This window comes from Streptomyces sp. NPDC034084 (assembly GCF_055575535.1).
In genome coordinates this window covers 7682-62508 of the sequence record NZ_JBVISK010000001.1, presented here as the reverse complement: position 1 = coordinate 62508, position 54827 = coordinate 7682, and the positions used below count along the sequence as shown (strand labels likewise).

The 54827-nt window shown below is 72.5% G+C and carries 56 protein-coding genes and 1 riboswitch (1 of these 57 cut by a window edge); of the genes, 31 read left to right on the top strand and 25 right to left on the bottom strand.

Annotated elements, in window-relative coordinates; translation table 11 throughout:
• The 6 genes from cobO to ACZ51I_RS00300 form a co-directional block, all read right to left on the bottom strand.
• Positions 1–565: the 5' portion of a cob(I)yrinic acid a,c-diamide adenosyltransferase gene (gene cobO / locus ACZ51I_RS00325; protein WP_468870501.1), read on the bottom strand. The gene continues 44 nt to the left of window position 1, outside the view; only the first 565 of its 609 coding nucleotides appear in the window; its start codon is at positions 563–565; its stop codon lies off the left edge, out of view.
• A complete protein-coding gene (locus ACZ51I_RS00320; protein WP_468870500.1) occupies positions 565–2619 on the bottom strand; it encodes a putative cobaltochelatase in 2055 nt (684 codons plus the stop codon). The genes cobO and ACZ51I_RS00320 overlap by 1 nt, the downstream gene beginning before the upstream one ends.
• A 46-nt stretch (positions 2620–2665) precedes the next feature.
• The gene (locus ACZ51I_RS00315; RefSeq protein ID WP_468870498.1) at positions 2666–4174 is read right to left on the bottom strand and encodes a cobyric acid synthase; all 1509 of its coding nucleotides are present in this window, start codon (positions 4172–4174) and stop codon (positions 2666–2668) included.
• Positions 4171–5145, bottom strand: a complete 975-nt coding sequence (locus ACZ51I_RS00310; RefSeq protein WP_468870497.1) for a cobalamin biosynthesis protein — start codon at positions 5143–5145, stop codon at positions 4171–4173. Before ACZ51I_RS00310 ends, ACZ51I_RS00315 begins: the two co-directional genes overlap by 4 nt.
• A gap of 35 nt (positions 5146–5180) precedes the next feature.
• Positions 5181–5320, bottom strand: a riboswitch (cobalamin riboswitch).
• Between the two features lie 127 nt (positions 5321–5447).
• On the bottom strand, positions 5448–5669 hold the full coding sequence (locus ACZ51I_RS00305; RefSeq protein WP_468870495.1) for a hypothetical protein: 222 nt from the start codon (positions 5667–5669) through the stop codon (positions 5448–5450).
• Between the two features lie 16 nt (positions 5670–5685).
• On the bottom strand, positions 5686–6957 hold the full coding sequence (locus ACZ51I_RS00300) for an inorganic phosphate transporter (protein WP_468870494.1): 1272 nt from the start codon (positions 6955–6957) through the stop codon (positions 5686–5688).
• A gap of 365 nt (positions 6958–7322) precedes the next feature.
• Between ACZ51I_RS00300 and ACZ51I_RS00295 the strand changes: the two genes are divergently transcribed.
• Both ACZ51I_RS00295 and ACZ51I_RS00290 read left to right on the top strand, forming a co-directional pair.
• Complete coding sequence (locus ACZ51I_RS00295; RefSeq protein ID WP_468870492.1) at positions 7323–8450, top strand: alpha/beta hydrolase; 1128 nt, start codon at positions 7323–7325, stop codon at positions 8448–8450.
• A gap of 89 nt (positions 8451–8539) precedes the next feature.
• Positions 8540–9949 carry a hypothetical protein gene (locus tag ACZ51I_RS00290; RefSeq protein ID WP_468870491.1) on the top strand — a complete coding sequence of 470 codons (1410 nt, stop codon included), beginning with the start codon at positions 8540–8542 and terminating at the stop codon, positions 9947–9949.
• Between the two features lie 13 nt (positions 9950–9962).
• Here the strand turns inward: ACZ51I_RS00290 and ACZ51I_RS00285 are convergent, their stop codons facing one another.
• Entirely contained in the window at positions 9963–10364 is a 402-nt protein-coding gene (locus ACZ51I_RS00285; RefSeq protein WP_468870490.1) for a VOC family protein, read from the bottom strand.
• 58 nt (positions 10365–10422) lie between these two features.
• Entirely contained in the window at positions 10423–11313 is an 891-nt protein-coding gene (gene ypfJ / locus ACZ51I_RS00280) for a KPN_02809 family neutral zinc metallopeptidase (protein ID WP_468870488.1), read from the bottom strand.
• Positions 11314–11589: 276 nt separating this feature from the next.
• Between ypfJ and ACZ51I_RS00275 the strand changes: the two genes are divergently transcribed.
• From ACZ51I_RS00275 to ACZ51I_RS00265, 3 genes are all read left to right on the top strand, one after another.
• On the top strand, positions 11590–13188 hold the full coding sequence (locus ACZ51I_RS00275) for an ABC-F family ATP-binding cassette domain-containing protein (RefSeq protein WP_468870487.1): 1599 nt from the start codon (positions 11590–11592) through the stop codon (positions 13186–13188).
• A gap of 365 nt (positions 13189–13553) precedes the next feature.
• Positions 13554–13775, top strand: a complete 222-nt coding sequence (locus tag ACZ51I_RS00270; RefSeq protein WP_006123601.1) for a helix-turn-helix domain-containing protein — start codon at positions 13554–13556, stop codon at positions 13773–13775.
• A gap of 131 nt (positions 13776–13906) precedes the next feature.
• Positions 13907–14707 carry an enoyl-CoA hydratase/isomerase family protein gene (locus ACZ51I_RS00265; RefSeq protein WP_468870485.1) on the top strand — a complete coding sequence of 267 codons (801 nt, stop codon included), beginning with the start codon at positions 13907–13909 and terminating at the stop codon, positions 14705–14707.
• A 28-nt stretch (positions 14708–14735) separates the two neighbouring features.
• Here ACZ51I_RS00265 and ACZ51I_RS00260 read toward each other — a convergent pair whose 3' ends face one another.
• On the bottom strand, positions 14736–15401 hold the full coding sequence (locus ACZ51I_RS00260; protein ID WP_468870484.1) for a hypothetical protein: 666 nt from the start codon (positions 15399–15401) through the stop codon (positions 14736–14738).
• Between the two features lie 93 nt (positions 15402–15494).
• Here ACZ51I_RS00260 and ACZ51I_RS00255 point away from each other — a divergent pair, with 93 nt between their 5' ends.
• From ACZ51I_RS00255 to amaP, 5 genes are all read left to right on the top strand, one after another.
• Positions 15495–15968 (top strand): Asp23/Gls24 family envelope stress response protein, encoded by a 474-nt coding sequence (locus ACZ51I_RS00255; RefSeq protein WP_468870483.1) that lies wholly within the window; start codon positions 15495–15497, stop codon positions 15966–15968.
• Between the two features lie 76 nt (positions 15969–16044).
• Entirely contained in the window at positions 16045–16236 is a 192-nt protein-coding gene (locus tag ACZ51I_RS00250; protein ID WP_468870482.1) for a hypothetical protein, read from the top strand.
• A 9-nt stretch (positions 16237–16245) separates the two neighbouring features.
• Positions 16246–16611 (top strand): Asp23/Gls24 family envelope stress response protein, encoded by a 366-nt coding sequence (locus tag ACZ51I_RS00245; RefSeq protein WP_468870481.1) that lies wholly within the window; start codon positions 16246–16248, stop codon positions 16609–16611.
• Positions 16608–17231: a DUF6286 domain-containing protein gene (locus ACZ51I_RS00240; RefSeq protein WP_468870479.1), complete on the top strand. Its 624-nt coding sequence runs from the start codon at positions 16608–16610 to the stop codon at positions 17229–17231. Before ACZ51I_RS00245 ends, ACZ51I_RS00240 begins: the two co-directional genes overlap by 4 nt.
• 30 nt (positions 17232–17261) lie before the next feature.
• The gene (gene amaP, locus ACZ51I_RS00235) at positions 17262–17849 is read left to right on the top strand and encodes an alkaline shock response membrane anchor protein AmaP (RefSeq protein WP_468870478.1); all 588 of its coding nucleotides are present in this window, start codon (positions 17262–17264) and stop codon (positions 17847–17849) included.
• Positions 17850–17852: 3 nt separating this feature from the next.
• On the opposite strand, the gene ACZ51I_RS00230 is transcribed toward amaP, so the two are convergent.
• The 6 genes from ACZ51I_RS00230 to ACZ51I_RS00205 all read right to left on the bottom strand — a co-directional run bounded on the left by ACZ51I_RS00230 (position 17853) and on the right by ACZ51I_RS00205 (position 23293).
• On the bottom strand, positions 17853–18608 hold the full coding sequence (locus ACZ51I_RS00230; protein WP_468870477.1) for an SDR family oxidoreductase: 756 nt from the start codon (positions 18606–18608) through the stop codon (positions 17853–17855).
• Between the two features lie 4 nt (positions 18609–18612).
• Positions 18613–20403 carry a glycoside hydrolase family 15 protein gene (locus tag ACZ51I_RS00225; RefSeq protein ID WP_468870476.1) on the bottom strand — a complete coding sequence of 597 codons (1791 nt, stop codon included), beginning with the start codon at positions 20401–20403 and terminating at the stop codon, positions 18613–18615.
• Between the two features lie 34 nt (positions 20404–20437).
• On the bottom strand, positions 20438–21256 hold the full coding sequence (locus ACZ51I_RS00220) for an SURF1 family cytochrome oxidase biogenesis protein (protein WP_468870475.1): 819 nt from the start codon (positions 21254–21256) through the stop codon (positions 20438–20440).
• A 73-nt stretch (positions 21257–21329) separates the two neighbouring features.
• On the bottom strand, positions 21330–21563 hold the full coding sequence (locus ACZ51I_RS00215) for a hypothetical protein (protein ID WP_030691654.1): 234 nt from the start codon (positions 21561–21563) through the stop codon (positions 21330–21332).
• Between the two features lie 63 nt (positions 21564–21626).
• Entirely contained in the window at positions 21627–22601 is a 975-nt protein-coding gene (locus tag ACZ51I_RS00210) for a DEDDh family exonuclease (protein WP_468870474.1), read from the bottom strand.
• Positions 22598–23293 carry a TetR/AcrR family transcriptional regulator gene (locus tag ACZ51I_RS00205; RefSeq protein ID WP_468870473.1) on the bottom strand — a complete coding sequence of 232 codons (696 nt, stop codon included), beginning with the start codon at positions 23291–23293 and terminating at the stop codon, positions 22598–22600. The genes ACZ51I_RS00210 and ACZ51I_RS00205 overlap by 4 nt, the downstream gene beginning before the upstream one ends.
• Before the next feature lie 96 nt (positions 23294–23389).
• Here ACZ51I_RS00205 and ACZ51I_RS00200 point away from each other — a divergent pair, with 96 nt between their 5' ends.
• The 6 genes from ACZ51I_RS00200 to ACZ51I_RS00175 all read left to right on the top strand — a co-directional run bounded on the left by ACZ51I_RS00200 (position 23390) and on the right by ACZ51I_RS00175 (position 29527).
• A complete protein-coding gene (locus ACZ51I_RS00200) occupies positions 23390–24187 on the top strand; it encodes an acetoacetate decarboxylase family protein (protein WP_468870472.1) in 798 nt (265 codons plus the stop codon).
• Entirely contained in the window at positions 24187–25071 is an 885-nt protein-coding gene (locus ACZ51I_RS00195) for an SDR family NAD(P)-dependent oxidoreductase (protein WP_468870470.1), read from the top strand. The genes ACZ51I_RS00200 and ACZ51I_RS00195 overlap by 1 nt, the downstream gene beginning before the upstream one ends.
• A gap of 12 nt (positions 25072–25083) precedes the next feature.
• The gene (locus ACZ51I_RS00190) at positions 25084–26367 is read left to right on the top strand and encodes an amidohydrolase family protein (RefSeq protein WP_468870468.1); all 1284 of its coding nucleotides are present in this window, start codon (positions 25084–25086) and stop codon (positions 26365–26367) included.
• Positions 26364–27590, top strand: a complete 1227-nt coding sequence (locus ACZ51I_RS00185; protein WP_468870467.1) for an amidohydrolase family protein — start codon at positions 26364–26366, stop codon at positions 27588–27590. Before ACZ51I_RS00190 ends, ACZ51I_RS00185 begins: the two co-directional genes overlap by 4 nt.
• Positions 27591–27614: 24 nt before the next feature.
• Positions 27615–28328 (top strand): VIT1/CCC1 transporter family protein, encoded by a 714-nt coding sequence (locus tag ACZ51I_RS00180; RefSeq protein WP_468870466.1) that lies wholly within the window; start codon positions 27615–27617, stop codon positions 28326–28328.
• 155 nt (positions 28329–28483) lie between these two features.
• Complete coding sequence (locus ACZ51I_RS00175) at positions 28484–29527, top strand: zinc-dependent alcohol dehydrogenase family protein (protein WP_468870465.1); 1044 nt, start codon at positions 28484–28486, stop codon at positions 29525–29527.
• Positions 29528–29560: 33 nt separating this feature from the next.
• On the opposite strand, the gene ACZ51I_RS00170 is transcribed toward ACZ51I_RS00175, so the two are convergent.
• Both ACZ51I_RS00170 and ACZ51I_RS00165 read right to left on the bottom strand, forming a co-directional pair.
• Positions 29561–30862, bottom strand: coding sequence for a CoA transferase (locus ACZ51I_RS00170; RefSeq protein WP_468870463.1), 1302 nt, complete (start codon positions 30860–30862; stop codon positions 29561–29563).
• 81 nt (positions 30863–30943) lie between these two features.
• Positions 30944–32479 carry a S8 family peptidase gene (locus ACZ51I_RS00165; protein ID WP_468870462.1) on the bottom strand — a complete coding sequence of 512 codons (1536 nt, stop codon included), beginning with the start codon at positions 32477–32479 and terminating at the stop codon, positions 30944–30946.
• A 273-nt stretch (positions 32480–32752) separates the two neighbouring features.
• Between ACZ51I_RS00165 and ACZ51I_RS00160 the strand changes: the two genes are divergently transcribed.
• From ACZ51I_RS00160 to moaA, 3 genes are all read left to right on the top strand, one after another.
• Positions 32753–33124: a DUF485 domain-containing protein gene (locus tag ACZ51I_RS00160; RefSeq protein ID WP_468870461.1), complete on the top strand. Its 372-nt coding sequence runs from the start codon at positions 32753–32755 to the stop codon at positions 33122–33124.
• Positions 33121–34746 (top strand): solute symporter family protein, encoded by a 1626-nt coding sequence (locus ACZ51I_RS00155; RefSeq protein ID WP_468870460.1) that lies wholly within the window; start codon positions 33121–33123, stop codon positions 34744–34746. The genes ACZ51I_RS00160 and ACZ51I_RS00155 overlap by 4 nt, the downstream gene beginning before the upstream one ends.
• A gap of 150 nt (positions 34747–34896) precedes the next feature.
• Positions 34897–35886, top strand: coding sequence for a GTP 3',8-cyclase MoaA (gene moaA, locus ACZ51I_RS00150; RefSeq protein WP_468870459.1), 990 nt, complete (start codon positions 34897–34899; stop codon positions 35884–35886).
• A 26-nt stretch (positions 35887–35912) separates the two neighbouring features.
• Here the strand turns inward: moaA and ACZ51I_RS00145 are convergent, their stop codons facing one another.
• Positions 35913–36134, bottom strand: coding sequence for a hypothetical protein (locus ACZ51I_RS00145; protein WP_468870458.1), 222 nt, complete (start codon positions 36132–36134; stop codon positions 35913–35915).
• Positions 36135–36283: 149 nt separating this feature from the next.
• A complete protein-coding gene (locus ACZ51I_RS00140) occupies positions 36284–36610 on the bottom strand; it encodes a DUF3099 domain-containing protein (protein ID WP_468870457.1) in 327 nt (108 codons plus the stop codon).
• 169 nt (positions 36611–36779) lie between these two features.
• Between ACZ51I_RS00140 and ACZ51I_RS00135 the strand changes: the two genes are divergently transcribed.
• Entirely contained in the window at positions 36780–37055 is a 276-nt protein-coding gene (locus tag ACZ51I_RS00135) for a GlsB/YeaQ/YmgE family stress response membrane protein (protein WP_468870456.1), read from the top strand.
• A 59-nt stretch (positions 37056–37114) separates the two neighbouring features.
• Here the strand turns inward: ACZ51I_RS00135 and tyrS are convergent, their stop codons facing one another.
• From tyrS to ACZ51I_RS00120, 3 genes are read right to left on the bottom strand one after another with little or no spacing between them, the layout of a single operon-like run.
• Entirely contained in the window at positions 37115–38380 is a 1266-nt protein-coding gene (tyrS, locus tag ACZ51I_RS00130; RefSeq protein WP_468870455.1) for a tyrosine--tRNA ligase, read from the bottom strand.
• A gap of 55 nt (positions 38381–38435) precedes the next feature.
• Positions 38436–39827 (bottom strand): metallopeptidase TldD-related protein, encoded by a 1392-nt coding sequence (locus tag ACZ51I_RS00125; protein ID WP_468870453.1) that lies wholly within the window; start codon positions 39825–39827, stop codon positions 38436–38438.
• Positions 39824–41347: a TldD/PmbA family protein gene (locus ACZ51I_RS00120; RefSeq protein WP_468870452.1), complete on the bottom strand. Its 1524-nt coding sequence runs from the start codon at positions 41345–41347 to the stop codon at positions 39824–39826. The genes ACZ51I_RS00125 and ACZ51I_RS00120 overlap by 4 nt, the downstream gene beginning before the upstream one ends.
• A 335-nt stretch (positions 41348–41682) precedes the next feature.
• Between ACZ51I_RS00120 and fabG the strand changes: the two genes are divergently transcribed.
• From fabG to ACZ51I_RS00105, 3 genes are all read left to right on the top strand, one after another.
• Positions 41683–42402 (top strand): 3-oxoacyl-[acyl-carrier-protein] reductase, encoded by a 720-nt coding sequence (gene fabG, locus ACZ51I_RS00115; protein ID WP_030691676.1) that lies wholly within the window; start codon positions 41683–41685, stop codon positions 42400–42402.
• Between the two features lie 5 nt (positions 42403–42407).
• Positions 42408–43184 (top strand): enoyl-ACP reductase FabI, encoded by a 777-nt coding sequence (fabI, locus tag ACZ51I_RS00110; RefSeq protein ID WP_030691677.1) that lies wholly within the window; start codon positions 42408–42410, stop codon positions 43182–43184.
• Between the two features lie 160 nt (positions 43185–43344).
• Entirely contained in the window at positions 43345–43761 is a 417-nt protein-coding gene (locus ACZ51I_RS00105; protein WP_468870451.1) for a hypothetical protein, read from the top strand.
• Here the strand turns inward: ACZ51I_RS00105 and ACZ51I_RS00100 are convergent.
• Positions 43700–44419 carry a FadR/GntR family transcriptional regulator gene (locus ACZ51I_RS00100; RefSeq protein WP_468870450.1) on the bottom strand — a complete coding sequence of 240 codons (720 nt, stop codon included), beginning with the start codon at positions 44417–44419 and terminating at the stop codon, positions 43700–43702. The genes ACZ51I_RS00105 and ACZ51I_RS00100 overlap by 62 nt on opposite strands.
• Before the next feature lie 63 nt (positions 44420–44482).
• Between ACZ51I_RS00100 and ACZ51I_RS00095 the strand changes: the two genes are divergently transcribed.
• The 4 genes from ACZ51I_RS00095 (at position 44483) to ACZ51I_RS00080 (ending at position 46833) form a co-directional block, all read left to right on the top strand.
• A complete protein-coding gene (locus ACZ51I_RS00095; protein WP_468870449.1) occupies positions 44483–45805 on the top strand; it encodes a CynX/NimT family MFS transporter in 1323 nt (440 codons plus the stop codon).
• Positions 45806–45822: 17 nt separating this feature from the next.
• Positions 45823–45939 carry an SGM_5486 family transporter-associated protein gene (locus tag ACZ51I_RS00090; RefSeq protein WP_256341457.1) on the top strand — a complete coding sequence of 39 codons (117 nt, stop codon included), beginning with the start codon at positions 45823–45825 and terminating at the stop codon, positions 45937–45939.
• A gap of 136 nt (positions 45940–46075) precedes the next feature.
• Positions 46076–46279 carry a hypothetical protein gene (locus tag ACZ51I_RS00085; RefSeq protein ID WP_468870447.1) on the top strand — a complete coding sequence of 68 codons (204 nt, stop codon included), beginning with the start codon at positions 46076–46078 and terminating at the stop codon, positions 46277–46279.
• A 35-nt stretch (positions 46280–46314) separates the two neighbouring features.
• Positions 46315–46833 carry a SixA phosphatase family protein gene (locus ACZ51I_RS00080; RefSeq protein ID WP_468870446.1) on the top strand — a complete coding sequence of 173 codons (519 nt, stop codon included), beginning with the start codon at positions 46315–46317 and terminating at the stop codon, positions 46831–46833.
• A gap of 156 nt (positions 46834–46989) precedes the next feature.
• Here ACZ51I_RS00080 and serB read toward each other — a convergent pair whose 3' ends face one another.
• The gene (gene serB, locus ACZ51I_RS00075; RefSeq protein WP_468870444.1) at positions 46990–48207 is read right to left on the bottom strand and encodes a phosphoserine phosphatase SerB; all 1218 of its coding nucleotides are present in this window, start codon (positions 48205–48207) and stop codon (positions 46990–46992) included.
• Between the two features lie 197 nt (positions 48208–48404).
• On the opposite strand from serB, the gene ACZ51I_RS00070 reads away from it, so the two are divergent.
• Positions 48405–50954, top strand: coding sequence for an ABC transporter ATP-binding protein/permease (locus ACZ51I_RS00070; RefSeq protein ID WP_468870443.1), 2550 nt, complete (start codon positions 48405–48407; stop codon positions 50952–50954).
• Between the two features lie 73 nt (positions 50955–51027).
• Here ACZ51I_RS00070 and ACZ51I_RS00065 read toward each other — a convergent pair whose 3' ends face one another.
• On the bottom strand, positions 51028–51822 hold the full coding sequence (locus tag ACZ51I_RS00065) for a transglycosylase SLT domain-containing protein (protein ID WP_468870442.1): 795 nt from the start codon (positions 51820–51822) through the stop codon (positions 51028–51030).
• A gap of 334 nt (positions 51823–52156) precedes the next feature.
• Between ACZ51I_RS00065 and ACZ51I_RS00060 the strand changes: the two genes are divergently transcribed.
• The 3 genes from ACZ51I_RS00060 to ACZ51I_RS00050 all read left to right on the top strand — a co-directional run bounded on the left by ACZ51I_RS00060 (position 52157) and on the right by ACZ51I_RS00050 (position 54460).
• Entirely contained in the window at positions 52157–52309 is a 153-nt protein-coding gene (locus ACZ51I_RS00060; RefSeq protein ID WP_468870441.1) for a hypothetical protein, read from the top strand.
• Between the two features lie 365 nt (positions 52310–52674).
• Positions 52675–53820 carry a GAF domain-containing sensor histidine kinase gene (locus ACZ51I_RS00055; protein ID WP_468870440.1) on the top strand — a complete coding sequence of 382 codons (1146 nt, stop codon included), beginning with the start codon at positions 52675–52677 and terminating at the stop codon, positions 53818–53820.
• Positions 53813–54460, top strand: a complete 648-nt coding sequence (locus ACZ51I_RS00050; protein ID WP_468870438.1) for a response regulator — start codon at positions 53813–53815, stop codon at positions 54458–54460. The genes ACZ51I_RS00055 and ACZ51I_RS00050 overlap by 8 nt, the downstream gene beginning before the upstream one ends.
• Positions 54461–54827: the final 367 nt, after the last annotated feature.

The window sequence follows — 54827 nt, the reverse complement described above, 5'->3', positions numbered from 1 at the left end:
GGTGCTTGACCTTGGACATGTCGGTGACGAGATCAGCGAAGTCGACGAGCTCCTGCGGCGCGTTGCGGCCGGTGATGACCACGTGCTGCTGTCCCGGGCGGTCGCGCAGCACCTCGACGACCTCCTTGACGTCGATCCAGCCCCAGTGCAGCAGATAGGCGAACTCGTCGAGGACGTAGAACTTGTACCTCTCCTCGGCGAGGTCCCGCTTGACCTGCTCCCAGCCCTCGCGGGCCTTCTCCTCGTGGGACTGCTCGCCCTCGGCGACCTCGCGCTGGATCCAGGACCAGCCCTCGCCCATCTTGTTCCAGGTGACGGTGCCGCCCTTGCCGGTCTCGCCGAGCGCCTTGAGGGCGTTCTCCTCGCCGACCCGCCACTTGGCTGACTTGACGAACTGGAACACCCCGATCGGCCAGCCCTGGTTCCAGGCGCGCAGCGCCATGCCGAACGCGGCGGTCGACTTGCCCTTGCCGACGCCCGTGTGGACCATGACCAGCGCGCGGTTGCGGCGCTGACGGGTGGTGAGACCGTCGTCGGGCACGACGGTCGGCTGTCCCTGCGGCATTAAGCGGCCCTCCATGCTGTCTGCGTTGTCTGTCGTGCTGCCTGTACGTCCCTGACGAGACCGGCGATCGAATCCGCCCGCAGCTCGTCCAAGGTGACGGCGGTGCCGCCGAGTTCGCGGGCCAGGTTCCCCGCGAGTCCGAGCCGCACCGGCCCGGTCTCGCAGTCCACGACCACCGAGGCGGTGCCGTCGGCGGCGTGCAGCCGGGCCGCGCGGGCCGCGAGCGCCACCGGGTCGGCGCCGCCGCCGGTCGCCCGCCCGTCGGTCACGACGACGAGCAGCGGGCGGCGCGAGGGGTCCCGCAGCCGTTCGACCCGCAGCACGTCATGGGCCTTGAGCAGTCCGGCGGACAGCGGCGTACGGCCTCCGGTCGGAAGCTTCTCCAGCCGGGCGGCGGCCGCGTCCACGGACGAGGTCGGCGGCAGCGCGACCTCGGCGTCCCGCCCCCGGAAGGTGACGAGACCGACCTTGTCGCGCCGCTGGTAGGCGTCGAGCAGCAGCGAGAGCACGGCGCCCTTCACGGCGCTCATCCGCTGCCGCGCGGCCATGGAGCCGGAGGCGTCGACGGCGAAGAGCACCAGGTTCCCCTCGCGTCCCTCCCGGGTCGCCTGCCGCAGGTCGTCCCGGCGGACCACAAGGCCGGGCCCGGACCGGCCGCGCGCCCGCTGGTGCGGGGCGGCGGCCTGGACGGTCGCGGCGAGGTGCAGCTTGGTCAGCGCACCCCGGGGCCGGGTCGATCCGGTGGTACGGCCGTGCTCGGTGCGGGCCCGGGAACGGCGCCCGGCCGCGCCCTCGCCGAGACCGGGCACGCTCAGCACCTTCGTACGGAAGGGCTCCCCGGCCTGCACGGCGGCACGCTCACCGGCTCCGGCTCCCGCTCCGGCTCCGGAGTCCTGCGGGGCGGGCGCGGGCGCGCTCTCCGGCGCCTCGGCGGACTCGGGCGCCGGAGCGTCCGGCCCCTCACCCTGCGGCGGGACACCCCCACCGCCCCCCGGACCGCCGTCCCCGGGCCCGTCGGGCTCCGGATCCTCGTCCGGGGCGTCCCCCTTGAACTGCTCCAGGGTCTCGTCGAGCTTGTCCTCGTCGAGGCCGGGCGCGTCGAAGGGCGAGCGGCGCCGCCGGTGGGGGAGGGCCAGGAGCGCGGCCTGCCGCACGTCCTCCGAGGTGACCTCGGTCCGTCCGGCCCAGGCGGCGAGCGCGGTCGCGGTCCTGGCCATCACGATGTCGGCGCGCATGCCGTCCACCTCGAACGCGGCGCAGGTCGCGGCGATCTGGAGCAGCACCGCGTCACCCAGGGCCACCTGGGGCAGCAAGGCCCGTGCGGTGACGATCCGTTCGCGCAGCGCGGCCTCCTCGGCGGCCCAGCGCGCGGCGAAGGCGGCCGGGTCGTCCTCGAAGGCGAGCCGCCGCCGGACGACCTCGACCCGCTGCTGCGGGTCCCGCGAGGCGGCGACCTCCACGGTGAGACCGAACCGGTCGAGCAACTGCGGCCGCAGCTCGCCCTCTTCGGGGTTCATGGTCCCGACGAGCAGGAAGCGGGCGGCATGGCGGACGGAGACGCCCTCACGCTCGACGTGCGAGGCGCCCATGGCGGCGGCGTCGAGCAGATGGTCGATCAGGTGATCGCTCAGCAGGTTGACTTCGTCGACGTAGAGGATCCCCCGGTGTGCGGCGGCGAGCAGCCCCGGCTCGAAGGCCTTCACGCCCTCGGCGAGCGCCTTCTCGATGTCGAGCGAGCCGACGAGCCGGTCCTCGGAGGCGCCGACGGGCAGTTCGACCATCCGCGCGGGGCGGGAGGTGCCGGGCGCGTTGCCGTGCGGACCGTCGGGACAGCCGAGGTCGGGCGAGGCCGGGTCGCAGCTGAAGCGGCAGCCCGCGACCACCGGGACCTCCGGCAGCAGCTCGGCGAGCGCGCGGACGGCGGTGGACTTGGCGGTGCCCTTCTCGCCCCGCACGAGCACTCCGCCCACGGCCGGGCTGACGGCGTTCAGCAGCAGCGCGAGCCGCAGATCGTCCATGCCGACGACGGCCGTGAACGGATACCGGGTGCTCATCGGGTGATCGCTCCTTCGCTTGGTGTGTCTGCGGGTCCTGTGGTCCTCACGGCGCACCCGGCGGGACGAACGGCAGCCCCGCCGGAGCCCCCTCCTCGATCAGCCGCAGCAGCGCGTCCGTGTCCGCGTGCTCCTCGATCAGGTCGCCGAGCCGGTCGAGCTGCTCCTCCCGCAGCACGCCGAACGACGTGTCGGGCGCCGGTACGAACCGCCGCCCCGCCGCTTCCGCGACGTCCCGCAGGAACGCCCGGCGGAAGCCGTCGCTCTCCAGCGAGCCGTGCCAGTGGGTGCCCCACACGGAGCCGACCCGGCAGCCGTCGAGGAACGGCTCCCCACCCCGTACGTCCGCGACGCCGTGGTGGATCTCGTACCCCTCGACCCGCTCGCCGAGCGCCTCGCCGACCGGCCGGGCGAGGGTCTTCCCGGCCGCGAACCGCACCCGTACGGGCAGCAGACCGAGCCCGTCGACCACGCCGGCCTTCGACTCGACCTCGTCCTCGATGCGCTCGCCCAGGGCCTGGAAGCCGCCGCAGATGCCGAGTACGGGCCGGCCCTCGGCCGCGCGCCGGAGGAGGGCGTCCGCGAGGCCACGCTCCCGCAGCCACGCCAGCGCCCTGACCGTGCCCCGGGTGCCCGGGACGACGACGAGGTCCGCGTCGACGAGCTCCTCGGGCCGGTCGACGAAGCGGACGACCACGCCCGGTTCGGCGGCGAGCGCGTCGACGTCGGTGAAGTTGGACATCAGCGGTACGGCGCAGACGGCGACCCGCAGCACGTCCGCGCCGAGCGGCGGCGCGACGACCGACTCGCGGACGCTGCCCCGCAGGGACACCCGCAGGCCGTCCTCCTCGTCGATGCCGAGCCCGTGCGCGTACGGCAGGACACCGAACGTCCGGCGGCCGGTCAGTCCGTGCAGCATGTCGAGGCCCGGTTCGAGCAGTGTCACGTCACCCCGGAACTTGTTCACGAGATAGCCCGCGACGAGCGACTGGTCCTCCGGAGAGAGCAGGGCCGTCGTCCCGAAGAACTGGGCGAAGACCCCGCCCCGGTCGATGTCCCCGACGACGACCACGGGCAGCTTCGCGGCCCGTGCGATGCCCATGTTGACGATGTCCGTGCGCCGCAGGTTGATCTCGGCCGGACTGCCCGCCCCCTCGCAGATCACGGCGTCGTACGTGCCCCGGAGTTCCTCCAGACACGCCATCACCGGCTCGAACAAGGTCTGCTGCCGGCCCCCGTGATAGCCGCGGGCGCTCATCTCGCCCACCGGCTTGCCCATCAGCACCACCTGGCTGGAGCGGTCGCTGCCGGGCTTGAGCAGCACCGGGTTCATCAGGGCGGTCGGCTCGACCCGCGCCGCCTGCGCCTGCATGGCCTGCGCGCGGCCGATCTCGGCGCCCTCCCTGGTGACGAAGGAGTTCAGGGACATGTTCTGTCCCTTGAACGGCGCGACCTTGACGCCCTGCCGGACCAGCCAGCGACAGATGCCGGCCGTGACGACGCTCTTGCCCGCGTCGGACGTGGTCCCGGCGACGAGCAGCCCCCCACCCCTCATGCGTTCCTCCGCTTCAGTGCGCTCGCGATCATGCGGCCGCCGACGCAGGCGGCCAGGGTCAGTCCCGTGACCCGGCGGGAGAGCCGGACCGCGCGGTCGATGTCGGCGACCTCGACGGGCCGCCCCTCCCCGTTGAGGACGGGCCGGTGCTCGACCCGCCCGGCGTACGAGAGGGTCCCCCCGAGCCGTACGCCGAGGGCGCCCGCGAAGGAGGCCTCCACCGGCCCCGCGTTGGGGCTCGGATGCTTCGACGCGTCCGCCCGCCAGGCCCGTACGGCTCCGCGCGGGTTCCCGCCGGCGACCGTCGCGAGGGCGGCGGTCAGCCGGGCCCCGGGCCAGCCGGCCAGGTCGTCGAGGCGGGCCGAGGCCCAGCCGTACCTCCGGTACCGGGGGGACTTGTGGCCGACCATGGCGTCCAGGGTGTTGACGGCGCGGAAGCCGACGAGCCCCGGCACGCCCGCGACGGCGCCCCAGAAGAGGGCACCGACAACGGCGTCGGAGGTGTTCTCGGCGACGGACTCGACGACCGCGCGGGCCATCGCGGGACCGTCGAGGGAGTGCGGGTCGCGTCCGCACAGGTGCGGCAGCCGTTCCCGGGCGACCTCCAGGTCCCCCGCGGCGAGCGCTCCGCCGATGGCGCGGGCCTCGCGCCCCAGGGTCGTACCGCCGACGACGGCCCAGACGGCGGCGGCGGTGAGCGCGACGGATCCGGCGCGGCTGCCCCGTACCGCACGCGCGGCGAGGGCGCCCGCCGCGACGGTGCCACCCGCGCAGACGGCGGTGTGCAGGGCGCCCCAGCCGCGGTGGTCGCGCCACAGGGCCCGTTCGACCCGGCCGGCCGCGCGGCCGAAGGCGGCGACGGGGTGCCCTCGGCGGGGGTCGCCGACGAGCAGGTCGACGGCGAGGCCCGCGGCCGCGCCGTACGCGAAGACACCGGGGGCTCGGGAAAGTCTGGGGCTGCGGCCGGGCATGGCGCTGTGTCCTCACTCAGGGTCCGCGCCCTGGATCGACGTGACCGGCGGCGAGAGTTCCTGACTCCCGGACCCTTCGGATCCGGTCACAGTGGCGGGACCGCGCCGGATTCGCACCGGACTTCCTCTACTGCCTCCGTAATGGCCTCGGCAGTCCACCACGGCCCGAGAACAGCCGTCAACTCACCCTTGACCTGCACCGTGTCACTGTGCGAAGCACCACAGACACGGCGCCGGAAAGACGGCGGCCGGGCGGCCCGCACCCGAAGGTGCGGACCGCCCGGCCGAGGTACCGGGGACCGTCAGGCGACGATCAGGTAGATGCCGTACGCCACGGCCGTCAGGCACAGGGCGAAGCAGGCGTAGGCGCCGGTGCGGGCCAGGGCGGCGGAGCCCCCCTGGGCGGCGGCCTGTTCCTGCTTGGAGAGGCCGATGACACCGAGGGTGAAGAGGCCCACGAGGGCGACGGTCGCCACGAGGCTGACTCCGAAGACGGAGCCGAGGGCTGCCCAGTCGATCTTCATGCTTGGTTCCAGTTCCTTAGACCGCGGCGGCGGGGGCCGGGGGAGCGGCCGGGTCCGTGGGGACCGGCGCGGGGATGGTGGCCTTCAGGTCCTCGTCCGTGACGGCGGCGACGGAGCCGGCCGGCGGCGGGGTGACGGCCGCGATGGCGGTGGTGACGACGCCCGCGGGCTCGCCGTCGCCGTCGAGGTCGTCGGCCGTGACGTTGTGCTGGTCGACCGGCTTGCGGCGGGAGAGCGTCCAGATGACGCCCGAGCCGGCGACGAGCAGGACCGCGACGGCCACGATGCCCCAGGGGCCCTGTTGGGTGAGGAACTCGGCACCGGCGCCGACCAGGCCGGCGGCGGGCAGCGTCAGACCCCAGGCGACGAACATCCGGGTCGCGGTCGACCAGCGGACGACACCGCCCTTGCGGCCGAGACCGGCACCCATCACGGCACCCGAGCAGGACTGGGTGGTGGAGAGGGAGAAGCCGAGGTGCGAGGAGGCGAGGATGACCGTGGCGGCGCTGGTCTGGGCGGCGAAGCCCTGCTGCGGCCGGAGGTCGGTGAGGCCCTTGCCCATGGTGCGGATGATGCGCCAGCCGCCGAGGTAGGTGCCGAGCGCGATCGCCAGACCGGCCGAGACGATGACCCACATCGGGGGGTTCGAGCCGGGGGCGAGGACGCCGCCGGTGACCAGGGCGAGGGTGATGATGCCCATCGTCTTCTGGGCGTCGTTGGTGCCGTGGGCGAGGGAGACGAGACCGGCGGAGGCGATCTGGCCGACCCGGTAGCCCTTGGCGGTGTGCTTCTCGTCGGTCTTCGCGCCCAGCTTGTACGTGAGCCTCGTGGCGAGCATCGCGGCGAGACCCGCGACGATCGGCGCGGCGACGGCCGGGATGAGGACCTTGGTGACGATCGTCGGCGCGTTCACGGCGGACCAGCCGGCCGACATGACCGCGGCGCCGATGAGGCCGCCGAAGAGGGCGTGCGACGAGCTGGACGGCAGCCCGAGCAGCCAGGTCAGCAGGTTCCACAGGATGGCGCCCACGAGCGCCGCGAAGATCACTTCTGTACGAATGCCCTCTTCGTTGATGATCCCGCCGGAGATCGTCTTGGCGACCTCCACGGACAGGAACGCGCCGACGAGGTTGAGCACGGCGGACATGGCCACCGCCGTCTTGGGCTTGAGTGCACCGGTCGAGATGGTCGTGGCCATCGCGTTGGCGGTGTCGTGGAAACCGTTCGTGAAATCGAACACGAGAGCTGTCACGACCACAATGGCGAGCAGCAGCGTGATGTGTTCCATTTACCCAGGCAATCGTTTGACGTCAGTGGCTCGTCGAACGTAAGCAACCTGGGTGAACGGAAGATGAACTGGGGCGGGCGGCGTGGTGTCCCTATCCGGTGTCAAGAGATTCCGCTTCTGGCCGTCGAGCCTCCCCTGTCCACGATGCGGTCACCCGACGACCGCCGCGAGCCCCGTCCTCCCGGGGTCCGGCCGCCCCGCCCCGACCCCGTCCCCGCCCGCCGGGTCCGCTCCCTGGACAGGACCGTCCGACCGGGCGACCCCGCCGAGGAGACCCACGTCACTCCCCGGAGCTGTGCTCCGGTCTCGGTCCGGCCGGACCGTCCGGTGGCAGAGCCGCCCCGCCCTGGCCGACACTGGTGGGCGTGCGCCCGGCTACAGCGACGGCAGCGGCCGTCACCACCCTGATCGGTGTCGGCGCGGCCGCGATCGCGGCCGGCCGGTACGCCAGCGACGTCGCCCTCAAGGCCTCGTCCGGAAGACCCCTGCCCGGAGACCCCGGACTCACCGTGCACGCCACGGGGCCCGAACGGATCACCCTCACCCGCAGCCTCGCCTCGCTGCGCCCCGGGACGTACGGGATGGACGGCCCCGGCCTGCACGCCGTCCTCGGCCCCGTCCTCGACCGGGTCCCGCACACCGCCGACACCGTCGTCCGCCGCCTGGAGCGGGTCGAACTCGGAGCCCCCGGACCCGGCGCCCGCGTCCGGCTCACTCCTCAGCTGCACCGGGGCACCCCCCTCAGCGCCCTCGGGCTCGCCCACGAGGACGTCGAGATCCCCGGCGAACTCGGCCCCCTGCCCGCCTGGCTCGTACCCGGCCCCCGCACCACCTGGGTGATCGCCCTGCACGGCCTCGGCACCACCCGCGAGCACCCGCTGAACGTCGTCCCCTTCTTCCACCGCCGCAAGATCCCCGTCCTCGTCCCCGCCTACCGGGGCGACGACGGAGCACCCGCCTCTCCGGACGGTCTCGCCCACCTCGGCGACTCCGAGTGGCGGGACGTCGACGCCGCCATCCGCTACGCCGTCCGGCGCGGCGCCCGGAACGTCGTCCTGCACGGCTGGGGGACCGGCGCGACGATGGCCCTGCGCGCCGCCGCCGCATCGGGCGTGCGCGACCGGATCAGCGGACTCGTCCTCGACTCCCCGGTCCTCGACTGGGAGGCCACCCTCCGCAACCTGGCGGCGGCCCGGCACGTTCCCGGAGCCCTCCTCCCGCTCGCCGTCCGCGCCGCCCAGGGCAGGACCGGCCCGCACGACGACCTCCTGGAGACCGTCTCGGAGCCGGACGCCCTGCGCGTCCCGGTCCTCCTCTTCCACGGCCCCGACGACACGATCGCCCCCTGGGAGCCCTCGGTCGAACTCGCCGCCCGCCGCCCCGGCCTGGTCAGGCTGCAGACCGTGAAGCACGCCCCGCACGCCTCGATGTGGAACGCCGACCCGCTCCGCTACGAGGAGTCCCTGCGCCGCTTCCTCACCCCGCTGTTCTGACGGCCCTTCCGAGGCCGTGACGGCGCCCGGTCCGACGGGACGTCCGATTCCGATTGGGCTTTCGGGCCGTCAGCGGGAAGACTGCCCCCGTGACGTCTCGAAAGCCCGATGAACCATTGGCGCGCAACTCCAGACTCCGACTCGTCCGCCCGCGGGCGCTGGCCACCGCTCGACGGGCCGTGACGAACCGGCGCACCCGGCCGGCGCCGCGGCCGCCCGAGGGCACTCCGCCCCGCGCGGAGCTCGCCCGCCAGGCCCGGCACGTCCTCGCCGACGCCGTACGGATCGCCCGCTTGGCCGCGGTCGAGCACGGCACCGACCCGGCATTCCCCGCCGGCCCCGGCGCCGGCCCCGCCCCGGAACGGGCCGCGGCCGCGCTCGACCTGACGCCCGGCCAGATCCGGGCCGGCTGGGACCGCGCCCGGCTCGCCGGACTCGTCGAACTGCACGGCGACACCGCACGCCCCGGCTGGCGGCTGCACGCCTGGGACCGCGACGACTCCGCCGTACTGCGCGGCTGGGTCGCCCTCTTCGACGCCTGGTCCCTGGTCCACCCGGCCCCCGAGGGCGTCGCCCCGAGCGCCGTCGCCGAGGTCGTCGAGGCCGTCCCGCAGGTGCTCTCGCTGCTCCAGCTCTCCCAGGGCCCGGTCCTCGTCCCCGCCCTCCTCGACCTGCTCGGCCAGCGCGTCGAGGAGCTCCGCGGGGAGCGCTGCGAGGTCCCCGCCGCCGGGCCGGCGCCCGAGGCCGCGGACACCCCCGCGGGCGACGGGCTCCCCGCCCTCCTCGACTGGGCCCTCGAAGGCCTGGCCGCCGTCGGCGCCCTCACCCTGGACTCGGGCACCGACGAGCGCCAGGCCACCCTCACCCCGCTCGGCAACTGGGCGGTCTGGGTCAAACTGGAGCAGATCTGCGTCGCCGCGCAGAGCCCCGCGGGCAACATCGAGCAGTCCGCCGAGGACATGCTCCGCGGCTGCGCCCGGCTCACCCCGGGCCCGGCCCGCGACGAGTACCGCGCCTGGCTCGCGGCCCGCACCCTCTCCAGCGCCGTGAGCGAACTCCTCGCCGTCGCCCGCGGCGAGGACGCCCTCCTGCGCGGGCTCGCCTTCGAGGCGCTCCGCGTCGTCGGCGCGCCGGCCGAGGCCGGGGTACGGGCCACCGTCGCCGAGCCCTCGCTCCGCCCGTACGCGCTGCTCTGGCTCGCCGAGTACGAGGGGGCCGACCCCGACGACGCCCAGGAGGTCCTGACCCGCGAGGAGGCGACCTGGCTCTGGGTCGACACCGCGGCGGCCGTCGCCGACCACGGCGAGAGCGAACTGCTCGTCCGCCACCTCGACTCGGCCGTGCAGGGCACCGTCCCGGCGCTGCTCGACGAGGTCCGCGCCGTCGGCCACCCCCGTACCGTCCAGGTCCTGGTCGCCCTGGCCGCGGCCCACCCGGACCCGGCCCTGGCCAAGGCGGTCCGCCGGGCCGCCTTCCAGGTCCACACCGGCGGAGCCTGACCCCCGGGGCGGGCTACGCCGGCGCGCCGGGGGCGTACGTGCCGAAGCTCCACACGTTGCCCTCGGCGTCGCGGGCCGTGTAGTCCCGCGAGCCGTACTCCTGGTCCGTCGGCGGCAGCACGATCTCGATGCCCTGCGCCACCGCCCGGGCGTGGTGCTCGTCGACGTCGTCCACACGCACGTACACCGCGGTCGGGCCGCTGTCCGCCATCAGCTTGTCGAACGGCGTGCCGCTGCCCTTGCTGCCCAGCATCACCATGCCGTTCCCGCAGAGGAGCTCGGCGTGCACCACACGGCCGTCCTCGCCCTCGTACACGGCGTGCTCGGTGAAACCGAAGCCCTCCGTGAGCTGCTTGATCGCCGCCTTGGCGTCCGCGTACCGCAGTGCCGGACAGATGTCGGGCGTCCCAGCCATCCCGACCCCTTCCTCTCGATGTGACCTGGGTCTCAGTCTGGCAGCCGCCACCGACAACTCAGCGGAACGTGTCGCACCGGGCCATGTCACCCGTCCGGTAGCCCTCGTGGAACCACTGCTGCCGCTGCGCCGCCGAGCCGTGCGTCCAGCTCTCCGGCGTCACCCGGCCCTGGAACCTCTCCTGGATCCGGTCGTCGCCCACGGCCGCCGCCGCGTCCAGGCCGTCCCGGATGTCCTCGTCGGTGAGCCGGGTCAGCAGCGGCCGGCCCGTCTTCTCGTCGGGGGTGGTCGTCGCGTGCCGCGCCCAGACCCCGGCGTAGCAGTCGGCCTGGAGCTCGACCCGCACCGCGTCGGAGTTCGCGCCGGTCCGCCCGTCCTGGGCGCGGCTCAGGGTCCCCATGAGGTTCTGGACGTGGTGGCCGTACTCGTGCGCCACCACGTAGGCCTGGGCGAAGGGGCCGCCGGTCGCCCCGAACTTGGTGCGCAGTTCGTCGAAGAAGTCCAGGTCCAGGTAGACCTGCCGGTCGCCGGGGCAGTAGAACGGCCCGACCGCGGAGCTCGCCGTGCCGCACGCGGTGCCGACCCGCTGGGTGAAGAGCTTGGTGGAGGCGGTGCTGTAGGTCCCGCCCCGGCGCGCGTACTCGCCCCGCCAGTAGTCCTGCACGCTGTTGACCACGGCGACGATGCGGCAGTCCTCGCGCGTGTTGGCGTCCGAACCCTTCTTGCAGACCTGGTCCACCTGGGCCATCGAGGACGAGGTCGCGGCAGGCTGGTCGCCGCCGTCGGAGAGCCCCAGCTGGTCGGGCCCCACCCCGAAGAACAGTCCCAGGACCAGCGCGACGAAACCGATGATCCCGCCGCCGATGGTCGCCCCGCCGCCCGGGATCCGGCTTCCCCGGGAGTCACTGACCTCCGAGGTGTCCAGATCGGCGTTGTCGTCGAACTGCACGGTCCACCACCCTCCGCTGTCCGCCGGGCAGAGACCGTCGCCCTGCGCCGAGTATCGGATGGCCGTGTACCCGGCGCTCCTTTTGCGAAGCGTCGGTGGGAAGGGCGGGCCGAGGGCGCGGCGGCACGGACGGCGGCGGTCCGCGTCCCGCATGGCCGAAAACCAGTTGCAGGGGCCCGTTAGACTGGCCGTATGGCCATTCTCCCCGTGCATTAGCGGCGTCGAAGCCCTCCACCCCGTCCTTCCGCCGTATCCCCACCGCCCTGGAGTCTGTCCGTGATCACCGCTTCCGGCATCGAGCTGCGCGCCGGCGCCCGAGTCCTCATCGAATCCGCTTCCTTCCGCGTCGCCAAGGGCGACCGCATCGGCCTCGTCGGCCGCAACGGAGCGGGCAAGACCACCCTCACCAAGTGCCTCGCGGGCGAGGGCCAGCCCGCCGCCGGCACCATCGCCCGCTCCGGTGAGGTCGGCTACCTCCCGCAGGACCCGCGCACCGGCGACCTCGACGTCCTGGCCCGCGACCGCATCCTCTCCGCCCGCGGCCTCGACGCCCTCCTCAAGAAGATGCGGATGAACGAGGAGCGGATCGCCACCGGCTCCGGCGCCACCCGCGACAAGGCGATGCGGCAGTACGAGCGCCAGGAGACCGAGTTCCTGACCAAGGGCGGGTACGCGGCCGAGGCCGAGGCCTCCACCATCGCCGCCGCCCTCGGCCTGCCCGACCGCGTCCTCGGCCAGCCGCTGCACACCCTCTCCGGCGGTCAGCGCCGCCGCGTCGAGCTCGCCCGGATCCTCTTCTCCGACGCCGACACCCTGCTCCTCGACGAGCCCACGAACCACCTCGACGCCGACTCCATCGTCTGGCTGCGCGACTACCTGAAGACCTACCGCGGCGGCTTCATCGTCATCTCCCACGACGTCGACCTCGTCGAGACCGTGGTGAACAAGGTCTTCTACCTGGACGCCAACCGCTCCACGATCGACGTCTACAACATGGGCTGGAAGCTCTACCAGCAGCAGCGCGAGGCCGACGAGAAGCGCCGCAAGCGCGAGCGGCAGAACGCCGAGAAGAAGGCCGCCGCCCTCAACTCGCAGGCCGACAAGATGCGCGCCAAGGCCACCAAGACCGTCGCCGCGCAGAACATGGCCAAGCGCGCCGAGCGGCTGCTCTCCGGCCTGGAGGCGGTGCGCGCCTCCGACAAGGTCGCCAAGCTCCGCTTCCCCGACCCCGCACCCTGCGGCAAGACTCCGCTCACGGCCGAGGGTCTCTCCAAGTCCTACGGCTCGCTGGAGATCTTCACCGACGTCAGCCTCGCCATCGACAAGGGCTCGCGCGTCGTCATCCTCGGCCTCAACGGCGCGGGCAAGACGACCCTGCTGCGCCTCCTCGGCGGCGTCGAGAAGCCCGACACCGGCGAGGTCACCCCGGGCCACGGCCTGAAGCTCGGCTACTACGCCCAGGAACACGAGACGCTCGACCCCGAGCGGACCGTCCTGGAGAACATGCGCTCGGCCGCGCCCGACCTCGACCTCGTCGACGTGCGCAAGACGCTCGGCTCCTTCCTCTTCTCCGGCGACGACGTCGACAAGCCGGCCGGCGTGCTCTCCGGCGGCGAGAAGACCCGGCTCGCGCTCGCGACCCTCGTCGTCTCCTCCGCGAACGTGCTGCTCCTGGACGAGCCGACCAACAACCTGGACCCGGCCAGCCGCGAGGAGATCCTCGGCGCGCTGCGCACGTACAAGGGCGCCGTCGTCCTCGTCACCCACGACGAGGGTGCCGTGGAGGCGCTCGACCCGGAGCGGATCATCCTGCTCCCGGACGGCGTCGAGGACCTGTGGGGCGCGGACTACGCGGACCTCGTGGCGCTCGCCTGACCCTCCGAGGGGCGCTTCGGGGCTCCCCGGGCCCCTGGATGATCATCCCGGGCTGGATCATTCGGCTCATGGGTGATCCTTCATCTGAGTGAGGGTCTCTCGTACATCCCGGCGCGGTGCTCTGCCGAATCCTTCCGGCAGACCCGCGCCGTACGCATGTTCGATCTGCCTGGCTGACCTGGCACTTCACCTACCCCGCGGTCTCGGGGGGCGTTCCGGTGCGAGCGGAATGCGAGGTTCCGTTCGTGATGACGGTGTACTCGTCCACAAACCCGGCGGGACGGACCTCGTCGAATGGGTGGCCAGGACGGGCGAGAGGGGTGATCATGAGAAGTCCAGAGCGCACTTCCCATGAGGAGGCACGGGTGGCCGAGACTCTGAAGAAGGGCAGCCGGGTGACCGGCGCCGCGCGCGACAAGCTCGCGGCAGACCTGAAGAAGAAGTACGACTCCGGTGCGAGCATCCGGGCGCTGGCCGAGGAAACCGGCCGCTCCTACGGGTTCGTCCACCGGATGCTGAGCGAGTCCGGAGTCACGCTGCGTGGACGCGGCGGAGCGACACGGGGCAAGAAGGCGGCCTCGGCCTGACATCGGGGCGGCTCGACCGTCCACCGGGACCTCCCGGTGGGCACCCGGTCGGTCCAGCGGCCGACCGGGTGGTTACTGTGCAGTCACTTGGCATGTCGCTGCAGTGCTGCACCGGAACCGGAGGCGCCCCCATGACTACGCTCGACGACTCTGAGCTCGTATTCGACAAGGACGGTGTACGGCTCACCGTCGAGGACGCCGTTGCCACGGTGGCCCTGACCAACCCGGCGAAGCGCAACGCCCAGTCTCCCGCTCTGTGGCGGGCGTTGACGGAAGCCGGCCGGTCGTTGCCCGGCAGCGTGCGGGTCGTCGTTCTGCGCGGCGAGGGCAAGTCCTTCTCCGCCGGACTCGACCGGCAGGCGTTCACGCCCGAGGGCTTCGACGGTGAGCCCTCCTTCCTCGACCTCGCGCGCGGTTCCGACGAGGACCTCGACGCGGTCATCGCCGAGTACCAGGAGGCGTTCACCTGGTGGCGCCGCAGCGACCTCGTGTCGATCGCGGCCGTCCAGGGGCACGCCATCGGCGCTGGTTTCCAGCTCGCTCTCGCCTGCGACCTGCGGGTCGTCGCCGAGGACGTGCAGTTCGCCATGCGCGAGACCAGCCTGGGCCTCGTCCCGGACCTGACGGGGACGCACCCGCTCGTCTCGCTCGTCGGCTACGCCCGCGCGCTGGAGATCTGCGCCACCGGCCGCTTCGTGCACGCCGAGGAGGCCGAGCGCATCGGCCTCGCCAACCTGTCCGTGCCCGCCGACGAGCTCGACGCGGCGGTACGGGACCTCAGCGCCGCCCTGCTCGCGGCACCCCGCGACGCGGTCACCGAGACCAAGGCGCTGCTCCAGGGCGTCTCCGGCCGCTCCTACGAGGAGCAGCGCACCGCCGAGCGCGCCGCCCAGGCCCGCCGTCTGCGCGACCTGGCGGGCCTCGGCGACTGACGCGCCACGGGCCGCCCTGGCAGTACACCTAGCGCAGCTCCGACACCACCACCGTGACCTCGGCCCCCTCCGGGGCGGCCGGGGTCACGGCCGTGCGGACGGAGCGGGCCACGTCCAGGGGGCGGGCCCCGGCCGTCACGGCCAGTTCGACCCGCACCTCGTCCGGGCGGTGGCGTACCGGCGGGCCCAGCGCGTCCGTCACGCCCGCGACCCCGGGCACCCCGAGCGCCGCGAGCGCCACCGGGTCGTCCGTCGCCGGGGAGGTCCGCCCCGGCGGGGGAGCGGGGTGTGTCTCCTCCGGCGCCGCGTCGAGGAGCTCCGTGACCCGCAGGTCCACGGCCGCCACCACGAGCCCGAGCCTGCCCTCGGCCGCCGTGAGGAGCGCCGTCCGCAGTGCGTCGGTCAGTTCGGGCAGTGGCCGCCCGGCCACCACGCCGAACGCGGCCGAGATGCGCACGCCCTCCGTGTCCGTCTCCGCGCCCGGCGCGGAATCCCTCTCCTGTTCCCGGTCCACCGGGGCGATCCGCAGTTTGCCCGGCACCACGCCCTGTACCGTCGCGGCCGCCCGGCCGAGCACTTCGCGTGCCGCCCGCTCGGTGATCCACGCCCGGTCAGCCGCCATTCCGAGCGGCAGCAGCCTGCCCGCCGCGAGGCGCTCCCGTACCGCCGCCGTCCAACCCTCAGCCGTCGTCATTCCCCCAGCCTGCCGCATCCCTGGGGCGAAATAGGGCAAGCGCCCTTAGTGTGAGCGAAGAACCCCGAAATAACCCAGAAGGGGCGAAACCTGATGACGGACACCACTTACTCCGGTGCCGCGGCGGACGAACCGCGCCGTACCTCCGTGACCAAGCGGGGCGGCGGCTCAGCGGCCACCCGGGGAAAGACGACGATCGCCGACGGCGTCGTCGAGAAGATCGCCGGCCTCGCCGCGCGGGACGTCGACGGCGTCCACGCGATGGGCAGCGGTCTCTCCCGCACCTTCGGCGCCGTCCGCGACCGGGTGCCCGGCGGAGGCGGCGGCAAGGCCAACGCCACCCGAGGGGTCAAGGCGGAGGTCGGCGAGGTGCAGACCGCGCTCGACCTGGAGATCGTCGTCGTCTACGGCGTCTCCATCGCCGATGTCGCCGGCGATGTCAGGGAGAACGTCATCGCCGCGGTGGAGCGGATGACCGGCCTCGAAGTCGTCGAGGTCAACATCGCGGTCAGCGACGTGAAGCTGCCCGAGGACGAGGAAGAGGAAGAGGAGCCCCGGCTCCAGTAGGCCGGAACCCCGGGCGAGGCGCGGTGGCCCCGCGAGCCCGACCTGACCCGTAGGACACCCCAGAAAGGGGCTCGGAATGAGCATGGCGGTGGTCGGCCTGGTGGCCGGTATGGCTCTTGGCTTCGCCGGATACTTCGGTGGATTCGGGGCGTTCCTGCTGATCGCGGCCCTCGGGGCGATCGGCTTCGTGGTCGGCAGGTTCCTCGAGGGAGACCTTGAACCCGGCGATCTGTTCCGGGGCCGCGAGCGCGGCGACCGGAGGCGGTGACGCGGGGTGGTGACGGATCTGGCAGACGACCCGGTACGGGACGAGACGCGGGACCGGGGGGCGACCAACATCGCCGACCGGGTCGTCGCGAAGATCGCGGCCCGGGCGGCGAGGGAGGCCCTCGACGCCGTCCCCGAGGGAGGATCAAGGCCCCACGCCTCGGTCGTCGTCCACCGGGGGACGGCCCGCGTCTCCGTGAGCCTCGAGCTCGACTACCCCTCCGACGTCGGCCGCCAGTGCGGGGCCGTCCGGAACCGGGTACGCACGCGCGTGGAGCAGCTCGTCGGCCTGGAGGTGCACGAGGTGGCCGTCCACGTCGAGCGCCTCCACTCCGAGCAGACCCGCCCCACCACGCCGAGGGGTCGCCTCGCATGAACACCACCCCCCGCCCGGACTCGACGGCGCCCCCCGGCGCCGCCACGACGCCCAGCCCGCCCGACGCCTCCGCGTCGCGCGTGCGCCGCTTCTGGGCCGTCCGCCGCATCCCCGCCGCCCTGCTCGCGGCCGTCGTCCTCGGCGGCGCGGGGCTGCTGCTCTACGACGTCGCGGCCGTCCGGGCCGACCGTTCCGCCATGTCCTGGCGGCGCGAGCTCGCCGACGCCCTGGCGACCCGGCGTCTGGACGACGTCGTGATCATCGTCGGCGCCGCCGTCGCCGTCCTGCTCGGCCTCTGGCTCCTGGCCCTGGCCGTCACCCCCGGGCTGCGCTCCGTCCTCCCCATGCGCCGCGAGCACACCGACGTGCGCGCGGGGCTCGACCGCGATGCCGCCGCCCTCATCCTGCGCGACCGCGTCATGGAGGTCTCCGGCGTGCAGTCCGCCCGCGTGCGCGTCGGCCGCGCCAAGGTCGCCGTCCGGGCCGTGTCCCACTTCCGGGCCCTCGACGAGGTCCGCGCCGACGTGCAGGCGGTGCTCGCCACCGGCGTCGACGAGCTCGGCCTCGCCCGTCGGCCCGCGCTGACCGTACGGGTGGCCCGGCCGCCCCGGAAGGGATGAACCGATGAACCACCGGAGAGGGAAGAGCACGTGACCGTCGTCCTCCGGCGCGTCAACCGCGCCCTGCTCGGTCTCGCCGGGCTGATCCTCGTCCTCGTCGGCGGCGCCGTCCTGGCCGCCGCGGCCGACCTGTCCGTACCGTCCTGGTGGGCCTGGTCGGGCCCCTCCGACGTACTGCTCTCCACCGCCGACCGGCGGCGCTGGCGTGACGAGGGCTGGTGGTGGCCCGTGGTCATCGCCGCCCTCGGGATCATCGTCCTGCTCGCCCTGTGGTGGCTGCTCGCCCAGTTCCGGCGCGCCCGGCTCTCCGAGGTCCTCGTCGACAGCGGCGACGGCGAGGAGGCCGTCGTGCGCGGCCGGGCCCTGGAGGGCGTCCTGGAGGCGGACGCCACCTCCCAGGACGGCGTGGCCCGGGCCCGGGTCGCCCTCACGGGCCGCCGCGGCGCCCCCCGGACCCGGGTCGCCCTCCTCCTGGAGCCGCACGCCTCTCCGGAGGCGGCCCTGACCACCCTCAGCACCCGGGCCCTGGACCACGCCCGCACGGCGACGGGCCTGCCCGCGCTGCCCACCGAGGCGCGTCTGCGCGCGGTGAAGCACCGCGCCCGCCGCGTCTCGTGAGCGTCAGAAACCGGCGCGCGCCCCGCCGTCCACCGGCAGCATCAGACCCGTCAGGTACGAGGCGGCCGGCGACAGCAGGAAGGCCGCCGTCCGCCCGAACTCCTCCGGGGTGCCGTAGCGGCGCAGCGGGATCGTGAGTTCGTTCGCCGCGCGGGCCGCGTCCGCGTCGCCGGAGAGGGCGTCAAGGGAACGGACCCGGTCCGTGTCGATCCGGCTCGGCAGCAGGCCGATCACCCGGATGCCGCGCGGGCCCAGGTCGTTGGCGAGGGACTTCGCGAAGCCGGCGAGCCCCGGACGCAGCCCGTTGGAGATGGTCAGACCGGGAATCGGCTCATGGACGGAGCCGGACAGGACGAAGCCGATGACCCCGCCCTCGGTGAGCGTCTCGGCGGCCGCGCGGGCCAGCCGGACCGCCCCCAGGAAGACCGTGTCGAAGGCGGCCGCCCACTCCTGGTCGGTGTTGTCCGCCGCGAAGCCCGGCGCCGGGCCGCCGACGCTGATCAGGATGCCGTCGAAGCCGCCGAACCGCGTCCGCGCCTCGGCGATCAGCCGGGCCGGGGTCTCCGGGTCGGCGTTGTCGGCGGCGATCCCCGCCGCGCCCTCGCCCAGCTCGGCCACCGCGTCGGCGACCGTCTTCTCCTCGCGCCCGGTGACCAGCACCTTCGCGCCCTCCGCGAGCAGCGCCTCGGCCGACGCCCGGCCGAGCCCCCGCGTCGCGCCGGTCACCACGTACACACGGTCCTTCAGTCCCAGATCCATGGGCCTATCCTGCCGGGTCCGCATCCTCCCGGGCCAGCGCGAACGCGGTGCCGACCAGCCCGACGTGGCTGAACGCCTGCGGGAAGTTGCCCAGCTGACGTCCGGCCACCGGGTCGTACTCCTCGGCGAGGAGCCCCACGTCGTTGGTGAGCTCGACGAGCCGCTCGAAGAGTTCGCGCGCCTCCCCGGCCCGCCCGGTCAGCCGCAGCGCGTCCGCCAGCCAGAACGAGCAGACCAGGAAGGTCCCCTCCTGGCCCGGCAGTCCGTCCACCGACCCCGAGTCGGGGGTGTAGCGGCGCAGGAAGCCGCCGTGCATCAGCTCGTCCCGTACGGCGTCCACGGTCCCCACCACCCGGGGGTCGTCCGGCGGCAGGAAGCCGACCTGCGGGATGAGGAGGGTGGCGGCGTCCAGCTCGGCCGAGCCGTACGCCTGGGTGAAGGTGTTCCGCTCGGGGTCGTACGCCCGCTCGCACACCTCGGCGTGGATCTCGTCCCGCATCGCCCGCCAGCGCGCCGCGTCCCCCGGCAGCGAGGGGTCGGCCTCCAGCGTGCGGACCGCGCGGTCGGCGGCGACCCAGGCCATCACCTTCGAGTGGGTGAAGTGGCGGCGCGGCCCGCGGACCTCCCACAGACCCTCGTCGGGCTCCCGCCAGGTGGACTCCAGGAAGCCGAGCAGGCTCAGCTGGAGGTTCCAGGCGTGCCGCTCCGCCGGGATCCCGGCCTCACGCGCGCGGTAGAGGGAGTCCATGACCTCGCCGTACACGTCGAGCTGGAGCTGGTCCACCGCCGCGTTCCCGATCCGTACCGGCGCCGAGTCGGCGTACCCGCGCAGCCATGGCAGGCTCGTCTCCGGCAGCCGGCGTTCTCCGGCCGGTCCGTACATGATCTGCAGGTCGGCGGGGTCGCCCGCGACCGAGCGCAGCAGCCAGTCCCGCCAGGCCTCCGCCTCCTCGTCGTATCCGGCGGCGAGCAGCGCGCCCAGGGTGAGGGAGGAGTCGCGCAGCCAGCAGGCGCGGTAGTCCCAGTTCCGCACGCCGCCGAGCTCCTCCGGCAGGGAGGTGGTGGGCGCGGCCACGATCCCGCCGGTGGGGGCGTAGGTGAGCGCCTTGAGGGTGATCAGGGAGCGCATCACCGTCTCCCGGTAGGGGCCCTTGTAGGTGCAGCGCCCCGCCCACTCCCGCCAGTCCTGCAGGCAATGGTCCAGGGCCTCGAAGGGGTCGACGAGGTTCGGGCGCGGCTCGTGCGAGGGGTGCCAGGTCAGGACGAAGGCCACCTTCTCACCGGCGGCGACGGTGAAGGAGGACTCGGTGGAGAACTGCTGGCCCCAGGTCTTCACCTCCGGCTCGCTGCGCAGCCAGACCGAGTCCGGCCCGGCGACCGCGACCCGGTGGCCGTCGATCCTGCGCACCCAGGGCACGATCGAGCCGTAGTCGAAGCGGAGCCGCAGCACGGCGGTCATCTCGACGCTGCCGCTGACCCCTTCCACGATCCGCATCAGGTCGGGGGCCCTGTCCCGCTGCGGCATGAAGTCGATGACCTTGACGGTGCCCGTACGGGTCTCCCAGTAGGTCTCCAGGACGAGGGAGTCCTCGGCGTAGCGGCGGGTGGCGCAGGTCTTGGCGCCCTTGGGGGCGATCCGCCAGTGACCGTTGTCCTCGTCGCCGAGGATGGCGGCGAAGCAGGCGGCCGAGTCGAAGCGGGGCAGACACAGCCAGTCGACCGATCCGTCCCGGCCGACGAGGGCGGCGGTCTGGAGATCACCGATGAGGGCGTAGTCGTCGATACGTTGCGTCACGCTTGGGCCTGTTCCCGCAAGCGGCGACGGTCAATCAACGGGACGGAGTGGCCTGCGCCTCTGCCGGCTCCGGGGATCCGGAGGCGTCGGCGCCGTCGGGGTCGCCGGCGGTCTGCCGGTCGTGCTTCTCGCGGCGGACCAGGATCACCCAGCCGACGGGGACACCGGCCGCGAAGAGCCACCACTGCACGGCGTACGCCATGTGCGCGCCGATCGAGTCGTGGTCGGGCTCGGCGATCATCTCGGGGGTGCCGCCGGCCGGCTCGGGCCCGGTCTGCTCCAGGTATCCGCCGAGCACCTCGCGGCCGATGAGCTCGGCCTGCTGCCGGCTGTCGATCAGCATGACCTGGCGGTCCGGCAGGCCCTTGAGGTCCTTGATGCCGCTGGCGCCCGTGGTCTCGTCCGCCTTGAGCCGGCCGGTGACGGTGACCTCGCCCCTGGGGGCGGGTGGCACCGGAGGGTAGGAGTGCTGGTCGGCGGCGGCCGGGACCCAGCCGCGGTTGACGAGGACGATCCGTCCGTCCCGGAGGACCAGCGGGGTCAGGACGTGCACGCCCACCTGGTCGTCGGAGGAGGTGCGGCGGCGGACGACCACCTCGTGGGCGGGGTCGAAGGTTCCGGTGGCGGTGACCCGCCGCCAGTAGTCGGCGCGCGGGACGGTGTGACCGGGGGAGGTGAGCTCCTCGACCGGGAGCGGCTTCGCCTGGAGGTTGTCCGCGATCAGGGCGTTCTGGGCGACCCGGCGTTCGTGCCGGTGGAACTGCCAGAAACCCAGCTCGATCATCGTGGGGACGAGGACGAGGGCGACGAGGGTGAGGATCACCCACTGCCGGGACAACAGGAAGCGGTACACGCCGTCGACGGTACATTGCGGCGAAAGGCCCCCTCGCGGCGGGTGCCGCGGGGGGCCTGGAGTGGTTCCGGGGTCACACCCTGTCGACGATGCCCACCTTTCCCTCCGCGCGGGCGCAGTGGCCGCCGCAGTACCAGCTGCCCTCGACCTCGACGCCCTGTCCGATGATCTGGACCCGGCAGTGCTCGCAGATGGGCGCCATGCGATGGATGGCGCAGGCGAAGCAGTCGAAGACGTGCACCGCGCCCTGCGCGTGCACCTCGAAGGACATGCCGTAATCGTTTCCGCAGACCTCACAACGTGCCATGCGCCACAGGGTGGAGCGCCCGGCGGTCGCGCGCAGCGCGGCGCGCCCGCGAGGCCGGGGCTGTCACCCGTCTGCCGGGGCCACGTCCCGCAGCAGCTGGGTGTAGGCGGCCTCGTCGACGACCGGGGTGCCGAAGGACCTGGCCTTGAGGGTCTTGGAGGTGGCGGCGTCCGGGTCGTTGGTGACCAGGAGGCTGGTCAGCCGGGAGACGCTGGAGGCGACGTGGAGGCCGGCCTCGACGGTGCGGTCCTCCAGGAGCTCACGGTCGATGGAGGTGTCACCGGAGAAGGCCACCCGCATGCCCTGCTTGAGCGGTTTGTCCGACTCGTAACGTCCGGGGTTGGGGTACGGACACGGCGGGCGCTTCCGCGAGGGGCGCCAACTGCCCGCCCGGTAGGAGGACTGCCGGCCGATCAGCGGCTGCGCGGGCGCCGAGGCCCACTCCGTCAGCGGCCGGCACTCCAGGAGCGGCAGCCGTACGTTCCGCTCGGCCGCCGCGTGCAGGCTCGGCCGGAACGCCTCGGCGAGCACCCGCGCGTCGTCGAGCGCGTGGTGCGCCCGCTGCTGCACGACACCGAAGTGCGCGGCGAGCGACTCCAGCTTGTGGTTGGGCAGCGGCAGCGACAGCTCCTTGGCGAGCGCGATCGTGCACAGCCGCTGGCGCACGGGCGCGGCGGACTCCGCGCGCGCGTACTCCCGGGCGATCATCTGCCAGTCGAACATGGCGTTGTGCGCGACGAGGACCCGCCCGTCCAGCCGCGCCGCGAACTCCGCGGCGATCTCGGGGAAGAGCGGGGCGCCCTCCAGGACGTCGCTCGTCAGCCCGTGGATCCAGACCGGACCGGGGTCGCGCTCCGGATTGACCAGGGTGTACCAGTGGTCCTCGACGTTCCCCTGGGCGTCCAGCCGGTAGACGGCAGCCGACACTATCCGGTCGTCACGGGCGAGTCCGGTGGTCTCCACGTCGACGACCGCGTACCCCTGCGGGTAGGCGGCCGGCCACATCGCTGCTGTCGTACGGTCGTCAAGCACGGTCACTGAGAATACGGCCCGCGACCGACAGCCCCGTCCCCGCTGTCCCCAGTGTCCGTAATTGCCCTGATTTCCCCGGGGGCTTCGGCGAGCAGGCCGTCCACCAGGGCGCGTACGGAGTCGCTGAAGAGCCGCTCGGTGTCGACCGGTGCCGCCAGGGCGCGCGCGAGGGCCCCGTCGGCCTCGGCGTCCTCGCCGCGCCACAGCTCCTCCTCGTCTGGGGACTGGGCGGGGGCCCGCTCCCTGTTGCGCTCCACCAGGACATGGCCGACGACCTGGAACTGCACGGCGCGGACGGCCCGCGCCGCCTGCGCGCCGCGCAGGCCCGCCGCGTGCGCCTCGTGAACCAGGGCCCGCTGGGCCGGCAGGAACATCCGCTCCGTCAGGCCCCGTTCGTGGACCATCGCCACCAGGTGCGGGCGCTCGCGCAGGGCGCGGCGCAGGGTGCGGGCGACCGAGACCATCCGCTCGGCCGGGGTCGCGCCCCGCGGGCGGATCGTGCCGAGATCGGCGACCGTGCGGGCGACGAGGGCGTCGAGGAGTGACTCGCGGTTGCCGACGTGCCAGTAGATCGAGGTGACCGCGGTGCCGAGCTCGGCGGCGAGCCGGCGCATCGTGAGGACGCCCGGGCCGTGTTCCCTCACCAGGGCCGCCGCGGTGTCCAGGACCTCTTCGCGGGTCAGCGCCGAGCGTGCCATCGGTTCCCCCAACTCCTCTGCGTGCAGCCCTCTTTACCCTTCCCGAGCATCGGTGTAACTGTGTTACAGGCCGACGATCCCGAAGGGTGGTACGTCATGGCACGAGTACGGTACGGGGCACGCGGTGACGCGGAGGCGGCGGCGGCCCGCGAGCGGGCCGCCAAGCTCCCCGACATCTGGTCCACCGGCGTGGTCGCCCTCTGGGAGACCGACCCGGACGTCGTGGCGGCGGTCCTCCCGCCCCCGCTGAAACCCACCGCACGCCCCCTCGTACGCGCCGGCATCAGCAGGGTCGACCTGCCCGGCCACCCCCTCGGCGCCGGCTCCGTCGCCGTCGCCGCCGCCCACGGCGACCGGGAGGGCTGGTACCCGCTGGTCATGCCGATGACCCACGAGCGGGCCCTGATCGGCGGCCGTGAGGTCTTCGGCGAGCCGAAGAAGCTGGGCGAGGTCACGGTCGAGCGCGACGGTCTGGTCGTGCGCGCGGTCCTCGCCCGGCACGGCATCGCCTTCGTGGAGGTGCGCGGCGCGGTCGCCGGCCCGCTGCCGCTGCCGGAACCCGTCGAGAAGACCGACTTCTACTTCAAGTTCCTCCCGGGCGTGGAGGGGACCGGCTTCGACGCCGACCCCGTCCTCGTCCACTGCGTGCGCCACGAGAAGGTGCGGAGACTGGAGCGGATCACCGGAGACGTGGTCCTGCGCGAGTCCATGTACGACCCGGTCGCCGACCTCCCGGTGCGCCGGCTCGTCGAGATCACGATCGGCGAGAAGACCACCGACCAGAGGGGCACGGTCGCCGAACGCGTCTCCGCCCGGGACCTGCTGCCCTTCGTCCACCAGCGGTACGACGACCCGCTCCAGATCCTCGACGGCCCCCCGGAAGGACGTGCCTGATGGAGCTGCGCGCGGGGCAGGTTGCCGTCGTCACGGGCGCGGCGAGCGGCATCGGACTCGCGATGGCCCGCCGGTTCGCCGCCGAGGGCCTCGCCGTCGTCCTCGGGGACGTCGAGCGCGGCGCGCTCGAAGAGGCCGCCGAGGAGCTGACGGCGAGCGGGGCGCAGATCCTCGCCCGCACGGTCGACGTCTCCGACCCCGAGGAGGTACGGGCGTTCGCGGACGCCGCGTACGACACCTTCGGCGCCGTCCACGTCCTCTGCAACAACGCGGGCGTCGGCTCCGGCGCCGAGGGCCGCATGTGGGAGCACGATCCGAACGACTGGAAGTGGGCCTTCTCCGTCAACGTCTGGGGCGTCTTCCACGGCATCCAGGCCTTCGTCCCGCGCATGCTCGCGGGCGCCGAACCGGGCCACGTCGTGAACACCTCCTCAGCCGACGGCGGCATCGCCCCGCTGCCCACCGCCTCCGTGTACGCGGTCACCAAGGCGGCCGTCGTCACCATGACCGAGTCCCTGTACGCGCACCTGAAGGCCGAGCACGCGCGCGTGGGCGCGTCCGTGCTCTTCCCCGGCCCGCACATGCTCCGCACCGGTCTGTGGGAGTCGCACCGCAACCGGCCCAAGCGGTACGCCAAACAGCGGCCGCGCAGAACCCCGTACCGCAGCCTCGACCAGTGGGAGGCGGCGATGAAGGAGGCCGGGCACGAGGTGGCCTTCACGCCGGTGGAGGAGGTCGCCGAGCACGTCGTCGACGGCATCCGCGCCGACCGCTTCTGGATGCTGCCGGAGTCCGAGCACAGCGACCGCCAGATCAGGGCGCGCTCGCGGTCCATGCTCGACCGCGCCGACCCGTCGTACCTGGAGAGCTTCATCCTCGACTGAGGGAGCCGCACGATGAGCCACGAGGACCCGTATCTGATCATCTCCTCCGACTGTCACGCCGGGCTGCCCACCGAGGAGTACCGGCCCTATCTCGACCGCCGCTTCCACCGGGACTTCGACGACTTCCTGGCCGGGCGCGAGGCCCGCCGGGAGGCCATGACCCGGCTCGGGGTGCGCAACGAGGCCTTCGCCACCAAGTGGTTCAGCGACAACGAGGAGGGCCTGCGCGGCGGCTGGGACCCCGCCCAGCGCATCAAGGAGCTCGACGGCGACGGGGTGGCCGCCGAGGTCGTCTTCCCCGACGCGGACGCCGTCGACAGCCGGACCGCCGCTCCCTTCGGCGTCGGCCTCGGGCTCTCCGGCGACCAGGACCCGGAGCTGGGCATGGCGGGCGCGAAGGCGCACAACCGCTGGCTCGCCGAGTTCGTCTCCGCGAACCCGAGCCGGCACTGCGGGGTCGCCCTCCTCCCCGTCACCGCCGACGTCCGCGAGGTCGTCGCGGAGATCCACCGCGCCAAGGAGTCCGGGCTCGGCGCGCTCATGATCCCCTCCATGTGGGTGGACAAGGCCCCGTACCACGACCGGCGTTACGACCCGGTATGGGCGGCGGCGGCCGAGACCGGCATGCCGGTCGTCACCCACTCCGGGGCGGCGCCGCGCGAGGAGTACGGCGACCACCTCGGGATCTACGTCTCCGAGGTCACCTGGTGGCCGGCCAGACCACTGTGGTTCCTGCTCTGGTCGGGCGTCTTCGAGCGCCACCCCGGCCTGCGCTTCGGGGTCGCCGAGTCCGGCTGCTGGTGGCTGCCGAACCTGCTCTGGTTCATGGACCGGCTCTACCTGGGCGCGCACGGCGGCAAGAAGCTGTCCCCGTTCGCGGAGCTGAAGCGGCCGCCCAGCGAGTACCTGGACCGGCAGGTCTTCCTCTGCGCCACCAACACCAAGCGGCGCGAGCTCGCGCAGCGGTACGAGATCGGCGTCGACAACATCCTGTGGGGCTCGGACTTCCCGCACCCGGAGGGCACCTGGCCCGACACGCGCGCGTGGCTGCGGAGGACCTTCCACGACATCCCGGTCGAGGAGACCCGGCGGATGCTGGGGCTCGCCGCCGCCGAGGTCTTTGGATTCGATATCCACATACTGGATCCGATAGCCCGTCGAATCGGCCCCACCCCCGCCGACCTCGGCCAGCCCGCCGACCAGACCGCCGTCGAGGCATCCTGGGCCCGCTCGCGCGAGGTCGGCCGGCACTGGCTCACCGACCACGAGTTCCCCGTCCTGGGGGTGTCGCCGTGACCGACCGCTACACCGTCGTCTCCGCCGACTGCCACGCCGGCGCCGACCTCCTCGACTACAGGCCGTACCTGGAGAAGAAGCACCACGACGACTTCGACGCCTGGGCGGCGACCTACGTCAACCCGTACGAGGACCTCCTCGCCGACACCGCCGACCGCAACTGGAACTCGCGGCGCCGGCTGCGCGAACTGGAGACGGACGGCATCGTCGCCGAGGTCGTCTTCCCCAACACCATCCCGCCGTTCTTCCCCAAGGCCTCCCTGATGGCCCAGCCGCCCACCCGCGCCGAGTACGAGCGGCGCTGGGCCGGGCTCCAGGCGCACAACCGCTGGCTGGCCGACTTCTGCGCGGACGCCCCGGGACGCAGGGCGGGCGTGGCGCAGATCCTCCTCAACGACGTGGACGCGGCCGTCGCGGAGATCCGCCGCACCCGCGAGGCCGGGCTGACCGGCGGCATCCTGCTGCCGGGGGTCCCGCCGGGCTCGCCCGTCCCGGAGCTCTACTCCGACGCGTACGACCCGATCTGGGCGGTCTGCGCCGAACTCGACGTCCCCGTCAACCACCACGGCGGCTCCGCGTCGCCCCCGCTGGGCGACGAACCGGCCGCCCGGGCGGTGTTCATGGTGGAGACCACCTGGTTCTCCCACCGCGCCCTCTGGCACCTGATCTTCGGCGGCGCGTTCCGGCGCCACCCGGGGCTCAAGCTGGTCCTCACCGAGCAGGGCTCGGGATGGATCCCCGGCGTCCTCGACATGCTGGACTACTACCACCGGCGCCTGGTGTCGGCCGCGACCGGCGCCGCCACCGCCGAGTCCAAGTTCGGCGCCGGCCTCGCGGAGTCCATGGGCAAGGGCCCCGGCGAGGTCTGGCGGGACAACTGCTTCGTCGGCGCGAGCTTCATGCGCCCCCACGAGGTGCCGCTGCGCGACCGGATCGGCCTCGACAAGATCATGTGGGGCAGCGACTACCCGCACGACGAGGGCACCACCCCGTACTCCCGCGAAGGCCTCCGCATCGCCTACGCGGGGCTGCCGAAGGAGGAGGTGGCCGCCATGGTCGGCGGGAACGCCGCCCGCGTCTACGGCTTCGACCTCGCCCTCCTCGACCGCCTGGCCGCCGTCCACGGCCCGTCCGTCGAGGAGATCGCCCAGCCCCTCAAGGAGGTCCCCGAGGGCGCCACCAGCCCGGCCTTCGCCCCGGGCGGGTCGGTCCGTGTCTGGTGAGGCGCGGGGTGCGACCCTCCTGACGTGACCGAACCTCCCGCGCACGACGAAGCCCACGGCGGCGGACTCGGCTCCCGTCTCAACTGGCTCCGGGCGGCAGTGCTCGGAGCCAACGACGGCGTCGTCTCCACCGCCGGCCTCGTCGTCGGCGTGGCCGGCGCCACCGGGTCCCGGGCCGCCCTGCTCACGGCCGGCCTCTCGGGACTGCTCGCCGGTTCGATGTCGATGGCGGCGGGGGAGTACGTCTCGGTCTCCAGCCAGCGCGACTCCGAGAAGGCCGCGCTCGCCCAGGAGAAGCGCGAACTGCGCGAGCGGCCGGAGGCCGAACTCGACGAGCTGACCGGACTGCTCGCCGCCCGGGGCCTCTCCCGGGAGGTGGCCCGCGAGGCCGCCGAACAGCTCACCGCCCGCGACGCCCTGCGCGCCCACGCGCGCGTGGAGCTCGGCATCGACCCCGACGACCTCACCAACCCCTGGCACGCGGCCGGCGCCAGCTTCCTCGCCTTCACCGCCGGCGCCCTGCTCCCGCTCCTCGCGATCGTCCTCCCACCGGCCTCCGCCCGCCTCTGGGTCACCGTCCTCTCCGTCCTCGCCGCCCTCACCCTCACCGGCTGGTGGAGCGCCCGCCTCGGCAGCGCCCCCACGGGCCCCGCGATCCTCCGCAACGCGGCTGGCGGCGCCCTCGCGATGGCGGTCACCTACGCCGCGGGATCCCTGCTGGGAGCGGCGGGGGTCTAGGTGTATCGACCCGCCGGCCCGCCCTGCGCGCCGCGCACGGCCGACGCGCACGGCCGACGCGCACGGCCGACGCGGGCGGGCCGCTGACGGCGGAAGCGCTCCGCGCGATGTACGGTGAATGTCGTACAACCGTCTGACAGCAAGGACCGCCCCCCATGCGCGCCACCACCATCCACGCCCCGTTCGACATGCGCGTGGAGGACGTGCCCGACCCGGTGATCCAGGAGCCCACGGACGTCGTCCTGCGGGTCCTGCGCGCCTGCATCTGCGGCAGCGACCTCTGGGCCTACCGCGGTGAGTCCGCCCGGCAGCCCGGCCAGCGCATCGGTCACGAGTTCCTCGGCATCGTCGAGGCGGCCGGCTCCGACGTCACCGGCTTCGCCGCCGGCGACCTCGTCGTCGCCCCCTTCGTCTGGTCCGACGGCACCTGCGAGTACTGCGCCGAGGGCCTCCAGACCTCCTGCCCGAGCGGCGGCTTCTGGGGTTCGGTCGGCTCCGACGGCGGCCAGGGCGAGGCCGTCCGCGTCCCCTTCGCCGACGGCACCCTCGTCAAGCTGCCCGCCGAGGCGGCCGGCGACGACCGCCTGCTCACCGCGCTGCTCGCCCTCTCGGACGTCCTGGGCACCGGCCACCACGCGGCCCTCGGCGCGGGCGTGAAGCCCGGCTCCACCGTCGCCGTCGTCGGTGACGGGGCCGTCGGCCTCTGCGGCGTCCTCGCCGCCAAGCGGCTCGGAGCCGAGCGGATCATCGCGCTCGGCCGGCACACCGCCCGTACCGACATCGCCCGCGCCTTCGGCGCCACCGACGTCGTCGCCGAGCGCGGCGAGGCCGCCGAGGCCGCCGTCCGCGAGCTCACCGGCGGCCAGGGCGCCCACGGCGTCATCGAGGCCGTCGGCACCGAGCAGTCCATGCGCACCGCCGTCGCGATCGCCCGCGACGGCGGCTCCATCGGCTACGTCGGCGTCCCGCACGGCAGCGGCACCGGCCTCGACCTGTCGGTCATGTTCGACCGCAACATCGCGCTCCGCGGCGGCGTCGCCCCCGTGCGCGCGTACATTCCGGAACTCCTCCCGGACGTCCTCGACGGCACCATCGACCCGTCCCCGGTCTTCGACCTGACGGTCGGCCTGGACGGGGTCCCCGGCGGCTACCAGGCGATGGACGACCGCACGGCGCTCAAGGTCCTGGTCAAGCCGTAACGTCCCCCACGCCGGAGTGCCGGGGGAGACCCGTCAGGCCCCCCACCACTCCGGCGTGTCCGCCCCCGGCAGGCCCGGCGCCCGGGTCCACCCCGCGGGGCCGCCCTCGTACGACACCGGCGACAGGGCGTGCCGCAGGCGCCCCAGCGGCCCCTCCGACTCCGTGAGGTACCGCTCCGGCTCGTACCGCGGCAGCCCGTGCGACAGCCAGTGGCCCGTCTGCGCGAGGGCCACGCGGACGAGCCGGCTGCCGCCCTCCGCGCGCTGCTCGGTCAGCGACCGCAGCACCGCCGCCGCGAGCAGATACCCCGTGCCGTGGTCCAGCGCCTGCGCCGGCAGCGCGCCCGGCTTCTCGGCCGACCCCTCCACGGCGGCGATCCCCGTCGCCACCTGCACCAGGGAGTCGAAGCCGCGCCGCCCGCCCCACGGCCCGTAGTCGCCCCAGGCGGAGAGCCGCGCGGTCACCAGACCCGGCCGCTCCAGGTCGAACCGGTCGAGCGCGCCCGGCCGGTAACCGGTGACCAGCACGTCGGCCCCGTCCAGGAGTTCACCGAAGGTCCGCCGGTCCGACGGCCGGTCCAGATCGAGCGCCGCCGTCCGCTTGCCGACATCCGTGTCCGCGTGCTGGTCCGGCAGTTCCGGGTTGCCCGGCGGGTCGATCCGCAGCACGTCCGCGCCGAGCAGCGCGAGCGTCCGGGTCGCGACCGGCCCCGCGATCACCCGCGTCAGGTCCAGGACCCGCAGCGGCCGCCCGCCCCCGGCCCTGGGCGCCGCCTCGTCCAGCCGCTCCCGGGCCAGCAGCGGCCGCGCCGCCACCTCCCGGCCCTGCTCGCCCGCCGCCCACTCCCCGGGCGTGCGCAGCGCGACCGCCAGGCCCCCCGCCGCGTACACCGCCGTCTCGACCTCGACGGCCTTGAGCTCGCCGATCGCCGCCGCGACGGCCTCCACGGAGTCCGCCGTTCGAAGAGCTGCGAGCAACGCCGCCTTGTGGTGCGGGTAGTTGGCGTGCGTACGGACCCAGCCGTCGGCCGCCCGCCAGAACCGGGAGAGGGGCGCGAAGTTCACCGGAGCCCGCCCGTCGAGCCGCAGATGGCGCTCACTCACGAAGGCGGTGGCGACGGCCCCGTCGTCCACCCGTACCGGCCCCGGAAGCCCCGCGTGCTCCACCGCGGCGAGCGAGCAGGCCGCGACCGCCGCGCGCGCCAGGTCCATCACCGGCAGCCGCGCGGGCAGCAGCCCGGAGACCCCGCCGTACTCCACGCGGTCGACGAGGGCGGGATCGCCGCCCAGGGCCGACCACAACAACTCCGTACCCGTACGCACTGTGTTGTCCATGAGGGCAGTGTGGCACTCAGTGCCATGCGAAAGGCCCTGGTGTGGCACACCACACCAGGGCCCCTCACCGCACCGCCGTGACTACCGGCGGACGGCGTCCAGCGCGTCGATCAGACCGGCCCCGTAGAAGCCGTTCTTGTTCGTGCCGCCCTCGCAGACGGCGTCGATCTTGCCGTCGCCCTCGATGTCGTACGGGTTGGTGCAGGCGCGGTCGTCGGCCTGCGCGTACAGCAGCGCCTTCAGCGCCGCCGGGCTCGCGTGCGGGTGCGTCGACTTGAGGAGCGCCAGGACACCCGCCGCGTGCGGCGAGGCCATCGACGTACCGGCCTTGTAGTTGTAGCCGCCGTTGACCGTGGTCGACAGGATGCGGCCGTTGACCGCCGGGGCGTCCGGGGTCTGGTACTCGGTGCGGTCACCACCGGGGGCGGCGATGTCGATCACGCCGAGACCGTAGTTGGAGTAGGACGCCTTGAGGTCCTTGGCGCCGGTCGCGGAGACCGTCACGACGCCCGGCAGCATGGCCGGGTAGTCGAAGCACTCCTTCGGGTCGATGACCCGGTCGCCCGGAGTGGTGTCGTTCGGGCTGCTGTTGTCGAGGATCGAGTCGGCCGCCAGGTCGAACTTGGAGTTGCCGGCCGCGGCGACGTTGACCGTGCCCTTCTTCTCCGCGTAGCGGGTGGCGCGGGTGACCGCCTCGATGAGGGCCTTCTGGTCCTCGTCGTTCTTGCAGGCGAACATCCACGGGTCGGTGTAGTAGCTGTTGTTCGTGACGTCGATGCCGTGCTCGGCCGCCCACACGAAGCCGCAGACCACGGCCTCCGTGTAGAAGAAGCCGTCCGGGGTGGACACCTTGATGCCGGCGAGCTTCACGCCCGGGGCGACACCGGTGACGCCGACGCCGTTCTTGGCGGCGCCGATGGTGCCCGCGACGTGCGTGCCGTGGTCGCTCTCGCCCGGGTTCGGACGCCAGGAACCGGCGGTGGTGTCCGCCTTGCCGGACACGCAGTTGGCGGACGCGGCGGCGTCGAAGTTCGGCGCCAGGTCCGGGTGGGTGTCGTCGACACCCGTGTCGATGATGCCGACGGTGACCCGCTTGCTGCCGAGCGTCTTCTGGTGGGCCTTGTCGGCCTTGATCGCCGGGAGGTCCCACTGCAGCGGCTCCAGCGGGTCCTGCTCGTCCGTCGCCAGCGCGGCGGCGGCCTTGGCCTCGGCCGGGGACAGCGTCTGCGCGCCCTCGTCGACGGAGTCGTCGGACTGGACGGAGAGCGGGGCGGTCCGGGTCGAACCGGCCGACACCACGCCACGCGCCTGACGGATCGTCTTCGCGAACTCGGGGTTCTGCGAGTGGACGACTATCACGCCTATCTGGTCGTACGAGACGACCACCTCGCCGCCCGCGGCTGCGATCGCCTTCTTCACCGAAGCGGCGGTCCAGCGGCCACCCTCGACGTTGACGACGTACGAGAGCTTGGGGCCGTCCGTGGCAACGGTGGCCGGAGCGTCGCTCAGTTCCGCGGCGGAGGCGGCGCCGGGGAGAAGGAAGCCGAGCGAGGCCGTGAGCGCGAGACCAACCGGCAGAGCGAGAGCTCGGCCGCGCCTCGATCCCAGATGAGCCATGGGTTCTCCACATCATCCGTATGTACTGTCCGCGCGCGGGTTTGCACGTGGACAGGTGCATGACGAGTGAAGCTATCGCTGATCTTCCCGAAGCTTCAATGAGTTGAGAAGACTTCATGAAGATCTGATCAAAGAAATCCCGCGCGTGAACCGCTTCGCTTCCGTTTCCGTGCCGTTGGGCAGGGGAGGAACTCCGCTCGGAGCCCCGCTTCCCGCACCCCTGGTGAGGCCCCCTTGACCATGCCGTCCGCCCCCGCGTCACGAGGAGATTCCGTGGCTACCGAAGCACCGCCGCCCAGAAGCGGCACGGAGACCGCCCCCGGCCCCGCGTCACCCACGACGGAGCAGTTCGTCGAGGTGCAGGAAGGCGCGGAGTTCGGCGAACTGCGCCGTACGTACCGCTCGTTCGCCTTCCCCCTCACCCTGGCCTTCATCGCCTGGTACCTGCTGTACGTGCTGCTCTCCAACTACGCGGGCGGCTTCATGGGGACCAGGGTCTTCGGCAACATCAACGTGGCCCTCGTCCTCGGCCTCGGCCAGTTCCTCACCACGTTCCTCATCGCCTGGCTCTACTCGCGGCACGCGGCGAACCGGCTCGACCCCCGGGCCGAGGCCATCAGAAACCGTATGGAGGGCGACGCATGAGCACCCCCGTCCTGCTCGCGGCGGCCAACGCCACCACCGAGCACCGGCCCCTGATCATCGCCCTGTTCGGCGCCTTCGTCGTCGCCACCCTCGCCATCACCGTCTGGGCCGGCCGCCAGACGAGGAGCGCCGCCGACTTCTACGCCGGCGGACGCCAGTTCACCGGCTTCCAGAACGGCCTCGCGATCTCCGGCGACTACATGTCCGCCGCGTCCTTCCTCGGCATCGCCGGAGCCATCGCCCTCTTCGGCTACGACGGCTTCCTGTACTCGATCGGCTTCCTCGTCGCCTGGCTCGTCGCCCTGCTCCTGGTCGCCGAACCGCTGCGCAACTCCGGCCGGTTCACCATGGGCGACGTCCTCGCCTACCGGATGCGCCAGCGGCCCGTCCGCACCGCCGCCGGCACCTCGACGATCGTCGTCTCGATCTTCTACCTGCTCGCCCAGATGGCAGGCGCGGGCGTCCTCGTCTCGCTGCTCCTCGGCATCACCAGCAACGGCGGCAAGATCGCGATCGTCGCCCTGGTCGGCCTCCTGATGATCGTGTACGTGACGATCGGCGGCATGAAGGGCACCACCTGGGTGCAGATGGTCAAGGCGGTCCTGCTCATCGCGGGCACGCTCCTGATCACCTTCCTCATCCTCCTCAAGTTCCACTTCAACGTCTCGGAGCTGCTCGGCGCGGCCGCCACCAACAGCGGCAAGGGTCCGGCCTTCCTGGAGCCCGGCCTCAAGTACGGCGCCACCGCCACCTCCAAGCTGGACTTCCTCTCCCTCGGCATCGCGCTCGTCCTCGGCACGGCCGGACTGCCCCACATCCTGATCCGCTTCTACACGGTGCCGACCGCCAAGGCCGCCCGTAAGTCCGTGAACTGGGCCATCGGCATCATCGGCGCCTTCTACCTGATGACGATCGTCCTCGGCTTCGGCGCCGCCGCCCTCCTCAAGAACAGCGACATCGTCGCCTCCAACAAGGCCGGGAACACGGCCGCCCCGCTCGCGGCCCTGGAGATCGGCGGCGGAGCCGGCTCCACCGGCGGCGCGATCCTCCTCGCCGTCATCTCCGCCGTCGCCTTCGCCACCATCCTCGCCGTGGTCGCGGGCCTCACCCTGGCCTCCTCCTCGTCCTTCGCGCACGACATCTACGCCAACGTCATCCGGCGCGGGAAGGCCACCGAGAAGGAGGAGGTCCGCGCCGCCCGCTGGGCGACCGTCCTCATCGGCATCGTCTCCATCGCCCTCGGCGCCCTCGCCCGCGACCTCAACGTCGCCGGCCTGGTCGCCCTCGCCTTCGCGGTCGCCGCCTCGGCCAACCTGCCGACGATCCTCTACTCGCTCTTCTGGAAGCGGTTCACCACCCAGGGCGCGCTGTGGTCGATCTACGGCGGCCTGATCTCCGCCGTCGTCCTCGTGCTCTTCTCGCCGGTCGTCTCCGGCAAGCCCACCTCGATGTTCAAGACGGCGGACTTCTACTGGTTCCCGCTGGAGAACCCCGGCCTCGTCTCCATCCCGCTCGGCTTCCTGCTCGGCTGGCTCGGCTCGGTCCTCTCCAAGGAGGAGCCGGACAAGGGCAAGTACGCGGAGCTGGAGGTCAAGGCCCTCACCGGAGTCGGAGCGCACTGAACCGTATACGTTCCGCGACCGCAGGACGGCCGCGTCGTAGAGTTCTACGACGCGGCCGCGCCGGTCCTCGTGACAATCTGCCCTGCTCGTTGTCCGTGGGCTCGCGTAGGCTCGAAGCAACGCATCCGGAGAACGGGGAGGGGGCCCACAGTGCTCATCGACACCTACGGCCGTGTGGCCACTGACCTGCGTGTCTCGCTCACGGACCGGTGCAATCTGCGCTGCACGTACTGCATGCCGGAAGAGGGCCTCCAGTGGCTCGCCAAGCCGGACCTCCTCACCGACGACGAGATCGTCCGGCTGATCCGCATCGCGGTCACCGACCTCGGCGTCACCGAGGTCCGCTTCACCGGCGGCGAGCCGCTGCTCCGCCCCGGCCTCGTCGGGATCGTCGAGCGCTGCGCCGCCCTGGAGCCGCGGCCCCGGATGTCCCTCACCACCAACGGCATCGGTCTCAAGCGCACCGCCGCCGCCCTCAAGGCCGCCGGCCTCGACCGGGTCAACGTCTCCCTCGACACCCTGCGCCCCGAGGTCTTCAAGACCCTCACCCGGCGCGACCGCCACCAGGACGTGCTCGACGGCATGGCCGCCGCCCGCGAGGCCGGCCTCACCCCCGTCAAGGTCAACGCCGTCCTGATGCCCGGACTCAACGCCGACGAGGCCCCCGACCTCCTCGCCTGGGCGGTCCAGGAGGGGTACGAGCTCCGCTTCATCGAGCAGATGCCCCTGGACGCCCAGCACGGCTGGAAGCGCGACGGCATGATCACCGCCGGCGACATCCTGGAATCGCTCCGGACCCGCTTCACCCTGACCCCGGAAGGCTCCGAGGAGCGCGGCTCGGCCCCCGCCGAGCGCTGGGTGGTCGACGGTGGACCGCACACGGTCGGCGTCATCGCCTCCGTCACCCGCCCGTTCTGCCGGGCCTGCGACCGCACCCGGCTCACGGCCGACGGCCAGGTGCGCACCTGCCTCTTCGCCACCGAGGAGACCGACCTGCGGGCCGCGCTCCGCTCGGACGCCCCGGACGAGACGGTCGCGGAGCTCTGGAAGAAGGCCATGTGGGGCAAGAAGGCCGGCTCGGGCCTCGACGACCCGAGCTTCCTCCAGCCCGAGCGCCCGATGTCGGCGATCGGCGGCTGATTCCCGGTCGCTCGGTCGCGGGCGCCCTAGGAGGCGGGGGAGTCGGACTCCCAGTCGCTCAGCGCGACCACGTCCTTCAGGAAACCCCGTACACCCAGGAACTGGGAGAGGTGCTCGCGGTGCTCCTCGCACGCGAGCCAGGTCTTGCGGCGCTCGGGCGTGTGCACCTTGGGGTTGTTCCACGCGAGGACCCAGACGGCGTCGGCGCGGCACCCCTTGGCGGAACAGATCGGCTTCTCTTCGCTCACGGGACCATTGATCACCCGATCATTGTCCAGCAAGGGCGATGCCGGGCAGCCACGGGGGGAGCTGCCCGGCATCGGTCCGTCGCTCCGACGGGGGATGCGGAGCGCGTAGGCAGTATGTCACGGCACATGGGGTGCGGTGCACCGGAACTTCATGATTGATCTGAGCTTTTCTTGAGGTTCGCGGCGTCGAGCGCGGGGCGCACCGGAGGGGGGACGAACGTGGAGGGAAGGGACGGAGCCCTCTCGCGTCCCGCGTTGGCGACCACCACGGCGACATAGGGAAGCAGGGCGCCCAGACCCAGCGCCACGAACGCCACGTGCCGCTCGACGTTCCACAGGACCGCCGCGGCGATCACGCAGAGCGTCCGCACCGTCATCGAGATGACATAGCGTCGCTGCCTCCCGCGGACGTCCTCGGCGAGCCCCTGTCGGGCTCCCGTGATCCGGAAGACCTCGGTCCCGCCATGCTTCGTCATCGCCGTCCACCACCCAGCGGTCGTGCCGGACCCACCCCGGTCCGGACCTGTCTCCACGGTACGCCCGCCCCCCGGAGCCGACGAGACCGGGGCACGTACGGCGGTGTCCGACATGCGCCGTACGACCGAGGAGTCGAGACTGGGCCCACATGCGCACTAGGAGGCGATGATGAGTTGGTTGTGGGCGATCATCGTGGGACTCGTCCTCGGTCTGATCGCGAAGGCGATCCTGCCCGGGAAACAGCAGATCCCGCTCTGGCTGACGACCGTGTTCGGCATTCTCGGCAGCGTGCTCGGCAACGCGGTCGCGACCTGGATCGGAGTCAATGACACCAAGGGCATCGACTGGATCCGGCACCTGCTCCAGCTGATCGGCGCCGTCGTCGTCGTCGGCGTGGGCGACATGCTGTGGGCCTCGATCAGGGGCAACAGACAGCGCGCCTGAGTACGAGGAGAGGCCCGGTACGGCGCACAGCGCGCGTACCGGGCCTCTCCGTGTGATCGCTAGCCGGCGAACTCGATCGCCGCCAGGTTCTTCTTGCCGCGCCGCAGCACCAGCCAGCGGCCGTGCAGCAGCTCGTCCGCCGACACCTCGGCGTCCTCGGCGGTCACCTTCACGTTGTTCACGTAGGCCCCGCCCTCCTTCACCGTGCGGCGCGCCGCCGACTTGCTCGCCACGAGACCGACCTCGGCGAACAGGTCCACCACCTGGCCGAGCCCGGTCACGCGCGCGTGCGGCAGCTCGGACAGCGCGGCGGCGAGCGTCGGCTCGTCCAGCTCGGCCAGGTCACCCTGCCCGAACAGCGCCTTGGAGGCGTTGATGACGGCCGCGCACTGCTCGGCGCCGTGCACCAGGGTGGTGAGCTCCTCGGCGAGGGCCCGCTGGGCGGCACGCGCCTGCGGCCGCTCGGCGGTCTGCGCCTCCAGCGCCTCCAGCTCCTCGCGGGACTTGAAGGACAGGATCCGCATGTACGTCGAGATGTCCCGGTCGTCCACGTTCAGCCAGAACTGGTAGAACGCGTACGGCGTGGTCATCTCCGGGTCCAGCCAGACGGCCCCGCCCTCGGTCTTGCCGAACTTGGTGCCGTCCGCCTTCACCATCAGCGGCGTCGCAAGCGCGTGCGCCTCCGCGCCCGGCTCCAGGCGGTGGATCAGGTCGAGGCCGGCCACCAGGTTGCCCCACTGGTCCGAGCCGCCCTGCTGGAGCGTGCAGCCGTAGCGGCGGTACAGCTCCAGGAAGTCCATGCCCTGGAGCAGCTGGTAGCTGAACTCGGTGTAGCTGATGCCCTGCTCGGACTCCAGACGCCGGGCGACGGAGTCCTTGGTCAGCATCTTGTTGACGCGGAAGTGCTTGCCGATGTCCCGCAGGAACTCGATCGCCGACATCCCGGCGGTCCAGTCCAGGTTGTTCACCATGACCGCCGCGTTCTCCCCCTCGAAGGAGAGGAAGGGCTCGATCTGCGAACGCAGCCGGTTCACCCAGTTCGCGACCGTCTCGGGGTCGTTCAGGGTGCGCTCGGCCGTCGGCCGCGGGTCGCCGATCTGCCCGGTGGCCCCGCCGACCAGCGCCAGCGGCCGGTGCCCGGCCTGCTGGAGCCGGCGGACGGTGAGGACCTGGACCAGGTGACCGACGTGGAGACTGGCCGCGGTCGGGTCGAAACCGCAATAGAACGTGACGGGACCGTCCGCGAGAGCCTTGCGCAGTGCGTCCTCATCGGTGGACTGGGCGAACAACCCGCGCCACTTCAGCTCGTCGACGATGTCCGTCACGATCGTCCGTCTCCTCAGAAAGGTGTCAGTACTACGTCGGCCCAGTCTAGGCGGGTCAGACCCCCTTGCTGACCGAGCTCATGTTGAAGTCCGGCACCCGCAGGGCGGGCATCGCCGCCCTGGTGAACCAGTCGCTCCACTCGCGCGGCAGCGTCTTCTCCGTACGGCCCGCCTCCGTGGCCCGCGACAGCAGGTCCACCGGCGACTCGTTGAACCGGAAGTTGTTCACCTCGCCGACCACCTCGCCGTTCTCGACGAGGTAGACGCCGTCCCGGGTCAGCCCGGTCAGCAGCAGCGTCGCCGGGTCGACCTCGCGGATGTACCAGAGGCAGGTGAGCAGCAGACCCCGCTCGGTGGAGGCCACCATCTCCTCCAGCGAGCGCTCGCCGCCGCCGTCCAGGATCAGGTTCCCCGCTCCCGGCGCCACGGGCAAGCGAGTAAGCCCCGCCGTGTGCCGCGTGGTGACCAGGTGCGCCAGGCTGCCCGCCTCCACCCAGTCGACCGGCCCGACCGGCAGACCGTTGTCGAAGACGGACGAGTCGTCGCCCGAGGAGTGCGCGATCACGAACGGCGCGGACTCCAGGCCCGGCTCGTTCGGGTCGCTGCGCAGCGTGAGCGGCAGGGGGGAGAGCGTCTCGCCGAGCCGGGTGCCGCCGCCGGGCTTGGAGAAGACCGTACGGCCCTCCACCGCGTCCCGGGCCGCCGAGGACCACAGCTGGTAGATCATCAGGTCGGCCACGGCGGTCGGCGGCAGCAGCGTCTCGTACCGGCCCGCGGGCAGCTCGATCCTCCGCTCCGCCCAGCCGAGGCGGGTCGCCAGTTCGGCGTCGAGCGCGGCCGGGTCGACGTCCTTGAAGTCCCGGGTCGAGCGCCCGGCCCAGGCGGAGCGCGTGCGGTCGGGGGACTTGGCGTTGAGCTCCAGGGTCCCCTTGGGCTGGTCGTGGCGGAGCCGCAGCCCCGTGGACGTGCCCAGGTAGGTGGAGGTCAGCTCGTGGCTGGCGAAGCCGTAGAGCTCACGGCCCCCGGCACGCGCGCGTGCGAAGGCCTCGCCGAGCGCCGGGGCGAAGTCGGTGAAGACGGCGGAGGAGGTCTCCGCCGGGGCGTCCGTGAAGTCGGGAGAAGCGGGTACGCCCTCGACGAGCGGCTGCGCGTCCTCGGCGGGCCCGGCGGCCCGTGCGGCGGCCTCCGCGGCCCGGACCAGCGGCTCCAGGTCGTCGACGGTCACGGCGGACCGGGAGACGACACCGGAGGCGGTGCCCTGGGCGCCGTCGACGGTCGCGATCACGGTGAGCGTCCGGCCCCGGGTCACCCCGTTCGTGGTGAGCGCGTTCCCCGCCCAGCGCAGATTCGCCGAGGACTCCTCGTCGGCGATGACGACACACCCGTCGGCGCGGGACAGCTCGAGGGCCCGCTCGACGATCTCGTACGGCTTGCTGACGCGGCTCATCGACCGGCCTCCTGCGTCGTGTTCAAGATGTTGACGCCCCGGAACAGGGCGGACGGGCAGCCGTGCGAGACGGCGGCGACCTGGCCCGGCTGGGCCTTGCCGCAGTTGAAGGCGCCACCGAGGACGTACGTCTGCGGGCCGCCGACCTGCTCCATCGAGCCCCAGAAGTCCGTCGTCGTCGCCTGGTACGCCACGTCCCGCAGCTGCCCCGCGAGCCGGCCGTTCTCGATGCGGAAGAAGCGCTGGCCGGTGAACTGGAAGTTGTAGCGCTGCATGTCGATCGACCAGGACCGGTCGCCGACCACGTAGATGCCCCGCTCCACGCCCCCGATCAGGTCCTCCGTCGACAGGCCGCCCGGGTCCGGCTGGAGCGAGACGTTCGCCATCCGCTGCACCGGGACGTGTGCGGGGGAGTCGGCGAAGGCGCAGCCGTTCGACCGGCCCAGGCCGGTGAGCTTCGCGATCCGCCGGTCCAGCTGGTAGCCGACGAGCGTGCCGTCCTTCACCAGGTCCCAGCTCTGCGCCTCGACGCCCTCGTCGTCGAAGCCGACGGTGGCGAGACCGTGCTCGGCGGTCCGGTCACCCGTCACGTTCATGATCGAGGAGCCGTACGCCAGCTTGCCCAGCTGGTCGAAGGTGGCGAAGGAGGTGCCCGCGTACGCCGCCTCGTAGCCGAGTGCCCGGTCCAGCTCGGTGGCGTGCCCGATGGACTCGTGGATCGTCAGCCACAGGTTCGACGGGTCCACGACCAGGTCGTACCGGCCCGCCTCCACGCTCGGCGCCCGCATCTTCTCGGCGAGCAGCCCCGGGATCTCGTCGAGCTCCTTGTCCCAGTCCCAGCCGGTCCCCGTCAGGTACTCCCAGCCCCGTCCGACCGGCGGCGCGATCGTCCGCATCGAGTCGAACTCGCCGGTCGTCTCGTCCACGGCGACCGCCGTGAGCTGCGGGTGCAGCCGGACGCGCTGCTGGGTGGTCACGGTGCCGGCCGTGTCCGCGTAGAACTTGTTCTCGTGGACGGTGAGCAGCGAGGCGTCCACGTGCGCCACGCCCTCCGCCCCGAGCAGCCGCGCGCTCCAGTCGGCGAGCAGCGCGCTCTTCTCCTCGGCGGGGACGGAGAAGGGGTCGATCTCGTACGAGGACACCCAGGTGCGCTCGGAGTGCACCGGCTCCTCGGCGAGCTCCACGCGCTCGTCCGAGCCGGCCGCCGCGATCACCTTCGCCGACAGCTTGGCCATGGCCACCGCCTGCGAGGCGACCCGCGCCGCCGCGTCCATGGTGAGGTCGACACCGGACGCGAAGCCCCAGGCCCCGCCGTGCACCACCCGCACCGCGTAGCCCAGGTCCGTGGTGTCCGAGGACCCGGACGGTTTGGCGTCGCGCAGCCGCCACGAGGCGCTGCGCACCCGCTCCAGACGGAAGTCCGCGTGCTCGGCACCGAGCGCGCGCGCTCGGGCGAGCGCCGCGTCGGCGAGCGCCCGCAACGGCAGCGCGACGAACGAAGGGTCGATCTGATGGACCACGAGCGGCCTCGCTCTCGGCGATCGGAAGACGTTTTCTCTCGGTTGATCTGCCCCGGAAGTCAATCACGGGAAGGGCGGCCGGGTCGGCGCATTGCGGTGCGCTCCTGGCGGAACCCGTCCCAACAGCGTTTCACGTACGGGGCCTTGAGCGGGGTCCCCGGTGGAGCGGCCCCGGGGGCGTGATCCACGGGCCGCGGCGGGGCGCCCCGGACCGCCCCCGAGCTGTAGGGACCCGACAGTGACGCACGTACGCCACTGTCGGAGGTCGATTCCTCATGTCGGGGGCGGTACCGATAGGTTTTCGGCTACCAGACCGCTATCGAAAGGGTGATCCGTTGAGCCGCTCGGTTCTCGTCACCGGAGGAAACCGGGGCATCGGCCTCGCCATCGCCCGCGCGTTCGCCGAGGCCGGCGACAAGGTCGCGATCACGTACCGCTCCGGCGAGCCCCCGGCCGCCCTGGTCGAGCTCGGTTGCCTGCCCGTCAAGTGCGACATCACCGACGCGGAGCAGGTGGAGACGGCCTACAAGGAGATCGAGGAGAAGCACGGCCCGGTGGAGGTCCTCGTGGCCAACGCCGGCGTGACGAAGGACCAGCTCCTCATGCGCATGACGGAGGAGGACTTCACGTCCGTCCTCGACACCAACCTCACCGGCACCTTCCGGGTCGTCAAGCGGGCCAACCGCGGGATGCTGCGCGCCAAGAAGGGCCGCGTCGTCCTGATCTCCTCGGTCGTCGGTCTGCTGGGCTCCGCGGGCCAGGCCAACTACGCCGCCTCCAAGGCCGGCCTGGTCGGCTTCGCCCGCTCCCTCGCGCGTGAGCTGGGCTCGCGCAACATCACCTTCAACGTCGTCGCCCCCGGCTTCGTCGACACCGACATGACCGCGGTGCTCACCGACGAGCAGCGCGCGGGCATCGTGTCCCAGGTGCCGCTGGGCCGCTACGCGCAGCCGGAGGAGATCGCCGCGGCGGTGAAGTTCCTCGCCTCCGACGACGCCTCGTACATCACTGGAGCCGTCATCCCGGTTGACGGCGGATTGGGCATGGGTCACTGATCACCATGAGCGGAATTCTCGAGGGCAAGCGCATCCTCATCACCGGTGTGCTGATGGAGTCCTCCATCGCCTTCCACGCCGCGAAGCTGGCCCAGGAGCAGGGTGCGGAGATCATCCTCACCGCCTGGCCCCGGCCGACGCTGACCGAGCGCATCGCCAAGAAGCTCCCCAAGCCCGAGAACGTCAAGGTCCTGGAGCTCGACGTCTCGAACGACGAGCACCTCGCCCGCCTGGAGGGCCAGGTCCGCGAGCACCTCGGCGACCGGCTCGACGGCATCGTGCACTCCATCGGCTTCGCGCCGCAGGACGCGCTCGGCGGCAACTTCCTGAACACGCCGTTCGAGTCCGTGGCCACCGCCATGCACGTCTCCGCCTTCTCCCTGAAGTCGCTGACCATGGCGCTGCTGCCGCTGATGTCCGAGGGCGGTTCGGTCGTCGGCCTCACCTTCGACGCGAAGTTCGCCTGGCCGCAGTACGACTGGATGGGCCCGGCCAAGGCCGCCCTGGAGGCCACCAGCCGCTACATGGCGCGCGACCTCGGCAAGCAGAACATCCGCTGCAACCTGATCTCGGCGGGCCCGCTCGGCTCCATGGCCGCGAAGTCCATCCCGGGCTTCGGCGAGCTGGCCTCCGTGTGGGACAGCCGTTCCCCGCTGGAGTGGGAGCTCTCGGACCCGGAGCCGGCCGGCCGCGGCATCGTCGCGCTGCTCTCGGACTGGTTCCCGAAGACCACCGGCGAGATCATCCACGTGGACGGCGGTCTGCACGCCATCGGCGCGTAACCGCTCCGTACAAGCAGCGACAGGGCCGTGTGCCCGCCCCGGTGGCGGACACACGGCCCTCGCCGTTCCGCAACTCCTGCACGGGTCGAAAAGTAGCCCGAACGACCGCAGACTGGGGCAGAGCGTCAGGGTCTGCTGCTGAGGGGGAGGAGGTACGGACATGCGCGCGATACGTCAGGGCTTCGGAGCGATCGCCTCCGTGGCCGTCCTGATCACCGGGACAGCCGTGGCCACCGAGCTGCGGGCCGCTCCCGCCCCGGCCGAGGAGCTCCCCGCCGCCGCCCCGGCGGCCGAGGAGCCGGAGAACTTCGGAGCCTCCTGCCGCACCGTCGTCGAGGGCTCCCGCGTCACCGCCCACTGCAGCAACCCGTACCCCCGCACCGACCGGATCCGTCTCCACGTCGAGTGCGAGCGCTGGTGGGACGTCGACAGCGACAGCGCCCCCGTGGAGGTCGGCCCCGCCGACTACGCCCAGGTCACCGGCCGCTGCTGGAAGGAGGTCCGGGCGGCCTGGGTCACGCACCAGCCCGCGGATCCGCCTCCCGCTCCCGGTCCGCTTCCGGTACGGGACTCCTGAGGCACATGAAGGGGTAGCCGGCCGCCTCCGCGCCGGCCCGCTCGGCGTCGCCCTCGCGGATCGCGTCCACCAGGCGCGCGTGGTCCATGTGGTTCTCCGGCCGCAGATCCTGCCCCACGTCGTCGCGCAGCCACTCGCGCAGGAGATCGCCCAGGTCCGCGTAGAGCTCCGTCAGCACCTCGTTCCCCGAGGCGGCGACGACGGCGTGGTGGAAGGCCGCGTCGGCCGTCACGAACCGCTCCGCGTCCCCGGAATCCCACGCCTCCTCGCGCCGTACCAGCAGGGCGTCCAGCTGCTTCAGGTCCCGCTCCGAGCGCCGTCCGGCGGCGAACCGGGCCGCGGCGGACTCCAGCGTGGAGCGCAGCTCGGCCACGTGCCGGGGGTCGGAGCCGGCGAAGCGCCGGTGCATGACGCCCGCCAGCTCGCTGGTGGCGGCGACGTACGTCCCCGAGCCCTGCCGGATGTCGAGCAGACCGTTGTGCGCGAGCGCGCGGACCGCCTCGCGCACCGTGTTGCGGGCGACGCCCAGCTGCTCGACCAGTTCGGGCTCGGTCGGGATGCGGGAACCCACCGGCCACTCGCCGGAGGTGATCTGGTTCCGCAGCTCGGCGATCACCTGATCGGAGAGACCGCTGCGCCGGGGGTGACCGAGGGCCATGGAGCGCCTTCCCATTCGTTCGAGATTGGACAACCAATCATCCCATGATTCTATGATGGCCTCATGCCTGACGAGCCGAAGACCCTCGAGCCCGCCGCCCCGCCGACGGAGACCACCGCCCGACCGGGAACCCTCGCGGGGGACACCGCGACCGCCGCCGGCGATTCTCCCGTACCGGGCCCGGCACGCCACCGGCTCCTCGGACTCGTCGCCGTCGGACTCGTCCTGGCCGCCCTCAACCTGCGCCCGGCCATCACCAGCCTCGGCGCCCTCCTCGAAGAGGTCACCGAAGGCCTCCACATGAGCGGCAGCGTCGCCGGGGTCCTCACCTCCGTCCCCCCGCTCTGCTTCGCGGTCTTCGGCATCACCGCCCCCCGCCTCGCCCGCCGCTTCGGCCCCGCCGCCGTCGTCTGCGCGGGCATGGCCGCGATCTTCACCGGCCTCGTCCTGAGGCCCTTCGCGACCGGCACCGCCGCCTTCCTCGCGGCCAGCGCCCTCGCCCTCATGGGCATCGCCCTCAGCAACGTCCTGATGCCCGTCATCGTCAAGCGGTACTTCCCCGACCGCGTCGGCAGCATGACCGGCCTCTACTCCATGGCCCTCGCCCTCGGCACCTCCGTCGCCGCGGCCGCCACCGTGCCCATGACCGACGCCCTCGGCGGCGACTGGCGCCTCGGCCTCGGCGTCTGGGCGGCCCTCGCCGCCCTGGCCGTCCTGCCCTGGCTCCCGCTCCTGCGCGAGCGGCACGGCGACACGGCGCTCCCGGCGGCCACCACGGCACCCGAAGCGACCCCCGGTACCCCGGCTCCCCGCATCACCCGCAGCCGCACCGCCTGGGCGCTCGGCGTCTTCTTCGGCCTCCAGGCCACCGGCGCCTACATCACCATGGGCTGGATGCCGCAGATCTTCCGCGACGCCGGCGTCCCCGCCACCACCGCGGGCGTGCTCCTCGCCGTCACCATGGTCATGGGCGTCCCGCTCGCCTTCGTCATCCCCCGCCTCGCGACCCGGATGAAGAACCAGGGCCCGATCGCCGTCGCGCTCGGCCTGTGCGGACTCACCGGCTACACCGGACTCTTCCTCGCCCCCGCCGCCGGAGCCTGGGTATGGGCGGTCCTCCTCGGCATCTCCAACTGCTCCTTCCCGCTCGCCCTCACCATGATCGGCATGCGTTCGCGCACCGGCGCCGGAGTCGTCCGGCTCTCCGCCTTCTCGCAGAGCGTCGGCTACCTCATCTCGATCCCGGGACCCCTCCTCGTCGGCGTCCTCTACCAGCACAGCGGCGGCTGGACCCTGCCCATCGCGCTCATGGGAGGGCTGATGGTGCCGCAGATGATCGTCGGAACCCTGGCGGGCCGGGACCGGACGGTCGAGGACGAATGCTGAGATGCGAGACTGTGGCCATGCCAGTCCTCGAACCCAACCCCCAGAACGGCCAGAAGAAGCTGCTCCTCGTGCTCGGCGCGATGCTCGGCATCACGGTCGTCATCGCCGTCATCGCCTCCTTCGCCTCCCCGTGAGGTGGGGGTAGCCCCCGCATCCCCTAGGGGGTGTGGCTCAGGGTGAAGTGGGTGGATCACCGGATGGGCCGGAGGACGCGCGATCCGTACGTTGATGACAACGGCGAAAGCGCGGAACTCACCCACGGAGGCGGTCATGTCGGCCCCCACGCACCCCGGTATCCGGACCACGACCACCGGCGTCGACACCCGGCTGCCCTGGTGGGCCCTCGCCCTCCCGGCGGCCGCGTTCCTCGCCCTCCTGATGCTCATGACGGGGTCGCCGGAAGCCCACGCGGCCACCGTCGACCCGGCGGTCGGCCGAGTCCTCGGGCACCTCTGGGAAACGGTCTCTCTCTGAGCCGGGGCGGGCCGTTTCGTGGGAAGCTGGGCACCATGAGCGTCGATACACCCCGCAGCATCGTGCTCCTCCGGCACGCGAAGGCAGAATGGAACGACGGGCCGGACCACGAGAGGCCCCTCACCGACCGAGGCCGCAAGGACGCCCCCGTGGCCGGCCGGCGGCTCGCCGACAGCGGCATCGCCTTCGACCTGGCCCTCTGCTCGACCGCCGTCCGCACCCGCGAGACCTGGAAGCTGGCCGTCCACGAGCTCCCGCACCGCCCGAAGACGGTGTACGAGGAGCGGATGTACGAGGCCTCCCTCGGCGAGCTCATCGCCCTGGTCAACGAGACCCCGGACACCGTGGAGAGACTCCTCCTCGTGGGCCACAACCCCGGTATGCACGCCCTCGCCGACGCCCTCGCGGGGGAGTCCGAGGGCGATGCCCTGCCCCGGATGCACCGCAGCGGCTTCCCGACCTCCGCCTTCGCCGTCCTCACCTTCGACGGCCCATGGAAGTCCGTGGAGCACGGTGTCGCACGGCTCGTCGACTTCTGGACCCCGCACGACTGACCCCGCACGACTGACCCCGCACGACTGACCCCGCACGACTGACCCCGTACGCCTGCTTGCGTACGCCTGCGCCTCACCCCGTACGCCGCCTCATCCCGTACGCGGGAGGGCCCGGGTGTCGTCCGACGCCCGGGCCCCTCCCCGTACCCCCACCGCTCAGTGCAGCAGGTCCTCCTCGCCGCCGTCGGCGGCCTCGACCTCCTCGCGGGTGATCCCGAGCAGATACAGCACCGTGTCGAGGAACGGCACGTTCACCGCCGTGTCCGCCGCCCGGCGCACCACCGGCTTCGCGTTGAACGCCACCCCGAGCCCGGCCGCGTTCAGCATGTCCAGGTCGTTCGCCCCGTCGCCGATCGCCACGGTCTGCGCCAACGGCACCCCCGCCTCCGCGGCGAACCGGCGCAGCAGCCGCGCCTTGCCCGCCCGGTCGACGATCTCGCCGGTCACCCGGCCGGTGAGCTTCCCGTCCACGATCTCCAGCGTGTTGGCGGAGGCGAAGTCCAGGCCGAGACGCTCCTTGAGATCATCCGTGACCTGGGTGAACCCGCCGGAGACGACCCCCACCTGGTAGCCGAGCCGCTTGAGCGTACGGATCAGCGTGCGGGCGCCGGGCGTCAGCCGCACCTCGGCGCGCACCTTGTCGACCACCGAGGCGTCGAGACCCGCCAGCAGCTCCACGCGCGCGTGCAGCGACTGCTCGAAGTCCAGCTCGCCGCGCATCGCCGCGGCCGTCACCTCGGCGACCTTGTCCTCGCAGCCCGCGTGCGCGGCGAAGAGCTCGATCACCTCGTCCTGGATCAGGGTCGAGTCCACGTCCATGACCACGAGCCGCTGGGCCCGCCGGTGCAGACCGGCGGAGACGACGGCCACGTCGACCCCGACGCTGTGCGCCTCGGTCGCCAGCGCGGTCCGCAGCGGCTCGGTCTCGCAGCCCGAGACGGCGAACTCGACGGCGGTCACCGGGTACTTCGCGAGGCGGAAGACACGGTCGATGTTGCCGCCGCTCTCCGCGATCCTGGCCGCTATGGCCGCCGTCTGCTCGGCGGTCAGCGGGTTGCCGAGCACGGTGACGTGCGAGCGTCCCTCACCACGGGGACGGTTGTCGCCCGTGCCGGAGATGATCTCGGCCTGGAGTTTCAGCGACTCGGCCCAGCTGTGGATGGTGGCCCGCAGTTCGCCCTGCGGGGCGACGGTCGGCTCGGTCACGAGCGCGCACAGGACGAGGCGGCCGCGGGAGACGACCTGCTCGATGTCCACGACGTCGACGGAGTAGGCGGCGAGGGTGTCGAAGAGTCCGGCGGTGATCCCGGGACGGTCCTTCCCGAAGATCTTGACGAGAAGGGTGGGAACGTCTGAGGTCTGCGATGCGCTCATGGTGGTTCCACCGTATCGGGCACCGTGCGTCACCCGACCCCCCGTCCCGCCCTGCGGACACCCGCGTGGTCCCCGGCATGCACCGAAGGTCTTCACGTGGCCCGACTTTCCGATACGGGACCGGGCCTGAAATAGTTCCCCAGGATGATTCGCCATCCCTGGACTCCCGACGACGGGGGTGCATCGGGGGACAAGTAGTGGGGCATGGAGTGCCAGAACTCGTACTGGAATTGAACGGCAGGACCTGGACGCTCGATCCGTCCCGGTCGTACACCCTGGGCAGGGACCCTCAGGGTGACCTGGTGATCGACGACGCCAGGGTCTCGTGGCGCCACGCCACCATCAGCTGGGGTGGCCGGAGCTGGGTCATCGAGGACCACGGCTCCACCAACGGCACCTTCGTACAGGGCCAGCGGGTCCACCAGGTGGAGATCGGCCCCGGTTCGGCCGTCCACCTGGGCAACGCCACCGACGGCCCGCGGCTGAATCTCGCCGCCACCGGCGCGGCCGCCGCACCTCAGCAGCACGCGCCCCAGCAGCAGGCCCCGGCCCACGCGCAGCAGGCGCCCGCCCACCAGGGCGCCGGCGGGGCCGCCCAGGCCGACTGGGCCACGCACCAGGCGCCCCCGCCGCAGCACGGCTGGCAGCAGCCGCCCGCCCAGCAGCAGGTCCCGCACCAGCAGGGACCCGGGCAGGGGCACCCCGGGGCCACCGGGGGCGCGTCGTCGGCCTACGCCGACCGCAGCCCCACCACGTTCCACCAGCTGTCCCTCGGCCACGTCATGCGCATCGGCCGTGCCCTCGAGAACGAACTGGTCGTCTCCGACCTCCAGGTCTCGCGGAACCACGCCGAGTTCCACGCGACGCCCGACGGGCGCTTCGAGATCCGCGACCTCGGCTCGCACAACGGCACGTACGTCAACGGTCAGCCCATCGCCAAGGGCGGCACGGCCCTCCTCGGCCCCCAGGACATCGTCGGCGTCGGCCACTCGACCTTCCGCATCGTCGGCGGCCAGCTGGAAGAGTTCGTCGACACCGGCTCGGTCTCCTTCTCGGCCCGCCACCTCACGGTCACGGTCGACGGCGGCAAGCAGATCCTCAAGGACGTCACCTTCGGCGTCCCGGAGAAGTCGCTGATCGGCGTCATCGGCCCGTCCGGCTCCGGCAAGTCCACCCTGCTCAAGGCGCTGACCGGCTACCGCCCGGCCAACGAGGGCGACGTCCTCTACGACAACCGCAGCCTCTACAAGCAGTTCGCCGAGCTGCGCCAGCGCATCGGCCTGGTCCCGCAGGACGACATCCTGCACAAGGAGCTGACCGTCCAGAAGGCGCTGCGCTACGCGGCCAAGCTCCGCTTCCCCGGCGACACCGCCGAGGCCGAGCGCGAGGCCCGCATCGACGAGGTGCTGCGCGAGCTCAAGCTCGACATCCACAAGGAGAAGAAGGTCACCTCCCTCTCCGGTGGCCAGCGCAAGCGCGTCTCCGTCGCCCTGGAGCTCCTCACCAAGCCCTCGCTGATCTTCCTGGACGAGCCGACCTCCGGCCTCGACCCGGGCATGGACCGCGACGTCATGCAGCTGCTCCGCGGCCTCGCGGACGACGGCCGCACGGTCCTCGTCGTCACCCACTCGGTGGCCGAGCTGGGCCTCTGCGACAAGCTGCTCGTGATGGCGCCCGGCGGTTCCGTGGCGTACTTCGGCCCGCCGGAGGAGGCGCTGAACTTCTTCGGCTACTCCACCTGGGCCGACGTCTTCTCCGCCTTCGAGAACTACCGCGACTACGACTGGGCGGGCCGCTGGAAGGGCTCGCAGCACTACCAGATGTACGCCGCGGACATCGACGCCGTCGCCGCGCAGCCCGTCCACATGCCGCAGCAGGCGATGGCCAGGCCGCCGAAGCCGCAGGGCTGGGGCTCCCAGCTGTGGACCCTGATCCGCCGCTACGTCTCCGTCATCGCGTCCGACAAGGGCTTCATGGCCCTGATGGTGATCCTGCCGGCCGTCCTCGGCGCGGTGTCCGTCGTCATCCCCGCCGACTTCGGCCTCGGCAAGCCCACCCCGCCGTCCCGCTTCAACGGCGACGCCGGCACGATCATGCTGATCCTCGCCGTCGGCATGTGCTTCTCCGGCGCTGCCAACTCCGTCCGAGAGCTGATCAAGGAACGGGTCATCTACGAGCGGGAACGCGCCGTCGGCCTGTCCCGCTCCGCGTACCTGATGTCCAAGGTCATCGTCCTCGGCCTGATCACCGCCTTCCAGGGCGTGATCATCTGCGGCATCGGCTTCTCGACGCGCGCACTGCCCGAAGAGGGCCTGTTCATGCCGCCGGCCGTCGAACTGTGCGTCCAGGTCATCGCCCTCGGCCTGACCTCGATGATGGTCGGCCTGGTCATCTCCGCGCTGGTGAAGACCGCCGAGAAGACCATGCCGCTGCTCGTCATGTTCGCGATCATCCAGGTCGTGTTCACCGGCATCCTCTTCCAGGTGTACGGCTCGCCCGGCCTGGAGCAGTTCGCCTGGCTCATGCCCTCCCGCTGGGGCATCGCCGGCGCCGGCACCACTCTGGACCTGGCGCACCTGATGCCGCCGTGGGACCACAAGGACCCCACGAACACCGACCCGCTGTGGGAGCACACGGTCGGCCAGTGGAGCCTGGACCTCGGCATCCAGCTGATCATGGCGACCGTCTGCTGCGTCCTCGTGGCGCGGCTGCTGCGCCGCCACGAGCCCGAGGTCATGCGCAAGTAGCGACCGGGGCGGTACGACCGAGGGCGGCACCCGTGACGGGTGCCGCCCTCGGTCGTACCAGGGGCGCCGGTGATCAGTAGGCGCTGTTGACGTTGTCGATCGAGCCGTAGCGGTCGGCCGCGTAGTTGGCGGCGGCGACGATGTTGGCGACCGGGTCGTACTGGTCGAACTTGGTGCCGGGGATGTGGTACGCCTTGAAGGTCGGGTAGATCACCTGGAGCAGGCCCTTGGACGGGACGCCGTTGATGGCGTTGATGTCCCAGTTGTTGATGGCGTACGGGTTGCCGCTGGACTCGCGCATGATGTTCCGGTGCAGGCCGTTGTAGGTGCCCGGGATGTTGTGCTTGTCCATGATGTAGAGCGCCTCGCGGATCCAGCCGTCGAGGTTGTTCGCGAAGACCGGGGTGCGGGCGACGGAACGGCTCGCGGCGGCCTTCTCGGCGGCGCGCTTCTTCGCGTCGGCCTTGGCCTTGGCCTCAGCCTTGGCCTTCGCCTCCGCCTTGGCCTTGGCGACGGCCTTCGCCAGGGCGTCGGCCTTGGCCTTCGCGGCCGCCTTCGCCTTCGCCTCGGCCTGGGCCTTGGCGGCGGCCTTGGCCTTCGCCTCGGCCTCCTGCTTGGCCTTCAGGCCGATGGCGGACTGCTGCTCGTCGATGCTGGCGGCGAGGGCCTTCGCCTGGGGGCTGTTCGCGTTGTACGACCACGCGACCTGCTGGGTACCGGCGAGAGCCTGGGGCTCCGTCTCGGTGCTGCCGTTGCCCGGCACGAGGGAGAGGGTGAGGGCTGCGGCGCCCAGAGCGGCGACGCCGGCGATCGTGGCCTTGTGGGTCTTCTTCAGACCACGACTGTGGCCAGGGGTGTTCGCAGACATGCAGGACTACCTCTTCGAATCGCTGGGGGTCGTCGCACGGCCGGGGCGGCGCTCCGCCTTCTGCGGCGGCGACGTGGGCAATTCTTAGCGCCGGCAAAATGCCGTGGCAAAGGTGTGACGTACGATCCCGGGTAGTGGATCAGGGGCCCGTGCACGGGCCACACATTGCCCCCTGTGGCCCGTTTCGCCCGCCCTTATCCGGCGTCAGGGCGTCCACTAGGGGGCTTCGTAAGTGATGTGCGTCCTATGCGCGGCCTCACATCGGGCACGTAACAAACTCACCCGGCGTTGCGTCAGCAATGCACACGGTGAGCCCCTTCCCCGGAAGGAGGACATGGACGCCGCCGAACCCGTGCCAGAGGGAGCGGACGATCCGTATGCCCCGCGCGACCAGCTCCGGCCGGGCCGCCCCGCGCTCGGCGTCTCCGAGCCCGCCCCCGTCCGGGGACGGCACGCGAAGACCGTCCGGTACGCCGACAGCGGCTGATGCCGCTCCGTGTACCCGTACCGGATGGGCCGCCCGTACGGACCGAGCAGCCCCGGCACGTCGCCCCCTGCGCCCACGCCCACCGCAGCCCGCTCCCGGCACGAGCGGCTGGGCGAGCAGCCGCCGTGCTCTCCGGGCAGCCGCACGCCCGCACGCGGGCGCGTACTCCCCGACCCGTCCGGCGCCCGCAGCCCCACCCCCCGGCCGTCACTCCCGTGCCGTCCTCCGGACGACCCCACCCTCCGGCCCCGCCCCGCCTCGTCCCCGGCGAGCGCCGAGGGCCCTTCGACCTAGGTCCCAGGACCCGTCCCGCCCTCGTCCCCAGGCGGATACGGACCGTCACACCCCGCCGGTACCGTGAACACATGAGCCATCGACCCAGCTCCGGCCTGGCCGCCGTGAGCACCGCCCTCCTGGCGATGAGCCGCCACCTGGAGGTCCGCGACGTCCTCAAGACGATCGTGGCCTCCGCCCGCGAGCTGCTCGACGCCGAGTACGCGGCCCTGGGCGTCCCCGACGACCACGGCGGCTTCGCCCAGTTCGTCGTCGACGGCGTCAGCGACGAGCAGTGGAAGGCGATCGGCCCCCTGCCCCGCCAGCACGGCATCCTCGCCTCGATGCTCCACAAGGCCGAGCCCGAGCGGCTGGCCGACGTCCGCGCGGACCCCCGCTTCGAGGGCTGGCCCGACGCCCACCCCGAGATGTCCGACTTCCTCGGCCTGCCCGTCAGGGACGGCGACGAGATCCTCGGCGCCCTCTTCCTCGCCAACAAACGCTGCCCGAAGGAGGGCGGCGGCTGCGGCTTCACCGCCGACGACGAGGAACTCCTCTCGATCCTCGCCCAGCACGCGGCCATCGCCCTCACCAACGCCCGGCTGTACGAGCGCAGCCGGGAGCTCACCATCGCCGAGGAGCGCTCCCGCCTCGCCCACGAGCTGCACGACGCCGTCAGCCAGAAGCTGTTCTCGCTCCGGCTGACCGCCCAGGCCGCCGCCGCCCTCGTCGACCGCGACCCGGCCCGTGCCAAGGGCGAGCTCCAGCAGGTCGCCGCGCTCGCCGCCGAGGCCGCCGACGAACTGCGCGCCGCCGTCGTCGAGCTGCGCCCCGCCGCCCTCGACGAGGACGGCCTCGTCCACACCCTGCGCACCCAGATCCAGGTCCTCGACCGCGCCCACTCCGCCCGGGTCACCTTCGACAGCCCAGGGACCCGCGCCCTGCCGGCCGCCCAGGAGGAGGCCGTCCTCCGGGTCGCCCAGGAGGCCCTGCACAACGCCCTGCGCCACGCGGACGCCGGCCTCGTCGCGGTCTCCCTCACCCGCAGCGGCCAGGGCGCCCGGCTCACCGTCACCGACGACGGCAAGGGATTCGACCCGCGTACGGTCCGCAGCGCCGGCCGCCACCTCGGCCTGGTCTCCATGCGGGACCGCGCGAGCGGCGTCGGCGGCAGACTCACGGTGACGTCCGCCCCGGACCGGGGCACCACGATCGAGATGGAGGTCCCCGGTGGCTGACAAGCCCATCCGTGTCCTGCTGGTCGACGACCACCAGGTCGTCCGCCGAGGATTGCGCACCTTCCTGGAGGTGCAGGACGACATAGAGGTCGTGGGGGAGGCCTCCGACGGCGCCGAGGGAGTCGCCAGGGCCGAGGAGCTCCGCCCCGACGTGGTCCTCATGGACGTGAAGATGCCGGGCACGGACGGCATCGAGGCGCTCAAGCGGCTCAGGGAGCTCGCCAACCCCGCCAGGGTCCTGATCGTCACCAGCTTCACCGAGCAGCGCACGGTCGTCCCCGCGCTCCGCGCCGGCGCCTGCGGATACGTCTACAAGGACATCGACCCCGACGCCCTGGCCGGCGCGATCCGCTCCGTCCACGCGGGCCACGTCCTCCTCCAGCCCGAGGTAGCCGACGCGCTCCTCGCCCAGGACGACTCCGCCGGCGGGGGCACGGGGCGGGGCACGACGCTCACGGAGCGGGAGCGCGAGGTCCTCGGCCTGATCGCCGACGGCCGGTCCAACCGGGAGATCGCCCGCGCGCTGGTCCTCTCCGAGAAGACGGTCAAGACACACGTCTCGAACATCCTGATGAAGCTCGACCTCGCGGACCGCACCCAGGCGGCCCTCTGGGCCGTCCGGCACGGCCTCACCAACTGACGCGCCCCCGCGCACCACGTCCCGGAGCGGGGGTTCGCCGTACGCGGCAGCCTCACAACCCCCGCTCCTTCTCTTCCACGTACGCGTTGTACGCGGCGACCTGTGCCCGCCGTGCCACCCGCTCCACCGGCCGCAGCGCCGCCCCCCGCGCCGCCAGCCCCTTCTTCGACGCGTCCCTCGCACCGTTCGGCGCCGGGGCGCCTCACGGGCTTCGGGGCGCTGCGCCGGACTCCGTCCGTCGGTCGTGAGGGCGAGGCCTCACAACCCCCGCTCCCGCTCCTTCTCTTCCACGTACGCGTTGTACGCGGCGACCTGTGCCCGCCGTGCCACCCGCTCCACCGGCCGCAGCGCCGCCCCCCGCGCCGCC

Excerpts from the sequence above, each read along its gene's own strand:
- ACZ51I_RS00320 (WP_468870500.1), bottom strand. The coding sequence starts at position 2,619 with ATGAGCACCCGGTATCCGTTCACGGCCGTCGTCGGCATGGACGATCTG.
- ACZ51I_RS00315 (WP_468870498.1), bottom strand. The coding sequence starts at position 4,174 with ATGAGGGGTGGGGGGCTGCTCGTCGCCGGGACCACGTCCGACGCGGGC.
- ACZ51I_RS00310 (WP_468870497.1), bottom strand. The coding sequence starts at position 5,145 with ATGCCCGGCCGCAGCCCCAGACTTTCCCGAGCCCCCGGTGTCTTCGCG.
- ACZ51I_RS00305 (WP_468870495.1), bottom strand. The coding sequence starts at position 5,669 with ATGAAGATCGACTGGGCAGCCCTCGGCTCCGTCTTCGGAGTCAGCCTC.
- ACZ51I_RS00300 (WP_468870494.1), bottom strand. The coding sequence starts at position 6,957 with ATGGAACACATCACGCTGCTGCTCGCCATTGTGGTCGTGACAGCTCTC.
- ACZ51I_RS00285 (WP_468870490.1), bottom strand. The coding sequence starts at position 10,364 with ATGGCTGGGACGCCCGACATCTGTCCGGCACTGCGGTACGCGGACGCC.
- ACZ51I_RS00265 (WP_468870485.1), top strand. The coding sequence starts at position 13,907 with ATGACTACGCTCGACGACTCTGAGCTCGTATTCGACAAGGACGGTGTA.
- ACZ51I_RS00260 (WP_468870484.1), bottom strand. The coding sequence starts at position 15,401 with ATGACGACGGCTGAGGGTTGGACGGCGGCGGTACGGGAGCGCCTCGCG.
- ACZ51I_RS00255 (WP_468870483.1), top strand. The coding sequence starts at position 15,495 with ATGACGGACACCACTTACTCCGGTGCCGCGGCGGACGAACCGCGCCGT.
- ACZ51I_RS00250 (WP_468870482.1), top strand. The coding sequence starts at position 16,045 with ATGAGCATGGCGGTGGTCGGCCTGGTGGCCGGTATGGCTCTTGGCTTC.
- ACZ51I_RS00240 (WP_468870479.1), top strand. The coding sequence starts at position 16,608 with ATGAACACCACCCCCCGCCCGGACTCGACGGCGCCCCCCGGCGCCGCC.
- ACZ51I_RS00230 (WP_468870477.1), bottom strand. The coding sequence starts at position 18,608 with ATGGATCTGGGACTGAAGGACCGTGTGTACGTGGTGACCGGCGCGACG.
- ACZ51I_RS00215 (WP_030691654.1), bottom strand. The coding sequence starts at position 21,563 with ATGGCACGTTGTGAGGTCTGCGGAAACGATTACGGCATGTCCTTCGAG.
- ACZ51I_RS00205 (WP_468870473.1), bottom strand. The coding sequence starts at position 23,293 with ATGGCACGCTCGGCGCTGACCCGCGAAGAGGTCCTGGACACCGCGGCG.
- ACZ51I_RS00200 (WP_468870472.1), top strand. The coding sequence starts at position 23,390 with ATGGCACGAGTACGGTACGGGGCACGCGGTGACGCGGAGGCGGCGGCG.
- ACZ51I_RS00195 (WP_468870470.1), top strand. The coding sequence starts at position 24,187 with ATGGAGCTGCGCGCGGGGCAGGTTGCCGTCGTCACGGGCGCGGCGAGC.
- ACZ51I_RS00190 (WP_468870468.1), top strand. The coding sequence starts at position 25,084 with ATGAGCCACGAGGACCCGTATCTGATCATCTCCTCCGACTGTCACGCC.
- ACZ51I_RS00175 (WP_468870465.1), top strand. The coding sequence starts at position 28,484 with ATGCGCGCCACCACCATCCACGCCCCGTTCGACATGCGCGTGGAGGAC.
- ACZ51I_RS00170 (WP_468870463.1), bottom strand. The coding sequence starts at position 30,862 with ATGGACAACACAGTGCGTACGGGTACGGAGTTGTTGTGGTCGGCCCTG.
- ACZ51I_RS00165 (WP_468870462.1), bottom strand. The coding sequence starts at position 32,479 with ATGGCTCATCTGGGATCGAGGCGCGGCCGAGCTCTCGCTCTGCCGGTT.
- ACZ51I_RS00155 (WP_468870460.1), top strand. The coding sequence starts at position 33,121 with ATGAGCACCCCCGTCCTGCTCGCGGCGGCCAACGCCACCACCGAGCAC.
- ACZ51I_RS00140 (WP_468870457.1), bottom strand. The coding sequence starts at position 36,610 with ATGACGAAGCATGGCGGGACCGAGGTCTTCCGGATCACGGGAGCCCGA.
- ACZ51I_RS00135 (WP_468870456.1), top strand. The coding sequence starts at position 36,780 with ATGAGTTGGTTGTGGGCGATCATCGTGGGACTCGTCCTCGGTCTGATC.
- ACZ51I_RS00125 (WP_468870453.1), bottom strand. The coding sequence starts at position 39,827 with ATGAGCCGCGTCAGCAAGCCGTACGAGATCGTCGAGCGGGCCCTCGAG.
- fabI (WP_030691677.1), top strand. The coding sequence starts at position 42,408 with ATGAGCGGAATTCTCGAGGGCAAGCGCATCCTCATCACCGGTGTGCTG.
- ACZ51I_RS00105 (WP_468870451.1), top strand. The coding sequence starts at position 43,345 with ATGCGCGCGATACGTCAGGGCTTCGGAGCGATCGCCTCCGTGGCCGTC.
- ACZ51I_RS00100 (WP_468870450.1), bottom strand. The coding sequence starts at position 44,419 with ATGGCCCTCGGTCACCCCCGGCGCAGCGGTCTCTCCGATCAGGTGATC.
- ACZ51I_RS00095 (WP_468870449.1), top strand. The coding sequence starts at position 44,483 with ATGCCTGACGAGCCGAAGACCCTCGAGCCCGCCGCCCCGCCGACGGAG.
- ACZ51I_RS00090 (WP_256341457.1), top strand. The coding sequence starts at position 45,823 with ATGCCAGTCCTCGAACCCAACCCCCAGAACGGCCAGAAGAAGCTGCTC.
- ACZ51I_RS00085 (WP_468870447.1), top strand. The coding sequence starts at position 46,076 with ATGTCGGCCCCCACGCACCCCGGTATCCGGACCACGACCACCGGCGTC.
- ACZ51I_RS00080 (WP_468870446.1), top strand. The coding sequence starts at position 46,315 with ATGAGCGTCGATACACCCCGCAGCATCGTGCTCCTCCGGCACGCGAAG.
- serB (WP_468870444.1), bottom strand. The coding sequence starts at position 48,207 with ATGAGCGCATCGCAGACCTCAGACGTTCCCACCCTTCTCGTCAAGATC.
- ACZ51I_RS00065 (WP_468870442.1), bottom strand. The coding sequence starts at position 51,822 with ATGTCTGCGAACACCCCTGGCCACAGTCGTGGTCTGAAGAAGACCCAC.
- ACZ51I_RS00060 (WP_468870441.1), top strand. The coding sequence starts at position 52,157 with ATGGACGCCGCCGAACCCGTGCCAGAGGGAGCGGACGATCCGTATGCC.
- ACZ51I_RS00055 (WP_468870440.1), top strand. The coding sequence starts at position 52,675 with ATGAGCCATCGACCCAGCTCCGGCCTGGCCGCCGTGAGCACCGCCCTC.